A 55,988-nucleotide genomic window follows, 5' to 3' on the forward strand; every position below is an offset into this window, starting at 1 on the left:
AGGCACTGGCTTTTAACACGCTGTTGAGTTCTCAAGAAACGGACACCCACCGCGCCGGACCCCGCTCCCGCGGTCCCCGGCTCCGGGGCAACCCTGCTAACTTACCAGATCCATCTCCGGTGTCAAGCCGATCTGCGAAGATCTTTTTGACGAGTCGAAGGTGATCCAGTCCCCCACGCGACGACACGACCAAGTCGAAGACTCAGAAAGATCGTTCCGTGGGAGGCGCCCTGCGGGCCGGCCACCTTGCGGCGTCCTGCATCCCGTTGAAGGCTGTAAAGCCATCCTACATCGGTCCGAGCGATGCTCGAACCAGTTTCAGCGGCTTGCTTCCCCAGGGCTGGCCGCCTCTCGGCGTCCGCGTCCCCTTGGGGCGAGGAAGACATTAAGACGCCCCGCCGGGACCGTCAAATCGCGGGCCCGCATACCCGCCGCCACTTGTCACCCGTGCACACCTTCAGGCGCGCTGACCTCGCATTTCACGCACTACGTGCTTCGGGTCACAGTGGGGTACCGTGCCCTGACCACTCTCCCCCCGCGGTGGACCGTCTCACGGGGCGGGCGGTGGGCTCCCAGGGGTCGGTTGTCACCCGAGGTCTGGAGGAACGCCGTGAATGTGCCCGCCGCCGTCCGCGCTTCGGCGGAGCGTCTCGTGGTCGCCGCGACGATGGGGCCCACGGTCCATGACGTGCACGCCTGGCGGTTCAAGGTCGTCTCCGGCCTGATCGAGGTGCACGCGGACCCGGACAGGTATCGGCCGAGGCACGACCCGGCGGGGCGCGGCCTCCATCTCAGCAGCGGCGCCGCTTTGGTGAACCTGCGCCTGGCGGCCGCGCAACTCGGTCACGAGGCCGTCGTGCGGCTGCTCCCCGATCCCGGACGTCCATCCGTCCTCGCGTCGGTGCGCCTGGCCGGACGGCACCGCATCACCCGCGAGGAGCGGCTTCTCTACGCTGCGACGCTCCGGCCCTTCCGCGCCGGTCCACCGCCCGCGGGCGCCTGTCCTCCTTCACCCGTGGTCGACGAGCTGGCCGGGGAGGCGAGGCTGGAAGGAGCGACGCTTCGTCGGCTCCCCCAGGCGGCTCACTCGGCGGGGCAGCAGGCGGTGCTGACCACGCGAGGGGACTCCCCTGCCGAATGGCTTCGCGCGGGCCAGGCTCTCCAGCGTCTCCTGCTGTGCGCCTCGGCCCGCTCGCTCGCCGCGTCGTTCCTCTACGAGACGGTTGCCGTGCCGGGCGTCGAAGAGGTGACGGAGCCAGGCGAGACCCCCCAGGTGCTGCTGGAGATCACGCAGGCCGGGGACGCGCCTATTCCAGCCGCCGGTACGTGGACAGGACGAACGACAGCGGCGCGGACAGCGGCTCGGGCAGCCTTTCCAGCCGTTCCCTGAGACGCTCCGGCGGAACGTGGTGCGCGCTCGGCCCCATGCCGACGAGTGTGATCACCTCGCCGTGCGTCAGGACGGTCTCGGTTTCGAGCTCCTGGCGCGAGTCCAGCTTGAAGTAGCCGGAGAGCGCGGTGTCCATGCGCTCGGTCTTGGCCTTGTCGATCGAGAGCAGGCCGAGGGGCTCCACGAGCGTCCCGAGGTGCCGGGGCGACGGAGTCACCGTGAACAGCAGACCGTCGTCTCGCAGTACACGGTGGAACTCGGTCGCGTTGCGCGGGGCGAACACGTTGACGACGGTGTCGGCCGCGCCGTCGCGCAGCGGGAACGGGCGCCAGAGGTCCGCGACCACGGCGCCGCAGCGCGGATGCGCCTTCGCGGCGCGCCGGGCGGCGTGCTTGGAGATGTCCAGGGCGAGGCCGGCGGCGTCCGGCACTCGGTCGAGGATGCGGCTGAGGTAGTGCCCGGTTCCGGCGCCCGCGTCCATGACGAAGGCGGGGTCGGCACGAGAAACGTTCCAGGCGAGCCGGTCCGCGAGAGCCACGAAGTGGCCGGCCGTCAGGAACTCGTCTCTCGCGCGGACCATCTCCGGTGTGTCGGCCGTGCCCGGACGGGCATTGCCCGGCAGAAGATTCGCGTACCCCTGTCGCGCGATGTCGAAAGCATGCCCCCCAGAGCAGACCAGGCGGCGGTCGGCCAGTTCGAGGTCGGCTCCGCACACGGGGCACACCAGGTATCGGACGACATCGGCGAGCATCCGTCCATCATCGACCATGCCGGCGGGGGAAGGGGCGGCGCCGTCCGCTTCTTTGCCCTCTCGCCTCCCCGGCGCCCGCCGGGCGCCTCGTCCGCGCAACCTGGCAGGCGGCAGGTCAGGCCTTCGCGCGCCGGCGGACGTCCTCCATGTCGAGGCCGCGGACCTGCTCGATCACGTTCTCCAGCACCGACTCGGGCAGCGCGCCCGGCTCGGCGAACACGATCATCCCGTCGCGGATCGCCATCAGCGTCGGGATGGACCTGATGCCGAACCGCTCCGACAGCTCGGCCTCGGCGTCGGTGTCCACCTTGCCGAAGACGATGTCCTCGTGCTTGTCCGCCGACCGCTCGAACACGGGGGCGAACCTCTTGCACGGCCCGCACCACTCCGCCCAGAAGTCGACCAGCACGATGCCGTCGCCCTGAGCCAGCTCGTCGAAGTTCTCAGCGGTCAGTGTGACCGTCGCCATGTCGGTTTCTCCTCAGTCGGGGTATCACGACGTAGAGCGGCTTACGGCCTCGCAGTATTCCCCACCCGGGAATCACAGAGCGGTAATTGGCGTTGTCCTCCTAGGGAGATCGCACCGGAGAAGGGTCAGGATGGCTGGAACCCGTACCAAGGGCGACAGGGTCGAAGTCCCCGACAAGGATCTTGTCGGGGCGTACCTCGACCGGATCGGCCGTACTCCCCTGCTCGACGCGCAGGAGGAGGTCGATCTGGCCAAGGCGATCGAAGGGGGACTGTACGCCGAACAGCTGCTCGACGAGGGGAAGGTGCCCGAGGGGGCGTCCCGCGAGGAGCTGGCGGAGCTGGCCGCGGCGGGGCTGCGCGCGAAGCAGCGCTTCGTCGAGGCCAATCTGCGGCTGGTCGTCTCGATCGCCCGGAAGTACCCGACCGACTCGTTGCCCCTTATCGACCTCATCCAGGAGGGGAACCTGGGGCTGATGCGCGCGGTGGAGAAGTTCGACTACCGCCGCGGCTTCAAGTTCTCCACCTACGCCACCTGGTGGATCCGGCAGGCGATCGGCCGCGGGCTGAGCCATACCGCCCGCACGATCCGCCTCCCGGTCCACGTCGAGGAGGAGTTGTCGCGGCTGCGGCGTGCGGAGCGCCAGCTCAGCCGCGAGCTCGGCAGGGAACCTCTCCGGGAGGAGCTCGCGGGCGCCCTCGGCGCCGACGCCGAGCACGTCGACGAGCTGCTGCGCTGGCGGCGGGATCCGGCGAGCCTGGACGCGACCGTCGACGACGCCGGCGAGACGCCCATGGGCGACCTGCTGGAGGACCCGGACGCCGTCACGCCGGAGGCGGAGATCCTCGCGCTGGACGACATCGAGGGTCTCGGGCGGCTGCTGAACCGGCTTCCCGAGCGCGAGTCCGCGATCCTGCGGGCCCGGTTCGGGATGGACAGCGGGCAACCGCTGTCGTACGCGCAGATCGGCGCCCGGTACGGGCTGAGCCACAACCGGGTCCGGCAGATCACCGACCGTTCGCTGCGGCGGCTGCGGCAGCTGGCCGGCGAGACCGACCTGAGCGGCCGCCGGGCGCTCGTCGGCGGGCCCGGAAACGGGACCGCGCCGGAACCGGCCACCGCCGGGACCCGGGCGGCCTGAGCGGGCGCCTGACGCGGCGGTCCCGCCGCTTGGACGGCGACCGGGCGGCCCCGGAAACGGGGCCGCCCGTACGCTTTCGGGCCCCGCGAGGCCCCGCCGCGCGGGACTTTCCGTTCACGCAGGGCGGGCCGTGCCATAGCCTTTCAGGGTGAGTACTTCCACCGTCATCGGGGACCTCGACGCGTGGCGCGCCCTCCCCGCTCTCCAGCAGCCCGACTGGGACGACCCGGACGAGGTGGGCGACGTGACCGCCGAGCTGGCGGCCCAGCCACCGCTCGTCTTCGCCGGCGAATGCGACCAGTTGAAGGCGCAGCTCGCGGACGTCGCCCGCGGTGAGGCGTTCGTCCTGCAGGGCGGCGACTGCGCCGAGACGTTCGAAGGGTCGAACGCCGACGCGGTGAAGAACAAGCTGAAGACGCTGCTGCAGATGGCGGTCGTCCTCACCTACGCGGCGAGCGTCCCCGTCGTGAAGATCGGCCGGATGGCGGGCCAGTACGCCAAGCCGCGCTCCAAGCCCGTGGAGGCCCGCGGCGGCGTGGAGCTGGCCGCCTACCGGGGCGACGCGGTGAACGGGTTCGCCTTCGACGCCGCCTCGCGGCGCAACGACCCTCACCGCCTGCTCAAGGCCTACCACTGCTCGGCGGTGACGCTGAACCTGTGCCGGGCGTTCACCAAGGGCGGCTACGCCGATCTGCGCCAGGTGCACGCCTGGAACCAGGACTTCGTCGCGCAGAGCCCGGCCGGCCGCCGCTACGAGCAGCTGGCGGGCGAGATCGACCGGGCGCTGACGTTCATGAAGGCGTGCGGGGCGAACCCGGACGAGTTCCACGGGGTGGAGTTCTACTCCAGCCACGAGGCGCTGCTGCTGGAGTACGAGCGCGCGCTGACGCGCATCGACCACCTGAGCGGCCTGCCCTACGACGTCTCCGCGCACTTCCTGTGGATCGGTGAGCGGACCCGGCAGCTGGACGGCGCGCACGTCGAGTTCCTGCGCCACATCCGCAACCCGATCGGGGTGAAGCTCGGCCCCACGACCTCGGCCGACGACGCGCTGGCCCTGATGGAGCGGCTGAACCCCGCGCGCGAGCCCGGCCGGCTCACCTTCATCACCCGCATGGGCGCCGACCGCATCCGCGACACGCTGCCGCCGCTGATCGAGAAGGTGCACCAGAGCGGGGCCCCGGTCGCGTGGATCTGCGACCCCATGCACGGCAACACGTTCGAGGCGCCGAGCGGGCACAAGACCCGGCGGCTGGACGACGTGCTGGACGAGGTGGCCGGGTTCTTCGAGGTCCACCGGGCCCTAGGCACGCACCCGGGCGGCATCCACATCGAGTTCACCGGAGACGACGTGACCGAGTGCGTCGGCGGCGGCCAGGGGCTCGCCGAAGCCGACCTGCACCAGCGCTACGAGACGGCCTGCGACCCGCGGCTCAACCGGGGCCAGTCGCTGGACCTGGCCTTCATGGTCGCGGAGCTGTACCGCAAGTCCGTCTGATCAGCCCGACCTGACCGGTGCGCGCCCACCCGCCACGTGCGGTGGGCGCGCTGCCGGTCGGACCACGCGCGGGAGGCGCGTTCCAGACGGGACGCGTCTCAGATGTCGACCTCGGCCCAGACGACCTTGCCGCCGGTCACCGGGTCGGCGCCCCAGGAGTCGGCGAAGCGGTCGACGATGAACAGGCCGCGGTGCGACTCGTCCAGGGGGCCGGGGACGGTCAGCCGGGGCAGCTGGGCCGCGCGGTCGCGGACCTCGACGCGGACCCGGCCGCCGCCGCGCAGCAGCCGCAGCTCCAGGGCCGTCCCGGCGTGCCGGACGGCGTTGGCGACGAGCTCGGCCACGATGGCGGTGACGAGCTCCTCACGGTCCATGAGCGCCCAGGTGCGCATGGTGCGGGCCGCGAGTCGCCTCGCGTACTCGACCGCCTCGGTCTGGGGTGCCGCGCGCAGCGTGGTCTCGGTCATCGGGTCGGTCACTCCGCCCGCTCGCCGTTCTTCATCGTTTCCCTTCACCGCCCATCGGCCGATGCCTCCTCCGCCGGGCCCTCGATCAGGAAGCGGTCGAGGCCGGTCGTGCGCAGCACGTTCTCGACGCGGCCGTAGGCCCCGGTGACGGTGAGCGTGGCGTTCTGCGCACGCGCGTGCTTGTACGCGCGGACGAGGACGTTCAGGCCGGAGGAGTCACAGAAGTCGACCGCCGCGAGGTCGACGACGACCGACCGCTCGCCCGCGTCCACGAGCTCGGTCAGCCGAGCGCGCAGCTCGTCGGAGGAGTGCAGGTCTATCGAGCCGCGCGCGGCGATCGTCGCACGGCCGTCCTGTCGTGTCGTGTGCAAGGCAAGCCCCACGCCACCCCACCTTACCGATTGTTGGTCTCCATCATGACGCCCGCAGAACGATGAGGGCAACGTCGTCGTTCGACGGCTCCGGGCCGAAGTCGCGGACCGCGCGCTGGATGCGTGCCGCCACAGCGCCGGCGCTCAGTCCGGTGCAGTCGGCGAGAATCCGCTCCAGTCCGTGCCCGTCGCCGAGGAGCCGGTTGCCGGAGCGCCGCTCGGTGACGCCGTCGGTCACGCAGAGCAGGACCTCTCCGCGGCGCAGCTCCACGGTATCGATGTGGAACTCCACACCGTCGAAGACGCCCAGCAGCGGCTGGGGCGAGGCGGCCTCGCGAACGCCGCCCTCCGGGTCGAGCACCAGCGGGGGCGGGTGCCCCGCGCTCGTCAGCTTGATCGTCACGCCGTCGCGGCGCCGGCGGGCCGCGATCTCGCCGTGCAGCAGGGTGAGCAGCCGCCCGCGCTCGCCCTCGCCGAGGATGAGCCGGTTGAGGCGGGCGAGAACGGCCGGGACGGACAGGTCCTCGGCGGCGAGGATGCGCAGCGCGTGCCGGGCCAGGCCGGTGACGGCGGCGGCCTCGGGACCGGTGCCGCACACGTCGCCGATGGCGAACCGCCAGCGGGACGCGGGGGCCGGGCCCCCGGGCAGGCGGCCGCTCTCGAAGACGTCGTAGAAGTCGCCGCCGACCTCGCTGCCCTCCCCGGCGGGCTCGTAGACCACCGCCACCTCCAGGCCGGGGATCTCGGGGATGCCGGGCGGCAGCAGGCTGCGCTGCAGGGCGCTGCTCATGGCGGTCTGGGCGGAGAACAGGCGCGCGTTGTCGACGGCGAGGGCGGCGCGGCGGCTCAGCTCCTCGGCCAGCTCGATCGCGCTGCGCGGGAAGCGGTCGCCGGCCGGACGGCCGATCACGATGGTGCCGATGCGCCGGCCGCGGGCGATCAGCGGGAAGGCGTAGACCTGGTCGGTCGCGGTGTCGCCGACGGCGACCCGGACCTCCTCGGCCGCGGTGGCGAGCCCGTTCCAGGTCCCGGAGGCGTCGGTGGGCGGGGCCGCGCCCGCGTGTTCGAGCAGCTCGCGCAGGCCGTCGGAGCGGTCCTCGTCGGCGTGCCACACGTAGGCGAGCCGGTCGGGCTCGGCCTCGGTGACGGTGTAGACGGCGCACCAGGTGGCCAGGCGCGGCACGACGAGCTGGGCGACCAGCGCCATCGTGCGCTCCTGGTCGAGGGTGCCGGCGAGCAGGTCGCTGGCCTCGGCGACGAAGCTGAGCCAGCCGCGCCAGGATCGTTCCAACTCGCCCACCCTGGCCTTCTCCAGGGAGAGCGACATCTCGTCGGCGAGCCGGCCGAGCCGGGCGCCGTCGGAGTCGTCGAAGCGGCCGGGCAGGGACGAGACGGCCACGATGAGGCCTGTCAGGCGGCCCTGGGACTCCAGCGGCGCGGCGGCCAGCGAGGAGGCCCGCAGCGCCGCAGCGGTCGGGTCGGAGGCGTCCGCGGCGACCCAGGCGGAGCCGGCGCGGGCGTCGGGGGTGAGGGAGGCGACCGAAAGCTCGCCGAGCGGCATCTCGGCGGCCGTCCCGGCGGCCGATCCCATGATCAGCCGCCCGTCGCGCTCGGTCAGCAGGACGGCGGCGCCCTCGGCGCCGAGGACCTCCCGGGCGGTGACGACGCCGTCCTCCATGGCCTCCACGGCCGCCGGGGAGCGCAGGAGCCGGTCGCCGGCCACGGGCATCTCGCTCGCGCCGCCGGCCAGCCGGTCCTCCCGGGCCTGACCGGCGGCGCCCTCGCTCACCGGCTCGGCCGCGTCGCGGGCGCCGCGCTCGCGGACGGCGTACTCGTCCCGCGCGGCGGTGTCGGCGGTGAAGGCGCCCTCGGCGGCCGCGCCGTCGGCCGGCGTCGCGGCGCCGGTGGCGCCGGGCCGGGGCAGCCGGAACCAGACGCCCTTGGTGCGGCGGTCGTAGGAGACGCCCCAGGATTCGGCGAGGCGGGCGATCGACGGGAGCCCGCGCCCGCTCGAGGCGGTGACGCCCGGCATCTCGATGCCCCGGGTGGGGTGGCGGTCGCGGACCTCGATCTCGACGTCGCCGCCCGCCAGGCGGCAGGAGACCTCGAACGAGGTCCCGGCGTAGGCGATCGCGTTGGTGGCGAGCTCGCTCGTCGCGAGGACGGCGTCGTCGGCCACCTCGTCCATGCCCCAGTCGGCCAGCACCTTGCGGACGAATCGGCGCGCGTCCGCCACCGCCGCCGCGGCGGACGGGAAGGTGGCCGTCGCCGTCTGCCGATCCAACTGTCGTCCCTCGTTCGAAGCGTTCTCTACCCGGGCCTGGCTATCGTGACAGACTGGTCGGCCGCCCGGCACCGAGAGCCGCGAACCCGCCCGGGAATGCGTCCGGCCTGGGCCTTCACGACCCCGCCACAACACGACAGACCGTAACACGAAGGCTACGAGGGCGGACGCGCGGCCGAACCCGCCCGAACGCCGGAAGCTCGCGGAGGAAAGTCCGGCGCCGCGCGGCGACGTAGAGTACAGATGCGGCCGATGAGGCCCCCAGAGCAGCCAGGAGTCCGTGGTATCCGGATAACCGACGAATCGCGGGCCAGGAGGATGAAGAGCATGCCGCGTACCGCGTCACGTGCCCGCCCGAGCGGCGGGTACCGCGACACCACCCCGCGTTACAGCGACGCGGACCTCGAACCGCTCCTGAAGGCGCTGGTCGCCGTGCGGGACGGCAAGGCGAGGTCGGAGCTGGACGTGCCGGGCGAGGGCGCCGTGGCGGAGGCCGCGGCCGTCCTGGAGGAGATCCGGGAGAACGGCATGGAGCTGGCCTCGGGCCTGAGCCGTGTCCGGAGGGAGATCGGCCGGGAGGGGCAGCTGCGGGGACGCCTGACGCCGGGGACGCTGCGGGGCACCTGGGCGGGCGCGGTGGAGGACGCCAACGCGATCATCGACAAGCTCACCGACCTCGCCACCGGGATGAGCCAGGTGGTGGAGGCGGTGGCCGCCGGGGACCTGAGCCAGCGGGTGGAGCTGCGGGTACGCGGCAGGCCGATGCGCGGGGAGCTGCTGCGCATGGCCAAGTCGGTCAACGGCATGGTCGAGCTGCTCGACCAGTTCACCTGGGAGGTCACCCAGTTCGCCCGCGAGGTCGGCACCGAGGGGCGGCTCGGCGGGCAGGCGCCGGCGCGCGGCATGACCGGCCGCTGGCGGGACGTGACCGCGTCGGTGAACGTGATGGCGTCGCGGCTGACCTCACAGGTCCGCGACATCGCGGAGGTCACCACGGCGGTGGCCCGCGGCGACCTGACCCGCAAGGTCACGGTGGAGGCGACCGGGGAGCTGCAGGAGCTGAAGCTCACCGTGAACACGATGGTCGACCAGCTGTCGGCGTTCGCCGGCGAGGTCACCCGCGTGGCCCGCGAGGTCGGCACGGAGGGTCAGCTGGGCGGCCAGGCGAACGTGCCGGGCGTCAGCGGCGTCTGGAAGAACCTGACCGACAACGTCAACGCGATGGCGAACAACCTGACCTACCAGGTCCGCAACATCGCGCAGGTCACCACCGCCGTCGCCGAGGGCGACCTCGGCAAGAAGATCACGGTCGACGCGCAGGGCGAGATCCTGCAGCTCAAGAACACCGTCAACACGATGGTCGACACGCTGTCGGCGTTCGCCGACGAGGTCACCCGGGTCGCCCGGGAGGTCGGCACCGAGGGGCGGCTCGGCGGCCAGGCCCGGGTGCCCGGCGTGAGCGGCGTGTGGAAGGACCTGACCAACAACGTCAACGGCATGGCGTCCAACCTGACCTACCAGGTGCGCAACATCGCGCAGGTCACCACGGCCGTCGCCGAGGGCGACCTCGGCAAGAAGATCACGGTCGACGCGCAGGGCGAGATCCTGGAGCTCAAGGACACCGTGAACGCGATGGTCGACACCCTGTCGGCGTTCGCGTCCGAGGTCACCCGCGTGGCGCGGGAGGTCGGCACCGAGGGGCGGCTCGGCGGCCAGGCGATCGTGCCCGGCGCGGGCGGGGTCTGGCTCGACCTGACCGACAACGTCAACTCGATGGCGAACAACCTCACCAACCAGGTGCGCGGGATCGCGCAGGTCACCACGGCGGTGGCGCAGGGCGACCTGACCCGCAAGATCGAGGTCGACGCGCAGGGCGAGATCCTGCAGCTCAAGACCACGCTCAACACCATGGTCGACACGCTGTCGGCGTTCGCCGACGAGGTCAGCCGCGTCGCCCGCGAGGTCGGCACCGAGGGACGGCTCGGCGGCCAGGCCCGGGTGCCCGGCGCGGGCGGCATGTGGAAGGACCTGACCGACAACGTCAACGGGATGGCGTCCAACCTGACCTACCAGGTCCGCAACATCGCGCAGGTCGCGACCGCGGTCGCGCACGGCGATCTGACGCGGCGCATCGACGTGGACGCCCAGGGCGAGATCCTGGAGCTGAAGACCACGCTGAACACGATGGTGGACACGCTGTCGTCGTTCGCGTCCGAGGTCACCCGCGTGGCGCGGGAGGTCGGCATCGAGGGCCGTCTCGGCGGCCAGGCCGAGGTCGAGGGCGTCTCGGGCACCTGGAAGCGGCTCACCGAGAGCGTCAACGAGCTGGCCGGCAACCTGACCACCCAGGTCCGCGCGATCGGGGAGGTCGCGAGCGCGGTCGCCACCGGCGACCTGACCCGGACGATCACCGTGGAGGCGCGCGGCGAGGTCGCAGAGCTGAGCGACAACGTGAACCTGATGGTCGCGACGCTGCGCGAGACGACCCGCGCCAACGAGGAGCAGGACTGGCTCAAGACCAACCTGGCGCGGATCGGCGGGCTCATGCAGGGTCACCGCGACCTCCAGCAGGTCGCCGACCTGATCATGCGTGAGCTGACGCCGACCGCCAGCGCCCAGTACGGCGCGTTCTACCTGGCCGAGATCGCGGGCGAGGAGCCCGACCTCGCGCTGATCGCCGGGTACGGGACGCGGCGGCACCGCGGGGGGCCCGTCCGGTTCGGGCTGGGCGAGGGCCTCGTCGGGCAGGCGGCGCAGGAGCGCCGTGCGCTGCTGATCGCCGACGCCCCGGCCGACTACGTCAAGATCGGGTCGGGTCTCGGCGAGGCGTCCCCGGTCAACATCATCGTGCTGCCGATCGTGTTCGAGGACGAGGTGCTCGGCGCGATCGAGCTCGCCTCGTTCGGCCGGTTCACCGACGTCCACCTGGCGTTCTTCAGCCAGTTGATCGAGACGATCGGGGTCACGCTCAACGCGATCCGGGCCAACACCCGCACCGAGGCGCTGCTCGGCGAGTCGCAGCGGCTCGCGCAGGAGCTGCAGGAGCGCTCGGACGAGCTGCAGCGCCAGCAGGGCGAGCTGCGGCACTCCAACACCGAGCTGGAGGAGAAGGCGGCGCTGCTGGCCCAGCAGAACCGCGCGATCGAGATCCAGAACTTCCAGATCGAGCAGGCCAGGCGGACGCTGGAGGAGCGCGCCGAGCAGCTGGCGATCTCCTCGCGGTACAAGTCGGAGTTCCTGGCGAACATGTCGCACGAGCTGCGCACCCCGCTGAACAGCCTGCTGGTGCTGGCCAAGCTGCTGTCGGAGAACCAGGACGGCAACCTCACCGACAAGCAGGTGGAGTTCGCCCGGACGATCCACGAGTCCGGCACCGACCTGCTGGAGCTGATCAACGACATCCTGGACCTGGCGAAGGTCGAGGCCGGGAAGATGGAGGCGCATCCGCAGCGGCTCTCGGTGTCGGCGCTGGTCGACTACGTGGACGCCACGTTCCGCCCGCTGTCGGTCGACAAGGGCCTGCAGTTCGGGGTGGAGGTCGCGCCGGACGTCCCGGCCACGTTCAACACCGACGAGCAGCGGCTGCAGCAGGTGCTGCGGAACCTGCTGTCGAACGCGGTGAAGTTCACCGCCGAGGGCGAGGTGCGGCTGCTGATCGAGCGGGCCGGCGACATCGACTTCACGCTGCCCGCGCTGTGGAACACCCCCGACGTGATCGCGTTCCGGGTGATCGACACCGGGATCGGGGTGAGCGCCGACAAGCTCCAGGAGATCTTCGAGCCGTTCCAGCAGGCCGACGGGACCACGAGCCGCCGCTACGGCGGCACCGGGCTCGGCCTGTCGATCAGCCGGAACATCGCGCGCCTGCTGGGCGGGGAGATCCACGCCGAGAGCCAGCCGGGCCGCGGCAGTGTGTTCACGCTCTACCTGCCCGCCCAGTACAGCGATCGCGACGACCGGCGCCGCTCGACGCTGCCGGACGACGCGGTCGTCGCGGGCGCGGAGACGGCCCCCGGGGTGGTCTCCGGTGCCCCGCACGGGAACCGCGGCGTCGGCGGGGCCGCCGCGGAGGGCGCGCTGCCGGTGGAGCAGCGCCGGCTCGGCGGGGAGCGCCCCGGCAAGTCCGACCAGGCGCTGAACGGGATGCTGCGGGAGCCGCCCACGGACTTCCTCGACACGGTCCTGTCGGGCCGCAAGGTCCTGATCGTCGACGACGACGTGCGGAACGTGTTCGCGCTCACCAGCGTCCTGGAGGGCTACGGCATGGAGGTCCTCTACGCCGAGGACGGGCAGGCCGGGATCGACGTCCTGCACCACAACCCCGACGTGGCGGTCGTGCTGATGGACATCATGATGCCGGGCCTGGACGGCTACGCCACCACGGCCGCGATCAGGGAGATGCCGCAGTTCGCCGAGTTGCCGATCATCGTCATCACGGCCAAGGTGATGAAGGAGGACCGGGAGAAGAGCCTTGCCTCGGGCGCGTCGGACTATGTGCCGAAGCCCGTGGACGTGGACCATCTCCTTGATGTCATGAGGAACTGGCTGCAGCCCTCCATCGTCCGCTGAGGAGAGGAGCCGGACAGTAGGGTCGCCGTGGGGTGCGGCGCTGGCGGGGACCGGGATCGGAGAGACGCGCGTGGACGACAAGGCCAAGATCCTGCTCGTGGACGACCGCGAGGAGAACCTGATCGCGCTGGAGGCCATCCTCAGCTCGCTCGATCAGGACCTGGTCCGGGCGCGGTCCGGTGAGGACGCGCTGAAGGCGCTGCTCACCGAGGAGTACGCGGTCATCCTGCTGGACGTCGTCATGCCGGGCATGGACGGGTTCGAGACGGCCCGCGACATCAAGCGCCGCAAGAAGACCCGCGACCTGCCGATCATCTTCCTCACGGCGGTGAACAGCGACCCCGACTACGCCTTCCGCGGCTACGCGGCGGGCGCGGTCGACTTCATCTCCAAGCCGTTCGACCCGTGGGTGCTGCGGGCCAAGGTCTCGGTGTTCGTGGAGCTGCACAACAAGAACAAGCAGCTCCGCGACCAGACGGCGCTCCTGCGCGAGCAGGCGGCCCTGCTGAGGGAGCAGACGGCCCTGCTGAAGGCGCGGCCCGCGGAGGCGCCGCAGGAGGCGCCCGGCGACCGTTCCGCGGGCGACCGCCTGGCCTCGGTGGAGGAGCAGGCGGAGGTGCTCGGCAAGCATGTGCCGGGCACGCTGCGCGACGAGTACGAGGAGCTCGGCCGCAGGATCCTGCTCCTGCGCGAGGCGCTCGACGGGCAGGCGCCCGCCCCGGACTGACCGCTTCGCGGCGCCCGGGCGGGCGGCTAGGCGCCGGCCTCCAGCCGGGCGCGGGCGGCGGCGATGCGGGCGAGGGTGCGGTCGCGGCCCAGGATCTCCAGCGACTCGAACAGCGGCAGCCCCACCGTGCGGCCGGTGACGGCGACGCGGACGGGCGCCTGGGTCTTGCCGAGCTTGAGCCCGTGCTCGGCGCCGACCCGCTCCAGTCGGTCCTTCAGTTCGGCGGCGTTCCACGGCGCGTCCCGGTAGGCGGCCTCGGCGGCGGTGAGGATCGCGGCGGCGGGCTCCTTCATCGCCTTGTTCCAGGACGGTTCGTCGGACGGCGGCTCGTCCAGGAACGCGAAGTCGATCATTTGGACGATCTCCGACAGCAGCGCGACGCGGGTCTGCGCGAGCGGCGCCAGCTCGGCGAACACCGCGACGTCGACGTCGAAGGGCGCCTCCTGCAGGAACGGCAGGCACTCGGCGATGAACTTCTCGGGGGGCAGGGCCCGGAGGTACTCGCCGTTGATCGCGCGAAGCTTCTTGACGTCGAAGAACGCGGGCGAGGTGTTGACGTCCTCGATGCGGAACTCCTCGACCATCACGTCCCAGGGGACGATCTCGCGGTCGTCGGACGGCGCCCAGCCGAGGAGCATCAGGTAGTTGCGCATGGCCTCGGCGAGGTAGCCCTCGGCGCGGTAGTCCTCCAGGGCGACCTTGTCGCGGCGCTTGGACAGCTTCTGCCGCTTCTCGTTGACGATGACGGGCACGTGCGCCCACACCGGCGGCTCCGCGCCGAGCGCCTCCCACAGCAGCTGCTGCTTGGGCGCGTTGGACAGGTGCTCCTCGCCGCGCACCACGTGGGTGATGCCCTGGCTCATGTCGTCGACCGCGTTGGCCAGGAGGAACGTGACCGACCCGTCGGCGCGGGCGATGACGAAGTCCTCCAGGACGGCGTTCTCGAAGACGGGCTTGCCGCGCAGCAGGTCGACGACGGTGGTCTGTCCCTCGTCCGGGGTGCGGAAGCGGAGGGCGCGCCCGGGGCCCTTCTCCAGGCCGCGGTCGCGGCAGAAGCCGTCGTAGCCCTTGTGCTGGTCGCCGGTCCGGGCCACCACGGCCTCGCGGGAGCAGTCGCAGTAGTAGGCGCGGCCTGCGTCCTTCAGCGTGTGGACGGCCTCGGCGTGCTTGTCGGCGTTGGCGGACTGGAAGTAGGGGCCCTCGTACTGCCCGCCGTCCATCCCGAGCCACGCCAGGGCGCGGATGATGCCCTCGGTCCATTCGGGGCTGTTGCGCGAGGCGTCGGTGTCCTCGATCCGCAGCACGAGCGTCCCGCCCGACTGTGCGGCCATCGCCCAGTTGAACAGCGCCGAGCGGGCGCCGCCGACATGGAACATGCCGGTCGGTGACGGGGCGAAACGTACGCGGATCGAAGAGGTCGAAGACATGCCCCCAGCGTAGGGCGCACGGGGCCCCGCTCGCGCCGGGTTTGTTCAGGGCTTCCAGCGGGGATCGCGGCCGGACGCCCCGAGGAGGCGGTCGAGCAGCGGCGCGTCCTCGGGCACGGCGACCTCGGGACCGAGCACGCCGTACTGTCGGCTGATCTCGGCCGTGGAGACGACCTGCTCCCAGGCGGCCCGGAGCACCGGGTCCGGGAAGGCGGGCTCGCCGCCGGTGGCGACGGCGAGGTCCCAGCCGTGCAGGACGCACTCGCCGAGCACGATCCCGGCGATGAATCCGGCGGGCATGCCCTCCTTGTTCGCGGTGAGGCTGGTCCTCCCCTCCCAGGCGGCCGGGTCCTGCCATGCCTCGGCGGTCCGGCGGGCCTGTTCCGCGAAGCGCTCGGCCCAGCCGGGCTCTGCGGTGAAGTCGTGGTCCTCCCCCGGCCCCGCGGGCGGCACCCTGCGCGCGGCGCTCTCGCCCCGCGCGCTCCAGAAGATCAGATGATTGACCAGGGCCCGGACGTCCCAGTCCGGGCACGGCGTGGGCGCGTCCATCTTCTCCTCGGGAGCCTCCAGGACGATCCGCGCCGCTGCCTCCGCCGCGGGTGTCATCTGGCTCCGGACATCCATAATCGTTTCCTCGCTCATCCGTTCGAACACACCTGCACGCTAGAACGGGCCCGCGGGGCCGGTCTTGAACAAACGCGACACCGATTAGCCTGAGCCGGTGGAGCGATCCCTACCCGGCGGGACGCGGGGCATCCTGCATGCGCGTACGGGGCTGGAACGGTTCCGGATCGAGCGGCTGGAACCGCCCGCCGTCCTCGCCCCGTTCGTCGCGAACTTCTGGGTGCTGCGCTGGGACCTGCGGGGACGGCCGCCGCACCGCCAGCGGGTCCTCACGCGCCCGTCGGTCCACATGACGTTCACCAGCTACCTGACCACCGGGACGACGCGGGCCCGGATCGCGGGCGTCGTGCGGGACGACTTCGTCGAGGAGATCCACGGCGAGGGGCGCGTGGTGGGGGCCGCCTTCCAGCCGGGCGGGTTCAGGCCGTTCATGGACGCGCCCGTGTCCGCGCTGACCGGCCGGTTCCCGGGAGTGGACGAGGTCTTCGGCGACGAGGGCCTGACGCTCGCCGGGGAGGTCTTCGCGACCGCCGACGCGCACGAGGCGATCGGGCGGCTCGCGGCGTTCCTGACCGGCCGGGACCCCGAACCCGACCCGTCCGCGGTCAAGGCGGCCGCGGTCGTCGAGCGGATCGCGTCGTGGCCGGGCCTGGTGCGCGTCGACGAGCTGGCCGCGGACGTCGGGCTGAGCGCGCGCAGCCTGCAACGCCTGTTCCACGAGTACGTGGGCATCGGCCCGAAGTGGGTGATCCGGCGGTTCCGCATGCAGGAGGCCGCCGAGCGGGCGGCGTCCGGAACGGGGGTCGACTGGGCGCAGCTGGCGGCCGAGCTCGGCTATGCCGACCAGGCGCACTTCACCCGCGACTTCACCGCCGCCGTGGGGACCTCGCCCGGGCGCTACGCGCGGGAGGCGGAACAGGACGCGGAGGCGGGACCTGGCAGGATCGACGGATGAGCGCCCCCTCCTCCGGCCCCTTCGACGACCTCGCCGCGTTCCGGGCGCTGGCCGCCGGACGGCTCGGCTCGTTCGAGCACACGACCGTCCCTGACGCGCCCGGCCTGCGCCGTGCCGGGGTCGTGCTGTGCGCGGTCGAGCACGACGGCGTTCCCTCGTTGATCGTCATCAAGCGCGCCTACCGGGGCCGGAACGCGGGCCAGTGGGGGCTGCCGGGCGGCGGCATGGAGGACGGCGAGTCCCCCGAGCAGGCGGCGCTGCGCGAGCTGCACGAGGAGATCGGCCTGACCGCGGGTCCCGCCGACGTCCTCGGCAGGCTCGACGACTTCCCCGCCACCTCGGGCTTCGCGATCACGCCCGTCGTGGTGGTGCTGGACGACCCGGGCCCCCTCGCGCCGAGCCCGGACGAGGTCCACTCCGTCCACCACACGAGCCTGCGCAGACTCGCCGCCGACGACACCCCGGTGTGGGTCCCGCAGCCGGGCGGAGGGCGCCTCCTGCAGATGTGGCTCGGTCCCGAGTGGCGCGTCCACGCTCCGACCGGCGCGATGCTGTGGCAGTTCCGCGAGGTGGTGCTGCTGGGCCGGTCCGCCAGGGTCGCCGACTTCGCCCAGCCCGACTGGACGCGCCACTGAGCGTCAGAACGTCCCGCCGTCCACGACGACGCGCTGCCCGGTCACGTAGGACGCCGCGTCCGAGACGAGGAACCGGACCACGTCGGCGACCTCCTCGGGCGTGCACACGTGCCCGTAGGGGGACGCGGCGTCCTGCTGCCGGATGTCCTCGATGCCGGCCGTGGCACGGACCAGCCGGCGCCCCATCTCGGTGTCCACCAGGCCGGGCGCGACGACGTTGACGTGCATGCCGTTGCCGCGCTCCTCCTTGGCGATCACCTGGGCGAGCGCCTCCATCGCCGCCTTGCCCATCGCGTAGGGGCCGCCGAACGCCGGCATCATGTCCGTGGCGACGCTCGACACGAAGACCAGGTCGCTGCGCTCGGCGCGCCGCATCAGCGGGATCAGCGCCTGGCTGAGGTGGTGCGGGCCGAACGCGTGCACGCGCATGACCCGCTCCAGCTCGGCCGGATCGGTGTCGGCGACGCTGTTGCCGCGGCTGGCGATCCCGGCGCTGTGCACGAGGATGTCCAGCTCCCCCAGCTCCGCCTCCACCTGCGCGGCCAGGGAACGGCACTGGTCGAGGTCGTCGACCGAGGCGCGGAACGCACGGCCCCGCGCCCCGGCGGCCTCGATGTCGGCGACCGTCTTGCGCGCGGCCTCGTCGTCGCGCCGGTAGGCGACGGCGACCCTGGCTCCGTCCGCGGCCAGCGCCAGGGCGATGGCCCGGCCGATCCCCCGGCTTCCTCCGGTGACCAGGGCCGTCCGGCCGTCGAGAGAACTCACGCGACACTCCTTCGTCGGGCTGCTTGCGGCGGTCCCATCCTGCACGGCCGCGCGCCCCCGCCGTAAGCGGCCCCTGACAAAAGCTAGTCCGCGATTCCCGCCTCGATCACGTGGTACGCGGTCTCACGGAGCGGCCCGGTCAGTGAGACGGCCGTGAGCCCCGCGCTGCCCAGCAGCTCCCGGAACTCCGACTCGGTGCGTTCCCGCCCGCCGGTCGCCACGAGCATGTTGAGGTCGTTGTTGACGATGCCCCCCGACCCCGGTGTGACCATCTCCGGCATGACCTGCTCCAGGAGGAGCACCCGGTCGTCCGGGCCCATCGCGGCCCGGCAGTTCCGCAGGATCGCGGCGGCCCTCCGGTCGTCCCAATCATGGATGACGCTCTTGAGCACGTAGGCGTCTGCGCCCACGGGAACGGCTTCGAAGAAGTCGCCCGGCACGACCTCGGCGCGGTCGGCCACGTCGGACAGGGTGCGGGAGGCGTCGGCCAGTCCCGTCGGCAGGTCGAACAGGACCCCGCGCAGCCCGGGGTCGGCCCGCAGGATCGCGGCGAGCAGTGTGCCGTCCCCGCCGCCGAGGTCGGCGACCGTCCCGTAGCGGCCGAAGTCGTGCGCCTCGATGACCGCGGGCGCGACGTCGCGGGTGTGCTCGGCCATCGCCCGGTTGAACGTCTCCGACAGCTCGGCGTCCGAGGCGAAGTACTCGAACGGCGTGCTGCCGGTCACCCGTTCCCACGCGTACTCGCCCGTGCGGACCGTCTCGGCCATATCGCCCCAGGTCCGCCACACCTGCGGCCCGCAGAAAAGCCTGATCAGCGAGCGGATCGAGTCGGGGGCGTCCGCGCGCAGCCGCCGCCCCTCCGCGGTCAGCGCGAACAGGTCCGGCTCCTTCTGCGCCACGACGCCGAGGCCGGTGAGGCCGCGCAGCAGCCGGTGGAGGGACGGTGCGTGGGCGCCGGTCGCCTCCGCCAGTTCGGTGCTCGATCTCGGCCTGTCATCGGTGAAGGCGTCCGCCACCCCGATCTCGGTGGCCACGTGAATCATCTGCGCCGGCATGAACCCGAAGGCCAGGTCCATCAGTGGTGATCTCGGCATGGTCGGCTCCCTTCCTTGTCCTCCCCGACGCTAGGAGGCCCCCGGAAGGGGCGTCTTGGACGAATGGAACCTCGGGCCGCCGGGCCCGCGCTCAGACGGAGCGAGCGCGCAGCCAGGCCGCGGCGGCCTCGAGATGGTCGTCGGTCAGGCCGGTCAGCGGGTCGATCTCCACGAGCAGGTGGTCGGCGATGTCCGGCTCCCCCGCGAGGCACGCGGTGGCGTCCGGCTCGTCCTCGAACCAGACGAACGGCCTGCCCTCCGCCCACGCCGCCACGTGCCGGGCCTTCCACGCGCCCAGCGTGCGGCCCTCCGTGATGCCGGGGAACCGCGGGATCGGCACGAACGGCAGCTCCGGAAGCCCGATGCGGGGAGCGATCCACTCGTTGGCGCTGTCGCACCAGTAGCTCGCCCAGGCCAGTTCGGCGCCCGTGGACTCGGCCAGGTCGAGCAGCGCCGCGCCGTGCCCGGGATAGAGCCACAGCTTGTACGTCATCCCGTTCGGGGAGCATTCGTGCCGCTGGAAGCCGCGGTGCGGCCGCTCGAACGGGTTGAGCACTCCGTCAACGTCCAGCAGAACCACCGGCGACCCCATACACGGACCGTACGACATCCGAGGCCGTCCGTCGAAGGCGATTTGCCGCGCCCATTACCGTGTGCAGTCTTAGGTCGCCGCCAGGCGGGCATCGTCCGCGCATGTGCCGCCTGTTCGGGATGACCACGGGAGGACCCCGCGTCCGCGCCACCTTCTGGCTGCTGGACGCTCCCGACAGCCTGCGCGCCCAGAGCCGCCGCATGCCCGACGGGACGGGCCTCGGCTGGTTCTCGCTCGGCGGGGAGCCCGTCCGCGACCGCGCCCCCGTCGCCGCGTTCCAGGACGCCGACTTCAACTCCGAGGCACGGTACGTGGTGTCGCACACCTTCGTCTCCCACATCCGTTACGCCTCGACCGGCGCTCCCGACGTCCACAACTCCCACCCCTTCGTCATGGACGACCGGCTGTTCGCCCACAACGGGGTGGTGCGGGGCGTCGACGTCCTCGACTCCTGGCTCACGGACGTGGACCGGGTGCCGGTCCAGGGGCAGACCGACTCGGAGCTCGTGTTCGCCTACATCACGGCGCAGATCCGGCGGCAGGGCGACACGGCCGCCGGGCTGATCGCGGCCGTCCGGCGTATCGCCGCCGAGTTGCCGATCTTCGCGTTGAACATCCTGCTGGCCGAGTCGGGGCGGCTGTGGGCGCTGCGCTACCCGGGCACCCACGAGCTGTGGGTGTCCACCCCGCAGCTGACCGAGCAGGGCGCGGAATGCCACCTCGGCGCGGGCCGCGAGGAGGGCCGGGTGAAGGTGGTCAGGCACCGGGTGTCGACGCCGGCGTGCGTCCTCGCCAGCGAGCGCCTGGACGACGATCCCGGCTGGCGGCTCCTCGACCCCGGCGAGCTGCTCGTGCTGGACGGTCTGGAGGCGTCCTCGGTGTTCCCCTTCGACGCGCCCGCGCACCCACTGACGGCCGCCGATCTTTCGGGGGCCGAGTCCATCTCGCAGGCATGATCGACTGTCACACCCGGGACATAGAGTGGACGGCCGAACCTGCTGAGGAGTCACCCGATGACGCATGAGCTCACATTGATGGCCGTCCACGCCCACCCCGACGACGAAGTGCTGGGAACCGGCGGCCTGCTCGCCCGCAGCGCGGCCGAGGGCGTCCGAACGGTCCTGGTCACCTGCACCAACGGCGAGCAGGGCGACGACTCCGGCGGTGTGAAGCCCGGCGAGCCCGGGCACGACGCCGAGGGGGTGGCGCGGCGCCGCCTCGCCGAGCTCCGCGAGTCCGCCTCGCTTCTCGACATCGGCCACCTGGAGCTGCTCGGTTACCGCGACTCCGGGATGGACGGCTGGTCCACCAATGACGACCCGGCGGCGTTCGCGAACATCCAGATCGAGGAGTCCGCCGGGCGGCTCGCGGCGCTGATGGAGCGCTACCGGCCGCAGGTGGTCGTCACCTACGACGAGAACGGCGGCTACGGGCACCCCGACCACATCCAGGCCCACCGGATCGCGCTCGCCGCCGCCGAGCAGACCGGCATTCCCGACAAGCTCTACTACACGGCCATTCCGAGGTCAGGTATCAAGCAGATGTTCGAGGCCGCCCGGGCCGCGGGCATGGACCTCGGCTTCGAACCGCCCGAGGACTTCGGTACCCCCGACGAGCTGATCACCAGCGCGCTCGACGTCGCCGCCCATTTCGAGGCCAAGCGCGACGCGCTGCTGGCGCACGCCAGCCAGGGCGAGAACATCTTCCTGCTGAAGCTGCCGGAGGAGATGCAGAAGGCGGCGTTCTCCTCGGAGGCGTTCATCCGCCACTTCAGCCGGGTCGAGGCGCCGAGCCGGGAGGACGACCTGTTCGCGGGCCTCAGGTAGCGCGGCGCTGCGCCCGGAAGTGGTCGAGGACGTCCTGCCGCAGCAGGTGGCCGAACCCGGCCCGTTCGAGGCGCAGCGCCAGGCCCGCGCTGTCGGCGCCGAGGGCGGCGGCGGTGGCGCTCAGCCGCCAGTCGTGCTCGGCCAGCCGCCTGAGCAGGTACCCGCGCCTGACCTGCGCCTCCGAGAGGCGGAACGTCTTGAGGTAGGCGACCTCGCCGCCCCCGCCGGTGATGATCTCCCCGATGTGGTTCTCCCTGCCCAGCGCGAACGAGGGCAGGAACCGGGTCAGCTCGAACCCGCGCAGCGACTGCACCGCCCGGCGCGACCCGTCCTCGTCGAAGAGCCGCCCGGCCATGACCTCGTCGTGGAAGGCGGCCCACTCCGCCTCGCGCATCTCCGCCGCGACGCGCAGGTCGCCCAGCGTCCTGATACCGGCGGGGTCGATCGGCGCGGAGAGGTCGCCGGCGGGCGCGCCCAGCAGGCCGTACATGTAGATCAGCTCGCCGAAGAGGTCCTCGACCAGCGTCGGGTGCAGCGCCCGGTAGTCGTCGGGGTGCGGCACGACGAACGCGCTGGCCAGGGCGTCGGCCACGTACACCAGGACGCCGCACTGCCCGGGATGGATCTCGAAGATCCGCAGCGCGTCCTCCAGCCCGCGCACCCGCCGACCGAGGTAGGTCTCCTCGCAGCGCGGCGACAGCCCGTGCGCGACCGCCCTGCGCGACCACTCCTCCCACGCGATCTCCGGGCCGCCGAAGTGCAGCGCCAGATAGCCCTCGACGGCCAGGTGCAGCGGAAGGAAGCGGAGCCGGTCCCTGCCCGCCTTCCTGGCCATCCGCCGCGTGAACCGCACGGGCATGCGCGGCGGGGCGGCTCGCGTGTCGCGCTCCAGGAGACGCGTCCCGTACGAGGCCGCCTGCGTCTGGTCGCCGTCGCTCCACGTCGCGACGAAGGCATGGGGGACGAACGAGACGTAGGCGGCGTCGCCCACGTCCACGACCGTCACCGGCTCCTCGAACACCTTCCGGTGCAGCCGCAGGTGGGGCACGGCCTCGTCCCGGACGAGGGGGACGAGCCTGACCGAGCCCCACACCTGCGCGGGCCTGGTCTCCAGCCCGTCCAGCGTGATCGTCATGCGCGCTCCCCGAGGAAGCGGGCCGTCCGGTCGGACAGGTGCGCCCGCAGCTTCGGCAGGCCGACCCGCCCCTCGGCGAACCGGGCCAGCTCGACCAGCGTCGGCAGGTCCTCGGCGTCCCGGACGCCCGCGGTCGGTACGCCCGGCGCGAGCCGCCGCACGTCGAAGTCGTCGGCGTCGTACACGGGGTTCAGGTGCACGATCATGACCCGCTGCCCCGGGGCGCGCCGGTGCCCGGGGTCCAGGCGCGTCCGCCAGACGCGCAGGACGTCCGCGGCCAGCCCCGGCGGCGCGTTGTCCCAGCCGTCGGAGACGATGAGGAGCCGTTCGGGTCCCGTCTCCAGCGCGTCGATGATCCGGTGGCCGAGCGGCGTCGGGCCGGACGGATACACCAGCAGCTCGTCGGTGCGTCCCGACGTCCACAGCGGCGTGTACTCCTTCGCGAGCGCCTCCAGCAGGTAGTGCGCGGCGAGCGCGACCGCCAGCGGGCGCCTGCGCTTCTCCCCCGAGCCCAGCGAGGAGTAGCTGTCGTCCAGCACCGCCGTGACCCGCCCCCATGAGCCGCGCGCGGCCCCGGCCACGCGCCGCGCGGCGGTGCGCAGCGCCTGGGACAGCTCGGCCCGCCGCCGGGCCCGATCGTCCAGCGGCAGAGCCAGCACGTACGACGCGAGCCTCGTCAGCGGCATCTCGCCCAGGTCGGCCCGCACGGCCTCGACCTTCGCCTCCCGCGCGCTCTCCTGCAGGCGCAACCGCTCCAGCCGCGTCATCCGGTGCTGGATCCGCTCCAGGAAGACCTCGCGCGGGATCTTGTGCTTGGCGGCGAACCCCTCCGCGACCGTGTACGGAAGCTCGTAGATCGCGGCCTGCTCGTAGTGCGCCCGCCGCCACTGCTCGTAGATGGGCGTCTGGAACGCCTTGACGCCGGACGGCGCGAACAGGAACGCCGGCTGCTCGCCGCGGAGCCGCAGATGCGCGTGGCGCGCCGCGTCCTTCACCGCCGTCCGGTACTTCACTGAGTCGAACGCCGGGTCGCGGCGCCCGGCCATCCAGTCGCGGATGATGGCGCGCGTCCGCCGGTTGTTCACGCCGAGCCGCCGCAGGTCGCGGAACAGCCGGTACACCCGCTGCGGTGGCAGCGTCTCCAGCCGCCGGGCGATCAGCCGCCCCTCGCCGCGCCGCGGCTCGACCCCCACGTCGCCCGCGCGCACCAGCAGATTGCGGATGATGATCGCCGCATTGTGGTCGTTGACGTCCAGCGCGAGCACCGCCGCGTACATGTCACGGTAGTTCTCCAGCATGTACTCGTGCAGGAACTCCAGGCTGAGCCGCTGCTCTCCCGAACCGTGGTGGAATTCCCGCTGCCCGGTGGACGTGATCGCCGCGTTCACGAACATCAGCACGTCCTCGCACGCGACGAGGTCGGCGAACGTCTCGCTCATCATTCCCCCGGTCGGTCAAAGGCGCCGGCCGGGGAATGGGGGCACGAGCAGCGAAGCATCGCTTAAGAGGCAAGTTCCGGAAGTCGCACCGAAGTCCCGCGGCCGGCTTCCGCACCGTAGCACCACATTCTTCACTAAGCCCTCCATTAATCACGAGGGCCTGAAGCATCGTGTTCGGCGACAGGCGCGGGAGCCGGGTCGGAGCGGTCCGATAGGCGGGGAGGACTCACCCGCCGAAAGGCATTCCGCCCCGGGTCGGGGTCAGGGGCGGTAGGTGCCGAAGTACCACTCGTTGCCGTCGGGGTCGCGGGCCGCGTAGTCGCGGGAGCCGTAGTCCTGGTCGGCCAGCTCACGAAAGATCTCGGCTCCTGCGGCCTTGGCGCGGTCGTGGTGGGCGTCGGGGTCGTCGATGGCGACGTAGACGGCGGCCGTGGCGGTGGCGGCGGCCCCGAACATGATGAGGCCGGTGTCGTAGCGCATCTCTGCGTGGACGACGGTGCCCTTGTCGTCCTTGTGGACGTCCACGGGTTCGAAGCCGAAGGCCTTCTCCAGCCATGCGAGCGTCTCGGCCGGGTCGGCCGAGCGGATCAACGGGTAGAAGGTGCGGCGGATCTCGCTGGTCATGTCGTCCTCCCTGAGTCTGGGATGCCCAGTCTGCGGGAAGCGGACCCGCCCGTCTTGGACGAATGTGACCTGGGCTTTCGACGATCAGCGGCGGGCGGCGTCGCGTTCGGCGGCGAGGCGGCGTGTCTCCGGGGAGACGGGGGCGCCGAGGATCGCCGCGACGACGTCGATCAGATAGCTGGTGAACAGGCGGTCGTCGGTACGGGGGCCGGAGCGGGCGCGGCGGGCCAGCTCGATCGCGGCGTACAGGATGGCGGTGAAGCGGCGGTGCAGCCGGGCCGCGTCCTCCTCCAGGAGGGGCTCCACCAGGGTCCGCCAGCGGCAGAGGCTGTCGCGGGGATCGTCCAGGACCGCCACGGGGACGAGGGGGTCCGGGCGGTTCAGCACGTCCGCCCAGATCTGCAGGTAGGCGCGGCCCGAGGCGTCGGCCAGGCGGGCCGACATGGGGCGGACGAGGGCCGCGGCCAGGGGGCGGACGCCCTGCTCGCCGTCCTGGTAGGCGTCGAGCAGGGCGTGGCGGCGGGCCTCGACCTCGGGGGCGTGCCGGGCGAAGATCGCGCGCAGGATCCCGGCGCGGTCGCCGAAGTGGTACTGGACGGCCGTGGCGTTGCGCGCGCCGGCCTCCTGGAGGATCTCGCGGAGGCTGACGGCGTCCACGCCGCGGGCGGCGTAGAGGGTCTCGGCCGCGTCCAGCAGTCGTTCCCGTGTGTCACTCATTGCCGATCGCATGCTCCAGGGCCTCGGCGAACCGCTCGCGGGCCGCCGCCCGGCGGGTGGGCAGGTGGCCGGACGGCCACAGGCCCTCGACGGGCTCGACGTCGCGCAGCAACTGCCGGGCCACGGTGATCTTGTGGACCTCGGTGGGGCCGTCGGCGATGCCCATCGCCTCGGCCCCCATCATCATGGCGGCGAACGGCATCTCGTTCGACACGCCGAGGGCGCCGTGCAGGTGCATCGCGCGCTGGACGACGTCGTGGTAGACCTTCGGCATCGCGGCCTTCACCGCGGCGATGTCCTTGCGGACCTTCTTGTAGTCCCGGTGCCTGTCGATCAGCCAGGCGGTGCGCAGCACGAGCAGCCGGAACTGCTCGATCTCGATCCAGCTGTCGGCGATCTTCTCCTGGGTCATCTGCATCTTCGCCAGCGGCCCGAACCGGGTCTGCCGGGAGACCGCGCGCTCGCACATCATGTCGAACGCCTTGCGGACCTGCGCGATCGTCCGCATGGCGTGGTGGATGCGGCCGCCGCCCAGGCGTGTCTGGGCGATGACGAACGCCCCGCCCTCGTCTCCGAGGAGATTCTCGGCCGGCACCCGGACGTCCTCGTACCGCAGATACCCGTGGGAGCCCTCGCGCTCGGCGCCGACGCCCACGTTCCGGACGGTGATCAGCCCGGGCGCATCGGCCGGCACGATGAACATCGACATGCCCTCGTAGGCGGACACGTCGGGGTTCGTCACGGCCATCACGATCAGGAACGTCGCGTGGCGGGCGTTGGAGGAGAACCACTTCTCGCCGTTGATGACCCAGCCGTCCCCGTCACGGACGGCGCGCGTGGTGAACAGGGTCGGGTCGGCTCCCCCGTGCGGCTCGGTCATCGAGTAGGAGGAGGAGATCTCGCCGTCCAGGAGGGGGCGCAGGTAGCGCTCCTTCTGCTCGGGCGTGCCGAAGTGGGCGATGATCTCGGCGTTGCCGGAGTCGGGCGCCTGGCAGCCGAACACCGACGGCGCCCAGCGGGAACGGCCCAGGATCTCGTTCAGCAGCGCGAGCCTCACCTGCCCGTACCCCTGGCCGCCCAGTTCGGGACCCAGGTGACACGCCCACAGGCCCTTGTCGCGCACCTGGTCCTGGAGGGGGCGCACGAGCCGCTTGTAGCGGGGGTCGGCCTTGTCGTAGGGGTCGCCGAGCACCAGGTCGAGGGGTTCGACCTCGTCCTGGACGAAGGCGTCCGCCCAGTCGAGAAGTTCCTGGTAGGCGGGGTCGGTCTCGAAGTCCCAAGCCATGGCGAGCCTCCTCGGTCGTGTCCCCCGATAATCAAGGCTCCTCAGTATGTAATGCAAGTGCATGACTGTTACTCTCCGGTGCATCGAGCGTCGGAAAGGAACCGCCGTGCAGCCTGAGCAGGTCGACCGCGCCCTGGTGGACTTCGACGTCCTGGGCGGGTGGATGGAAGGCCGGGGCCTGCCGGGCGGCCCGTTCGAGGGCGTCGAGCGGCTGGCGGGCGGCACCCAGAACACGCTGATCCGGTTCCGGCGCGGCGGCCGCGACTACGTGCTCAGGCGCGGTCCCGGCCACCTGCGCGCGAGGACGAACGAGGTCCTGCGGCGCGAGGCCCGCGTGCTGGGAGCGCTCGACGGGACCGACGTCCCCGCGCCGCGCCTCATCGCGGCCTGCCCGGACGAGACGGTCATGGGCGGCGCGGTCTTCTACCTGATGACCCCGGTGGACGGCTTCAACGCGTCGGTCACGCTGCCCGAGTTGCACGCGCGGGACGCGTCCGTCCGGCGCGAGATGGGGCTGAACGCGGCGCGGGCGCTCTCCGCCTTGGGCGCCGTCGACCACGCGGCGGTCGGCCTCGGCGATTTCGGCAAGCCCGAGGGCTTCCTGGAGCGGCAGGTGGGCCGCTGGATGTCCGAACTCGACTCCTACAGCACGCTCGACGGCTACCCCGGGCCGGAGATCCCCGGCCTCGACGACGTCGCGCGGTGGCTGGAGGAGCACCGTCCCCAGACGTGGCGCCCGGGGATCATGCACGGCGACTACCACCTGGCCAACCTGATGTACTCCTTCGACGGTCCGGAGGTCGCCGCGATCGTCGACTGGGAGATGTGCACGGTCGGCGACCCGCTGCTCGACCTCGGCTGGCTGCTGGCCACCTGGCCCGACCGCGCCGACCAGAGCGCGGCCCTGGCCGGCCCGCTCGGCGCCGCGGGCGGCCTGCCCGCCGCCGAGGAGCTGGTCGAGGTCTACGCCGGGCGCGCGGGCGCCGTCGACGGGCGCGACCTGTCGTCCATCACCTGGTACGCGGTGCTGGCCTGCTTCAAGCTCGGCGTCGTCCTGGAGGGCACGCACGCCCGCGCGTTCGCGGGCAAGGCCCCCAAGGAGACCGGTGACCTCCTCCACTCGATCACGCTCGGCCTCTTCACCCGAGCCCGCGACTTCATCGGCTCCTAGGGTCCCCTCGCACGGCTGATCCAGGACTGCCAGGATCTCCTCGCAGGAGGAGGTGCGATGGAGATCCACAAGGGCGGGCCCGGCGACGCGCCGGTGATGATGGCGATGTTGGACGGGGCGGTGGCCTGGCTCGCCGCCAACGGCCGTACGGGGCAGTGGGGCAGCGAGCCTTGGTCGGGGGATCCGCGCCGCGTCGAGCGGATCGCGGGCATCGCCCGCGACGACGAGATCTGGGTGGCGCGGGTCGACGGGCGGCCCGCCGGCGTCATGGCGGTCGCGCCCGGGCCCCCGCACTACGTCGACCCGGCCGACGAGCCGGAGCTGTACATCACCCTCCTGGTCACCGACCGCGCGTTCGCCGGGCACGGTGTGGGCGGGGCGCTGATCGCCAAGGCGGGGGACGAGGCCAGGGCGAAGGGCGTCGGCCTGCTGCGCGTCGACTGCTACGGCGGCGACGACGGGCGGCTGGTGGAGTACTACCGGAGCAACGGGTTCGAGACGGACGCCGCCTTCACGGTCGGCGACTGGCCGGGACGGGTCCTGTCCCAGCGTATCGGCAGGTAGGCGGCCCGCCGCTTGCAAAACCGCGCCGCGCGCCGCAGCCTGGAAGTGACCGGCGCGAACGGGGCAGTCGGTGACGCCCTTACGCCGCACGGACGGCGACCGAGCCGCTCGCCCCGTTCCGCCGGTCGAAACCTCATGTCGCATTCCTGCCAGCCAGACGGCCCTGCCACGGGGCACGCTCGGGACATGCACAGGAACTTCCGCTTCGGCGTCGTGGGCGAGTCGATCCGCTCGGGCAGGGAACTCGCCGGCACGGCCCGCCGCGCCGAAGAGCTGGGATACGACGTCCTGACCTTGCGGGACCACTTCGTCGCCGGGCCGTTCGGCGACCAGCTCGCGCCCATGGTGGCGCTGGCGTCCGCCGCGGCCGCGACGAGCGCGCTGCGGCTGGGCACGATGGTGCTCTCCAACGACTTCCGGCACCCGGTGATGCTCGCCAAGGAGGCCGCGACGCTCGACCACCTGTCGGACGGTCGGTTCGAACTGGGTCTCGGCGCGGGCTGGCTGCGCGAGGAGTACGAGGCCGCCGGAATGGCGTTCGACCGGCCCGGGACGCGGGTCGGGCGCCTTGCGGAGTCACTGCAGATCCTGCGCGGCCTGCTGAGCGGCGAGAAGACGACGTTCACCGGCGAGCATTACACGATCGACGGTCTGGCGGTCTTCCCGCGCCCGGAGCGGCGCCCGCCGCTCGTCGTGGGCGCGGGCAGCCGGCGCATGCTCGGCATCGCCGGCCGCTACGCCGACACGGTCGGGATCCTCCCCCGCGCCCTGCCCGAGGGGACGATCTCGGAGGAGGTCTCCGAGCGCCTCCCGGACACCATCGCCCGCAAGGTCGACTGGGTTCGCGAGGCCGCCGCGGGGCGGGACGTCGAGCTGAGCATGATGGTGACGCCCACGATCGGCCCCGACCCTCGCCGCGCCGCCGCGAAGGTCGCGGTGACGCGCGGCTGGGGCACGTCGTCGGCCGAGGTCGTCCTCGACATGCCGTCCCAGTTCGTGGGCCCGCCCGAGCACATCGCCGAGCAGATGCTGGCACGCCGGGACCGCTTCGGCTTCACCTACTACCAGGTCTCGGACGCGGTCATGGAGGCGTTCGCCCGAGTCATCCCTCTCCTGGTCCCCTAGAGGGGATCGGCGAAGCCGGCGTTCATGGCGAGGCTCAGCTCCGGCTCGGTGAGCCGGTCGCCCTCCAGGGCGTCGACGATGCGGCCGCGCTGGAGGACCACGACGCGGTGGCACAGCTCCACCAGCTCGGCCAGGTCGCTGGAGGCGATCATGACCACCTTCCCCTCGGCGGCGAGGTCGCGGACGATGGCGTGCAGCTCGGTGCGGGCGCCGACGTCCACGCCGCGCGTCGGGTCGTCCAGGGCGAGGACGGCCGGGTCGGCGTCCAGCCACTTGGCGAGGACGACCTTCTGCTGGTTGCCGCCGGACAGGTTCCCCGCCCGGCCGTGGACGTCGCCGCGCACCCGCAGCCGCTCCATGTGGCCGCGGGAGCGCGCGACGAGCCGGGACCGGCGCGGCATGAGCCCGCCGCGTCCCTGACCGAGCCAGCTCACGGATGTGATGTTCTCCCAGAGCGCCTTGTCGAGCATCAGCCCGCGGCCCTTGCGGTCGCCGGAGATATAGGCGACGCCCGCGGTCACCGCGTGCCGGGCGGAGCGGGGCCTCCGCCCGTCCGGCAGCCGGACCGTGCCGGACGACGGCCGGGCCCGCCCGCACACGGCGTCCAGCACGAACAGGTGGCCGGAGCCCTGCAGGCCGGCCAGCCCGACGATCTCGCCGCCCTCGGCGGTGAGGGAGACCTCGCGCAGCCGGCCGGGCACCGTCACGCCGTTCAGGGCGACCGCCGCCCCGCCGGGGCGGCGCGGGGCGGCGGTCGCGGCTGTCGCGTGCCGGGCGGGCTGCCCGAGCATCGCGGTGACCAGGGAGTCCAGCCCGACGTCGGCCGAGGGCTCGCCCGGCAGCACGACCCGGCCGTCCCGCAGGACGGTGACCCGCGTCGCGACCCGCATGACCTCCTCAAGGAAGTGCGAGATGTACAGGACGGCGAGGCCCCGCCCGGCCAGCCGCCGAGTGACGGCGGCGAGCCGTGCGGCGGCGTCGCGGGGCAGCGCCGAGGTGGGCTCGTCCAGGATCAGGACGCGCGGGTTCTGCAGCAGCGCCCGGCAGATCTCCAGGAGCTGCCGGTCGGCGAGGGGCAGCTCGCCGACCCTGGCGTGCGGCGGCGGGTCCAGGCCCAGCTCGGCCAGGACGGGCTCGGCCAGGCGCCGCATCTCCCGCGTGCTGACCAGGCCCCCGCGTCGCGGCGCCCCGTAGGGGAAGAGGTTCTCCAGCACGGTCAGGTCGTCGTAGGTCATCAGCTCCTGCGACACGATCGCGACGCCCTGCGCCGCCGCCTGCCGGGCGTCGGCGAACCGGACGCGCGCGCCGTCCAGCTCGACCGTGCCGCCCTCGGGCCGCACCACCCCGGAGATGATCTTCACGAGGGTGGACTTGCCTGCGCCGTTCTCGCCGACGAGCGCGTGCACCTCCCCCGCGTCCAGGGTGATGCCGACGCCGTCGAGGGCGGTGACCCCGCCGTAGTGCTTGACCAGGCCGGAGGCGACCAGCATCTCAGCGGGCCTCCCTGAGCGGGCGCATGCCGGCGTCGGGGCTCGCGAGGAGCCTGTCCAGCTGCGGCTTGTACCACTGGTAGGCGTTCCGCACCGACTGCTGCCGCTTGATGATCTCGTCGATGTTGGAGGGGTCCATGACGAGGCCCGGCGTCTTGAACCAGCCGTCCGGCAGCCTGCCGTCGTCCTCCCGCACCGCCGTGATCAGCATCGCGGTCGCGACGTAGCCCTTGAGGTAGTGCTCGGGGTCGACGCCGGCGAAGTTGGTGCCCTTCTTGACGTACTCCAGGGTCTTCGGGTCGACGTCGAAGCCGGCGGTGAGGTACGTGCCCTTCTTCTGCTCCTTGAGGCGGCCGAGATTGTAGCTGTCGGCGTCGCCCACGCCGAGGAACGCCAGCGCGGACGGGTTCGCGTTCACCTGCGACTGCCAGGCGCCGAAGTTCTGCGCCGGGTCACTGTAGGTCTGGAACGGGCCGAGGACGCGGATGCCGGGCGCCAGCTTCGCCAACGTCTCCCTGATCCCCCTGGCGCGGCTGTCGAGGACGGGCGTCCCCGGGTTCGGCACCCCGACGACCACGGTGCCCTTGGCGTCCTTGCCGAGCTTCCTCACCGTCGCCTCGGCGAGCAGCCCGCCGAGCTCGTAGTTGTCGTTGCCGACGTAGAAGCCGACCTTGCTGCCGTCGGTCGGCGCGGTGTCGAGCGCGACGATCGGGATGCCCTTGTCGACGGCCTGGGCGGCGGGCCTGGTGAAGATGGGCGGGTCGAGGTTCTCCAGGACGATCCCGTCCGGGTGGGTGACGGTGAGGTTCTGGAAAAGCTGCTGCTCGGCGGGCCCGTCGGTGTTGGGCGGGCCGACGACCTTGAAGTCGATGTTCCCGGCCTGCCTGGACGCCTCCGTCGCGCCCTCGTACATCTCCCGGGCGAAGTTGAGGCTGTAGTTGGCGACGGCGATGCCCATCCTGAGCCGCCCGCCCTTGCCGGAGCCGCCGCCGTCACCGCAGGACGCGGTGGAGAGGGCGGCGCCGAGCACGAGCGCGAGGGCCGCCGCGACGGGCCCGCGGGGACGCGGGATCATGGGTTCCTCCCTGATGAGCGCAGGTCACGGACGCGGCGCAGCAGCGGCGCGGCGCCGACGGCGACGAGGATCACGCCGCCGGTCGCGAAGGTCGTCCAGTTGATGGGGACCTCGAAGAACACCAGCGCCGCGGTGACGACGCCGAGGATGAGGGTTCCGGCCGCGGCGCCGAGGACGGAGCCGGTCCCGCCCTTCAGCGGGGTGCCGCCGATGATGGCCGCCGCGATGGCCGTGAGCTCGTAGCCCTGTCCGATGGTGGGGTCCCCGGCGATGAAGAACGCCAGGGCGAGGACGGCCGCGATGCCCGCCATGAGGCCCGACAGGGCCAGCGCGGCGATGCGGGTCCGGGTGACGGGCAACCCGCCGAACTCGGCCGCCTCGGGGTTGGAGCCGATCGCCCGCACCCGCGCGCCGAACCGCGTCCGGGTGAACACGACGGTCAGGGCCACGACGGCGAGCGCGAACACCCACACCGCGTTCGGGACGCCGAGCGACCCGCCGCCCAGCACGGTGAAGAACGCGTGGTCCTGCGGGAGGTCGGTGATCTGCCTGCCCTCGGCCAGCGCCAGCCCCACGCCGCGCAGCAGCATCGACGTGGCGAGCGTGACGATGAACGAGGGCAGCCGCAGATACGTGGTGACGGCGCCGTTCAGGGCTCCGACGAACGCCGACAGCGCGAGCACCGCGAGCACCGCGGCCCACGGGTTCCAGCCGTCCCGGATGAGCAGGGCGCCGACGACGACGCCCATCGCGTACATCCCCCCGACCGACAGGTCGACCTCCCGCATCGCCAGCGCGAACACCATGCCGCAGGCCATCAGCCCGACGTAGACGGAGTTGTGCGCGGTCGTCAGCAGGTTGCCGGTGCGCAGGAAGTCCGGCTGGAGCAGTCCGACGCCGAGCACCAGCAGGATGAGCACGCCGACGACGCCGGCCTCGTCGGGGATCGGCCGGCGGCCCCTGGGGCGCCGCGCCCGGAACGCGTCCCGGTCGTTCTCCGAGGCCGGCTCGGCCGCCGGCTTTCGTACGGACATACGGCGAGCATGTGACCCGCGCCACGCCATCACAAGGGAGCCGTTTCACCCAGTGAAAACGGTGCCTTGCCCGGCGGGCGGGGGTGGCGCACGCTGCGGTCCATGAGCGAGACGCCGTCAAGCGACGGACCACAGCGGGTCGTGCTCGTGACCGGCGCGGCGGGCGGGCTCGGGCGGGAGTTCGCGATCGCCCTGGCCGCGCGCGGGCACCGGGTCGCGGGCCTCGACCTCGCCGACCTGTCGGGCACCGCGGACGCGATCGGCGACCGGTTCCACCCCGTGCGGGCGGACGTGACCGACCCCGACGAGGTCGAGGCCGCCGTGGAGGAGACCGCCGCCCGCTTCGGCGGCCTGCACATCGTCGTGAACAACGCCGGGATCTACCCGCCGCTGGAGTTCGAGGAGACGACGCTGGAGGACTGGCGCCGGGTCATGCGCGTCAACCTCGACGGCCCGTTCCTGGTGTCGCGGGCGGCGCTGCCCCATATGAAGGCGGCCGGCTGGGGGCGGATCGTGAACATCGCCTCCGCGGTGGTGTTCCTCGGGCCGCCCGACCTGGTCGCGTACACCACGTCCAAGGCCGGGCTCGTCGGCTTCACCCGGGCCCTGGCGAGCGCGGTCGGCTCCCACGGGGTGACGGTGAACGCGATCGCGCCGGGCCTCACCCGAACCGGGACGGCGGCGCGGACGACGGGCGCCGACGGCGGGTTCGAGCGCGTCCGCGACCTGCAGGTCGTGCGGGCCGTCGAGGAGCCCCGCGACCTGCTGTCCACCCTGCTGTACGTGTGCGACGAGGGCAGCGGCTTCCTCACCGGCCAGACGATCAATGTCGACGGTGGCTCCGCCATGCACTGAGCCGCCGAACACCGTGCCGCCGAACACCGTGCCGCCACGGCACTGAGCCCGCGACCAAGGGAAGGGCACCGCATGAGGCCGATCGACGCGCTGCTGGAGATCGCCCGCGACGAGGGCGTGACGCGGATCTTCGGCAACCCCGGCACGACCGAGCTCCCCCTGATGGACGCGCTGGTGGGGGCCCCCGACCTGCGGTACGTGCTGGGGCTGCAGGAGGGGTCCGTGGTGGCGATGGCCGACGGCTACGCGCGGGCGGCCCGCCGCACGTCGATGGTCAGCCTGCACGTCGCCGCGGGCGTCGCGAACGGGCTGATCGGAATGCTGAACGCGCTGCGCTCCCGCACCCCGATGGTGATCGTGGCGGGCCAGCAGGACCGGCGCCACCTCCTCCAGGACCCGATGCTGTCGGGCGACCTGGTCGGGCTCGCGTCCGCGGCGACCAAGCAGGCGGTGGAGGTGCAGCACGCCCGCGATCTCCCGCTCGTGCTCCGCCGCGCCTTCGCCCTCGCGGCGCGGCCCCCGGCGGGGCCCGTGCTCGTGTCGGTTCCCATGGACCTGCTGGAGGAGGACGCCGACGTCGCGGTGCCGGCCCGCTCCCCCGTGACCGGCCCGGGCGCGGCCGAGGCGGGCGACGCGGCGGCGCTGCTCGCCCGCGCCGGGCGCCCGGCGATCATCGCGGGCGATGGGGTGGGACGGGCGGGCGCGGTGGCCGAGCTGGTCGTGGTGGCCGAGCGACTCGGCGCGGCCGTCCACCACCAGCCGATGAACGACGGCATCGACTTCCCCACCGGCCATCCGCTCTACGCCGGAATGCTGGCGCCCCGCAACGCGGCCGTCCGCGAGACGCTCGCCGGGTACGACGCGGTCCTGATCGTCGGTTGCCGCGCGTTCATGCCGCACCACTACACCCCCGGCCCGGCCGTCCCCGACGGGCTCGCCATCGTGCAGGTGGACGAGGACCCCGCGGAGCTCGGCCGGAACTTCGCCGTCCGGCACGGCCTGACGGGCGATCTGGCCGGGACGCTCCGGGGACTCGCGGGCCGTCTCGACGGGCTCGTCCCGTCCGCGCGGGAGCGCGCCGAGCGGCTCGGAGCCCGGCACGCGCAGGCGAGGCAGGAGGCGGAGGATGCCGCGCGCACGGAGTACGGCGCGTCCCCGATGGACCCGCGCGCCGCCGCCCACGCCGTCGCGGCCGGGCTCCCCGAGGGCGCGGTCGTGGTCGAGGAGGCGATCACCGTCGGGCTGAGGCTGCGCGCCGTACTGCGCCAGGACCTCCCCGGCTCCTACGTGCACACGGTCGGCGGCGGCCTCGGCTGGGGCGTCGGCGCGGCGGTCGGCACACGGATGGCGGACCCGGACCGCCCCGTGGTGGCGGTGCTCGGCGACGGATGCGCGATGTTCGGCCTGCAGGGGCTCTGGAGCGCCTCCCGGTACGAGGTCCCCGTGACGTTCGTGGTCATGAACAACGGCGAGTACCGCACCCTCAAGGACACCCTGGACCAGAGCGGCGGCGCCTCGGCCGAGCACGGCCGCTACGTCGGCATGGACCTCGCCCCGCCCGCGCTCGACTGGCAGAGCGCCGCGCGGCTGTTCGGCATCGAGGCGGTGCGGGCCGGCTCGGCGGACGAGCTGCGCGAGGCGGTCGCCTCCGTCAAGGACCTGGCCGCGCCGCTGCTGATCGAGGCGCCCGTCACGGGGCACGGGGCGGACCGGTGACCCGGGTCGCCGCGCGCTTCCCCGCCCTTGCCGCCGGGACCGATCACGGACACCATCGGGGCATGGACGTGCGGGCCACGGGCGAGGAGCCGCCCCGATCGGTGCTGGCGCGCGGGCTCAGCCTGCTGGACGCCTTCGGCTCCGCCGACACCGAGCTGAACCTGACCGAGCTGGCGGCCCGCACCGGGCTGCCGAAGCCGACGGCGCACCGGCTGCTGGGCGAGCTGGTGCGGTGGGGCGGGGTCGAGCGCACCGAGTCCGGCTACCGGCTCAGCATGCGGCTGTTCGTCCTCGGGCAGCGGGCGCCCCGCCCGCGGGGGCTCCGCGAGGCCGCGCTCCCCTACCTGGAGGACCTGTACGAGGCGACCCACGAGAACATCCACCTGGCCGTCCTGGACGGGACGGACACCCTCTTCCTGGAGAAGGTGACCGGGCGCCGGTCGATGCCGATCGTGTCCCGGGTGGGCGGACGGCTTCCCGCGTACTGCACCGCGACGGGGAAGCTGTTCCTCGCGCTCGGGCCTCCCGGGCGGCTGGAGCAGGCGCTCTCGGCCGGGCTCGTCCACTACACCCCGCACACGATCGTCATGCCGGGGCTCCTGCAGCGGGAACTGGCCCGCACCGCCGACCGCGGCTACGCCGTCAACCGGGAGGAGTCCGAGGCCGGGGTCTCCGCCGTGGCGGCGCCCATCCTCGACCACCGGCGACGGGTGATCGCCGCGATCTCCATCACCGGCAACGTGTGCCGGCTGGACCTGGACCGGCTCGCCCCGGCCGTGCGGACCGCGGCGCGGGCGCTGTCGCGGGAGCTGGCGCGCGAGAGCACGGGCGAGCTGAAAATGGGGATTCCCCGGTGATCTTTCGATACCGGGGAATCCCCGTTTTCCATGCACCGGCAGCCCTGCGCCGGGTCTGGAAGAGGTCCGGCGAACCGGGCGCGGGCGGGCTCACATTCGCACTGTGAGCCGTTTCACGAATGGTCCGCCGGCCTCATGTCATGAGCCGAAAGGCTGGGGCATGCCCTTCTTCCCGGCGCCGTGGCCCCAGGACAGGACCTCCCACTTGACGCCGTTCAGGTGGCCCTCGCCGGAGCCGGCGTTGTACTTGCTTTCCGGCTTCTTGCCGTCCAGCAGGTACCGGAAGGTGTAGGTGTCGAGGTCGAGCATGACGCCCCGGTGGGACGGCTCGCCCGGCCCGCGGTCCCCGACGAAGCCGGTGATGCTGCGGCCCTTGTAGGTGACCTTGACCTTGGTGTGCATGGGCCAGCTCGGGCTGGCGAACAGGCCCTTCTGCATCGGCTTGCCGCCGGCGGGGGCGCCGGTGTCGCCGTTCACTCCGGACCCGTCGTCCCAGAAGTAGGACGCCTTCGTCTTGCCGCTGAGCAGGGCCTTCGGGCCCTTCTTCGCGGGCTTGGCGTCCTTCTTGGGCTCGGCCTTCGAATCGGCGTTGGAGTCCGCCTTGGCCTTCGCGGGGGCCTTCGGCGCGGTGAACTTGCCGAGCGCGCCGTTGTCGGTGAGCCGGTCGGGGGACTTGTGCTCCTGCGCGGCCACGGCCTGCTGCGGGAGGAACTGCTTCTTGGGAGCGGAGTCATCGCTCGCGGCGGCGACACCGGCCACCATCATGCCCGCGAGGGCGGTGCCGGTGACGCCGGTCAGGATGACGTTGATCGCTCGCTGCTGCATGGAGATCCTTCGTTCGGGGTACAGGGCTGCCGTTCCGCACGGAAGGACACGCAGGTCACGCGCCAGTTTCCGGGCAGGGGTGAACGGCTCCGAGACTCGAGACTCGGGAGATGCCGCCGCGAGGGAGACCCACTTTGGAACGATCCACGGGCATGGTGGACCGCGCCCGCGCTCGATCGCGCACGACCGGTCTCGGACGTGCGTGGTGACACGGGCTTGGGTAAAGCGGGAAGGATGCCGACCGGGGGCTCACGGGCCCAGCACGGTGCGCGGCCGCTGCATGGTACGGCTGCGTTCGGCGAAAGGGATCCCGCCTGGCGGGCGGGAAGCGGCGGTTATGCGATTGGCCAGGTCAACGGTTCTTTGACCCTGACCTGGGGATGACTATATACGGCATTACCGTGCTTTCGCCAAACGGGGGATTTCTTTACCTTTGGGAAGGTAGATCTTTTAAGCCCGGACTGGACCGGAGCGCCTTTCCCATAGGGCCTGAGGGCCGGTCACCGGGTGCCGAGCCCACCCCAAGAAAGATCTTTACTCCGATGGCCCCGGCTCCGCCGCGCCCCCTCCGCCTCGCTCTGCCGCGGGCACGGGGAACAGCTCGGGGGCGCATGGGCGCTGAAGATGGGTGGCCGCACACGCACACCCTGGACCCGTCACAGCGTATGCGCGACCGCAGGAAGCAGTCGGACCCACATGATCGGACCGCGCGGCGCGGCCGCATACCCGCACGGCCGTGAGCTGCGCGGGGGAACGTTCTCGTCAGCCGTCAGTGCGTCGGGTAGACCGAGGGCACGAGCGGCGTCGGGCCGGTACCGCCGGTGAAGACGGTGGGACTCGGCTGCGGCGGAATGTAGGGCGACTCCGCGTAGGGGCCCTCCGCGTACGGCGACTCCGCGTACGGAGCCTCCGCGTACGGGGGTTGCCCGTAAGCGGGCGCACCGTAGGCGGGCTCCGCATAGGCAGGCTCCGCGTAGGGCAGGCCGGCCACGATGGGGCCCTGGGCCGCCGGGACGGCCTGGGCCACGGGCGGCGGGACGGGCGGCGGCACATGCGAGCCGTCCGCCCGGCGCTGCTCCGCCGCCGCGCCGCGACGCTCGGCCAGCACGGCCATGAGGGCGCGGGCCGTCTCGGCGTCCATCTTCAGCAGGACGCTCGGCATCCCGGCCTGGTCGACGAACGGGGATACCGAGGGCGTAGTCGGCAACTGCGGAAGTGCCGCCCGCATCTCCTCGCGGAGATCCTGGGCCAGCCGCAGCGCCTGTCGGTCACTGTCGTTCAAGTGTGCGGTCATCGCGATCTCCGGGGAGTTCACGTGCGGGGGTCCGGGGCAATCCTGCTAGGGATGGCGTGCAGGTGCAAGAGCTGATGCACGTGCATTTCAAGAAAAATCCTGCCGTAACCCCCACGTCGGTCGATCGTTCTCGATCACGCCACGACACGCTCGCAGGGCGTCTGCAACGGCTTGACCAGCACGGATCCGAACGGTCGGCCCGCTCTTCCGGCCCGATGGCCGCCGACGACCTGCACGGTGCGTGCATCCCCGACCACGCAGACGGAAGCCGGATTCCGGCGAAGATCCACGCTCGGTCCGGCCCGGGTGGAACGCGGAGTACCGGACCGACACGTTCGCGAGGTAGCGCCAGGTCACCATCCCCGCCGCACGGACGGACCAGCCGCCCCGCGGCGGGAGATCTCGATCACACCCTCCACCCGCCGGCCCGCCAGTGTGGTCCACAGCATGGCGCCGAACGCGCGGGCGTCCATCAGGCGGCATTCTGGACGGATGACAGAGACCCTGAGCGTCCGGGCCCTCAACCGGGCCACGCTGGCACGGCAGATGCTGCTCGCACGGGAGCCGATTCAGGTAACCGAGGCGGTGGAACGGCTGTGCGGGATGCAGGCCCAGGAGCCCAAGCCGCCGTTCCTGGGGCTGTGGACGCGCCTCGAAGAGTTCCAGGCATCCGATCTGCACTCCGCCTTGCACGATCGATCGCTGGTGCGCGCCACCATGATGCGCGCCACGCTGCACCTGGTGACGAGTGCGGACTACAAGGCGTTCCGTGCGGCGATGCAGCCGATGCTGGACGGCGGGCTTCGAGTGCTGGGCGACCGCGCCAAGGGGCTCGATCTGGAGAAGGTCGTCCCCGCCGCACGCTCTCTCTTGGCGAGAGAACCTCTCACGTTCAATGAGGTACGCGCGCTGCTCCAGCAGCAGTTCCCAGACGTCAACGACCGTGCCCTCGGCTATGCCGTCCGGCTGTGCGTGCCTCTGGTCATGGTGCCCACCGAGGACAGGTGGGGCTTCCCGCGCTCGTCGCGCTTCGCGCTGGCAGACTCCTGGCTGGATTCGGGGCCGGACGCTGAGAACGCCATCGACGAGCTGATGCTCCGCTACCTCGCCGCCTACGGGCCGGCGTCCGCCGCGGACGCGCAGACGTGGTCCGGACTGTCTTCGACCGGCGAGGCTCTGGAACGCCTTCGCCCAGGTCTGCGCACCTTTACCGACGACAAGGGCCGGGATCTGTTCGACCTGCCGGACGCGCCGCGCCCCGGCGAGGACGCCCCGGCCCCCGCACGATTCCTGCCCGAGTTCGACAGCCTCGTCCTCGCGCACGCCGACCGCAGGCGCGTCATCGCCGACGACCACCGCCCCATGCTCACGACCAAGAACCTGCGCGTCCGCGCCGTCTTCCTATGGGACGGGTTCGCGCGCGGCATCTGGGAGACGGAGTACAAGCGCAAGGTCGCGACGCTCCGGATGCGCCCGTTCGAGGTTCTCCCCCGGACCGCCATCGAGGAACTGAGGGCCGAGGGCGAAGCCATGCTGCGCTTCTTGGAGCCGGACGCAAAGGAAGCGGTCGTCACCGTCGAGGAGTAGCGAGACCACCTCCGGCCTCGCGTGCGACGGCCCCCGGAACGATGACCGGGGGCTGTCGGGATGACTGCCGCTAGCCGGCGCCGTCCTGCCCGCGCATCTCCTCGACCACGACGCTCTGGTACGCGCGGGAGGTGTCCGGGACGTAGCTCAGCCGCGCCAGCGCCTTGCCGTCGTGGTCCCTGATCTCGAAGTGGTAGCCCTCGCCGGTCTCGCCCACGTGCGCCGCGGCCTGGTCGTGCCTGAGCCGGCACATGGTGTCGACCTTCTCCAGTGCGACCTTCAGGCTCCCCGCGTCGCTGATGAGCCGCGCGGGCTCACTCGTCTCCCAGATCTCGAACATCAGTGTCCTGTCGGCGGTCGGTCGGAAGGAACGGGCGGGGCATTCCAGACGTCTGGGATAGCTTGCGCCTATCTCGTGGATCTTTCAATCAACGAAGATATCGGATTGATCACTATTCGAAGTTGTCCACGCTCATACTGTCATGTCCGCATGTGACGGCGGTCCACCGTTCGTCGTCCGAGTCCGGTTCGGCGTGGTCGCCGCCCCCAAGGACCGAACATGATTCGGACGAGCACGCCCATTCCGCGACCGAAGCGAACCGACGCAGCCTTTGCACCTTCCGGCCGGACAGCGGCGAGCCTCGTCACCGCCGGATGGGAGGATCGTCCCCCCGGGTGACGTCGGACGGCAGGAGTGGCGGTGCGGAAGACCTGGCGGGGCGGCCGGACGTTCGAAGCCTCGGTCGCCCACACCACGGACGAGGCGGTGCGATCGCTCGCCCGCGGCGACCGCACCCTGTTCCGGCGGCTCGTGGGCGAACTGACCGACCGTCCCGGCACTCCCGGCTGGTCGGTCGCCGCCGACCGCTGCCTCGCCGACCGGCTGCGGCGCGGGATCACTTCCGCCTGGCAGCGCGGCTGGCAACCGGCCGACCTGGTGCGCTTCACCACCCGCCGGCACACGACCCGCCACGCTCGCCTCGCCACCGACGCGATCGCCGACGAGATGCGCACCTACTCCCCCGGCACCGTCGACGATCGCTGGCACGAACAGCTGGCCGCCCTCCAGGCCGATGTGTGGTGGCCGGATGACGGCTCTCACCCGTCCCACTGGTGCCGCCGGGAAGAAGTCGCACGCGCGACCTACGTGACCTGCGCCGTCGAACTCATCCACCTCCTGGAAACCCTCGCGAGGCTCCCTCCCATCACCCCACCTCCTGGTACCGGTAAGCCCAGGACGGGCACCCCCCGCGGGAACGGTCATGGCCCGGGCACGTTCAACGCAGGGAACCCCAGCGCCGATACGGACGAGGACTCCGCGGGGACGCCTCGCCCCGACAGGGAAACGTCCGGTTCGGGGAGGGCCCGTAATGGGTCACCTGGGAAGGCCAGGGGCGGCGACAGGCGGGCGGAGGCCGATCAGCGGATTCTGGGACGGGTCCGTGCGCTTCTGGCCAAGGCCGAGTCGACCGAGTTCCCCGAGGAGGCGGAGGCGCTCAGCACGCGCGCCCAGGAATTGATGGCGCGGCACAGCATCGACCACGCGCTGCTCGCCGCGGAGACAGGCGACATGAGAGGCCCTGACGGGCGGCGCATCGCGGTGGACAGTCCTTACGACGCACCCAAGGCCGTCCTGTTGACGGTGGTGGCCGAGGCCAATCACTGCCGCGCGATCTGGCATCGGGAGCTGGGGTTCTCCACCGTCCTCGGGTTCCCGGCCGACCTGGCCGCAGTGGAGATCCTGTTCACGTCCCTGCTGGTGCAGGCGACGTCCGCCATGGTGCACGCGGGGCCAAGGCGCGACGCGCGCGGACGGTCACGAACGCGTTCGTTCCGCCACGCGTTCCTCAGCGCCTACGCCGTCCGCATCGGGGAGCGGCTGCGAGGAGCGGCGGACAGGGCGGCCGCGGGCGCCGGCGGGAAGGATCTGCTTCCCGTGCTGGCGGCGCGCGACCAGGCCGTCGATCAGGCCGTCGACACGATGTTCCCCGGCCTCGCCAAAGGGCGGGCGGGTTCGGTCTCCAACTATGAGGGCTGGGTGGCCGGGCGGGCGGCCGCCGACGTCGCCAGCCTGAACGGGCGCTCCGAGGTCACCGGGGCGTTCCGCGGTCCGTAGCGCACGGGGTCCCCCCGGGGGGCGAGGGGGACGTCCGGCCATGTGCTCGCTTCTTCCTAGTCTCGCTGTGCTCGGGAGCGGGTCAGTCCTTCTTGCGCCGGGTGTTGCCGCCCCGGCCGCGCAGCGGCACTCCCGCCTCCTTCAGGACGTTGTAGATGAACCCGTACGACCGGCCGGTCTCGGCGGCCAGATCGCGGATGCTCTCGCCGGCGGCGTACCGCGGAGCGAGTTCGGCGGCGAGCCTGGTGCGTTCGGCACCGGTGACGCGGGTGCCCCTCGACATTGTTCGAGCCACGGGGACCTCCTGATTTGAAGGCTGGGCGGCGGGGCCCGTCCCCGCAGCTCACAGCAGTGTTGATCTCCCCAACGTACACATTCCCCCCGATTGCGCCGTCGATGCCGCGCGAATCACCGCGAATTCGGCCGAAGCTGGTCTTTTCCATGGCGAACGGCGTGTCGGAGCTAGACAGACGTGTCTGTCACCGCCACCTCTCGGCCGATCCGCCGGATCACCCGCTCCGGCCGCCCCAGGACCGGAACCCCGCCTCCCCCACGAGCCCGACCGGCTCCACCGGACACCCCGCCCCGAACGGCCACCGGCCTCACAGCCGCCCCAGACGATCGGGTTATCCACAGAACCGCGTTCTCCTGCCCCTCGACCGGACCGCCGCGCATGCTGGGCGCGTCCCGACAGCCGAGGAGGAGTCCCATGGCCACGATCACATTCCCGGTCCCGTCCACCACCACCTCACGGTTCGCCGTGGCCGCCACCAACATCCCGGAGGGCCCCGCCGCCCTTCTCAGAACCGTGGACGGCCCCTACCTCGCCCACATCGCCGGACGCCTGGGCACACGCCAGCTCCAGGTCGCCCGCGAAGACCTCACCTGCCTTCGCTGGGACCCAGGGCAGATCACGGCCGCCCGACCGGAGGACCGGCAGCTCGCACGCGCCTTCAACGAGGCCGAGCAGTTCGCCGTCGTCACCGCGTTCGCCCCGGTCACCGACCAGCCGCGAGCGGTCCAGGTGGCCCGCGCCGCCGCGTACGCCCTCGCCGAGGCCACCGGAGGGATAGCCGCCGACCTGGTCACGGGCCACGTCCTGACCCCGTCCACCCGGGAGAGGACGCGCTTCGTCCTGGCCGACCGATGGCTGGGCGACGTCCTGCCGCCGTTCCGCGCCAACGGCCGCTGCACCGCCGCCGACCCGGGTGTCGATCCGGAAGGCGTCAACGGCTGTGCCTGCCTCCGGCTGCGCACCCGCGGCCTGCGCCGCTTCGGCCTGCCCGAACTCCAGATCACCGAGGTCGCCTGCCCGCACGACCTCACCGCCCTCAACGTCCTGCGCACCACCGCCCGCCGCCTCCTGACCGACCACTGGTCCTGGCTGGCCACCGGCCCGGCCGTCAGCGACCGCACGATCCCCGACGCCCTCGACCTGACCCAGAACGACTTCAACGACTTCTGGGGCACCACCCGCCGAGTCCCCCTCACACCGCCGTCGCCCTTCCAAGTCCAGCTCTCCCCGCTGACCGCCCGCCTCATCGCCGTAGGCCCGCCCGCCCACTTCGAAGGCACGATCAATCACTGGCTCTGGGGCGACACCCTCCCGTTGGGCCTGCACGACACCCAAGACGCCCCCGCATCCCACCCCCTCCCCACCGCCGCCTAGCACCGCGCCCCCAAGCCCAAGCACCGCAGCGGCCCGACGGCCGTCCCGCCCGCCTCCAACAAGCCACCGCCCACTCGGCCCCGCCTCGGCCACCGCCTCGGCCACCGCCTCGGCCACCGAGAAAGGACCACGGCTCCCGACCAGGATCCGCCTCATCGACACGACGACTGGCAGCCCTGCAACGCCCACGCCGCGCCTCAGAACCTCCCGGCCGTCCCGCTCCAGGGCGGCCGGGACCACTGGCAACGCGCCGCCGCGAAGGCCCAGGCTCCACAACAGAGATCGACCTCGCCGAGACCCACCAGGTCATGGCCCGGTCGCCACCGCCTGGTACCGGCTCAAGGCCACTGTGTCGTCACCGACTCCAGAGAGACTCTGACCAACTCCCGACCAACTCCCGCATACGGCGCGGCGGGCGGAGGACGCCACGGTGGCGACGCGGCCCGATCGGACTGTGGGAGGGCCTCGGCGTGCTGCGCTCCAGCGGCCGGGCGGGCTGACCCGGCACGCTGCTGGCGCGTTCAGCGCCGCGATCATCGCGGTAGAGAGGATCGATCAAAGAGCGGCACCAAGTCGATCCCGACAAGCCTGACCTTGCCACCGGTTCAGCGCCTGGCGGGCGGGCGAATTCACGACCGGCGTCGATGATGAGGCCGAGGGCGTTCGGCCCGGCGGCCGGGTCGCCGACCGGGAGCTTGTCGGCCTTGTCGGCCAGCGCCGCCACGTACTCGGCGTCGTGCACCAGGTGCCGCCCGGAGGTCATTCAGCTCTGCCCCTGGCGCAGGAAGGCACCCCACGCCCCCGCCGACACAGCGTCGGCGATCCGCGCGCCCGGCAGCACGATCAGCGCGTTGTTCTCGATCTTCGGCTGGATCGGCGGCCACTCGCCTTCCTGGTCAGGTTGGCAGGGTTGAACACCCGGGAGCGTCGGGGCGAGGGCCGCAGTGACAGCGAGTGACAGTTTTGGGGCCGTGCCGTCACCCGAGCATGCCACTACGGAGGGCTCCTCAAGAAGTCCGATCATGTGCTGATCATGCAGGTGTCGTTGCTTGTGGAGGTCTTATCACCGGCCCGCTCATCGCGCACCCCTTTGAATGCGCGGGAATTCAGCACTCTGGCGGCCCAACGGGCAGCCGGAGGGGCAGGCAGCGATATTTAGGATGATCCGGAAAATGCCCTACATCTCAGTCGCGGATGCGGCGGCATCGGCTTCACCTGATCATCTGAGCGGACTGTGGGTAAAGTTCAACGCTCCGTAGCCAAAGTGGCTACGATCGGCATTCACACGGTGACCGACGCGATCCCCCGGGGCGAAGATGAACCGTTTCCTGGCACATCCCAGACTCGCCGTCGCCTTCGGCGAATGGCTCCGCTGCACCTGCGGCTTCCTGGGCTGTACCGCCATGGCCGGCGCCATCAGCATCGGTGCGGCGGCTCCGTCCGACGCCGCCGCCGGAACCGAGCCGGAACCGCACAGGCCCGTCCCCCCTGTCTGTCGCCACGCCGCCGGCGACCGGTACACCGCACATAAATGCAAGGAGGCATGGGTGGCGATGTACGAGAGGTCTCGGAGACGTTCGGGGCACGGAGGAGATTTTCCCCGCTGGGGCCACCGGTACGACCGCAAACCCAAGAAGGAACACAATGCGCCATCGCCGCGCCCGCGCGAGGACCCGGCGCCCAATGCCGGCCCGCCAGGCCGTCCGAGAAGTGCATCCCCTTCTCCCAGCCCCTCCCAGCGCACTTCCAAGCCCTCCCAGAGCACTTCCAAGCGCACCTCCGCGCCCGCCGCCCCTGTACAAGCACGCGAACAGGCCGACGAGGTCGATTCACGTCCTTCCTCACTGCAGCCGGTCCTGCTCCTCGGCCTACTGCTCCCCGCCGCAGCGGCGATGTGCTATCCGTTCCGGCATCGCATCTACACCGCCGCCATCGCCGGCCTGTCCCCCGGTCCAGCACCCAACGCCCAGGACCCTCAGCCCGCGCACTTCACCTACCGCCCCATGCTCAACCCGTTCGCCACACCGGCCGCAGGCCTCAAGGGCCCGGGCGCCACGTCCACCGCGCGGGTACTGGCACTGACCGCGCTCGACGCGCACGGTGACGACTCGCTGGTCGTCGTCCCACGGCCCGACGCCATCACCCTCTTCGGTCTGGCCGAGGACGAACTTCTCGACGACGACACGGCCGGGCTCTTCATCCCGGGGAACCTCGACGCGGCCCTCGCCTACCTGGAGACGGAGCTCGCCATCCGGGAGAAGAGCGGCGTCTCGCAGGGGCGTCGTCTCCTTCTGGTGGCCGACTGCGCCCAGGAGGCCGAACGGATCGCGGCGCTTCTCACACACCACCCGGACGCCGTGTTCGCGATCCTGCTCGGTCACTGGACGGGCGACCAGGCCACGATCGACGACGAGGGCCTGGTCGAGGCGTCTCCCGCCGTGGCGTCCAACTTTCCTTCCCACCTTCCGGCGATGTCCCGTACGGAAGCCCGTGACCGACTGATGAAGGTCCTGGACCGGCACAAGGACGCCCGGAAGCCACCGAGCCGCCGCCGCTCGACCTCCCGACGCGGTTAGACGACACCCGCGCCGCACGTCAACGCCCTGATGCTGAGATCTCCCCGGGCGAACGCACCGAGCGGCGACTCCAGGCCTTCCCAGGTCGTCATTGCTTCTCGTGCAGCCCGTCAGGGCGTGCTCTCGCGGGACCTCGCGGGCGGGCCGGCCGCGCTAGGGGGTCAGGCTTTCTTGCCTCGCTCGATCGGCCCTGATCGTTGTGAGGCTTCTCAGCGCTCGCCCCAAAGGGGCGGTGTTCGGGGGCTCGTCGGCGTCGCGGTCCAGAAAGGCAGAGCACCGCAGGATCCAGGCGCGGACCACGTCTTCGGCGCGGGTCTCGGACCGGCGCGTTCGAGCGAGGACCATGGTCCGTTGTTCCTCCCCCACCTGACGGGTCAGGTGCTCGTCCGAGCTCAGTGCCTGGACGTCGGAGAGTGCGTAGCGGCCGAGCCTGTCCGTTTCCAGGCCGCGTTCGCTCGCGATCCGGTCGAAGGTCTTGCGGGGCCAGCCGAGGATGGTCGCCGCTCCGCCGGCGTCGACGGTGTCGGTGAGCGGGCCCTTCCTGGCGGTGACCACTCGGCGCACGGAGTCGGGATCGAGCCGGTCCAGGTCGTGAAGCAGGTAGACGGGAAATCCGCGGAAGGTACTGATGACGTCGAGGTCGCCTCGGGTCACCAGGACCTCGACGTCCCCGCGCTCGACGTCGAGGCCCACCCGGGACGCCAGCCGGGCGGCGGCCCTCGCCGAGCCGATCGGGGGCTCGTCGCCGAACCGGGCGACGATCTCCTCGCGGCGGCCGACGGCCCCCTCGGCGAGGGCGGCGGACCACCGGTCCCCCTCAAGGTCGGGTTTCGGGAGCAGCCCGTGTTCCAGGCCGAGGCGCAGCTGCCAACGAGCGAGACCGAGAAGGATGGCGAGCTGGTTGGCACCGTGATCGGCGCGCGTCGTCTCAGGCATGGCCGGGCCTTTCTTGTCGCGTTGACTTGGACGTGACCAGCCTCATGGATGGATGCCACCCCAACGGCTAGAACGCGGTTCTGTGGATAAAGGCGGCCGGGCGTCTGCATGGAAGGCTGAAGGCATGGATGCGATTAGTCGGCTCGGAGTCGGTCTTGCCGCGCTGGGGCGGCCGGCCTACATCAATGTGGGAAGCGCCGGGGAACTGCCGGCGGGGCGGAGCGTGGAGGCGATGCGCGAGGCGACCTGGAGCGTCCTCGACGCTGCCTACGCGGCAGGCGTTCGATGGGTGGACGCTGCGCGCTCCTACGGCAGAGCAGAAGAGTTCCTTGGCGGCTGGCTGGCGGCCCGCGCCCCCGAAGGGATCCGCGTGTCGAGCAAGTGGGGCTACGCCTACGTCGGCGAGTGGAGGGCCGACGCGGAGGTGCACGAGGTCAAGGAGCACAGTCTTGGCCGGTTTCAGACCCAGTACGAAGAGACGCGAAGCCTGCTGGGCGGGCACCTGGCCGTATATCAGGTGCATTCGCTCACGGAGGAGAGTCCGCTGTTCCGGGATGTTCCCCTACAGGAGGCTCTGGCCCAGCTGACCGCTGAGGGTGTTCGCGTGGGGTTCTCGACGTCCGGTCCACGGCAGGCAGACACGATCAGGCGGGCCATGGGATTGGAGGTGGCCGGTCAGAGGCTGTTCAGCACGGTCCAATCGACGTGGAACATCCTGGAGCCCTCTGCCGGGGAAGCGCTGCGCGAGGCCGATGACGCCGGTCTGCATGTGCTGCTCAAGGAAGTGCTGGCGAACGGCAGGCTTGCCGTGCGGCCACCCCTGGAGGTGGAGAACCTCGCCTCCGAGCATGACGTGGGGCCCGACGCCGTGGCTCTGGCGGCGGCACTCAGCAACCCTTGGGCCGGCACCGTCCTCATCGGCGCGGTGAGCACGGCCCAGTTGCAGACCAACCTCGCGGCGGCGGATGTGCTCCTGGATGAGGGCGACCTGGAGGAGCTGGCGAGGCCGGCCGTCCCAGCGGAACGCTACTGGGCCGAACGGAGCGCGCTCTCCTGGACGTGAGCGGTCGGACGAACCCGCGTCCCGTGGCACGATTTGAGCACGCCCCACCATGATCGGATAGCCGTGTCCCTGCAGCCCGAACCTCCCCAGATGATCGGCCCGTACCGCGTGGTCGCCCGGCTCGGTTCCGGTGGCATGGGCGAGGTGTTCCTCGGGGCGTCACCCAGCAGGCGGCTGGTCGCCGTGAAGGTCATCCGGCCGGAACTGCTGGACGATCCCAGGTGGCGGGAACGGTTCCGCCGCGAGGTCACCTCGGCGCGCTCCGTGAGCGGCTTCTACACGGCGCCCGTCGTCGACGCCGATCCGGATGCGGCGCAGCCGTGGCTGGCGACGCAGTACATCCGCGGGGTGAGTCTCTCCGAGGTGGTCCGGGAGAGAGGGCCGCTCCAGGAGCAGACGGCCTGCCGGCTGGGAGCCGGTTTGGCGGAGGCGCTGATCGCCATCCATGGGGCGGGGATCGTCCACCGCGACCTGAAGCCGTCCAACGTCCTGCTCGCCTCGGACGGGCCGCGGGTCATCGACTTCGGCATCGCCCGGCTCCTGGACGCGCTGCCGCTCTCGCGTACGGAGATTCTGGGGACGCCCGCGTACATGTCGCCTGAACAGGCCCTCGGCGATCCCGTCCATCCGGAGAGCGACGTGTTCTCCCTCGGCTCGACGCTCGTCTTCGCGGCGACCGGTGCGGCGCCGTTCGGTGGCGGGCACAAGGTTCGCGGACGGATCGTCTACGGCGAACCCGACCTCACCCTCCTGCCGGCTCCCATGCTGGGGCTCGTCACGCGCTGCCTCACGAAGGACCCGGGGGAGCGTCCGACCCCCGAGCAGATCCTCGTCGCCCTGAGCACGCTGCTGGACGCGCACTACGGCGAGGAGTGGCCGCCCCTGGACGTCGAGCAGTTGATCGACGTCCAGGAACGGACACTGGTCGAGTTGACGGCGGAGCAGCCGACCTTGCGTGTGCCGAAGGAGTAAGGCGTGCACAGGGCCGTATGACCGGTCGGCCATGGCGGCAGGGGGCCTGAGATTCTTCTCACTTTCACCGGCTTCACCGGCACGGCGCCGAGCCGCCTCCGTCGCATCCTCTCCCATTGCACGAGATCATGAGAACGCCACGCCGGCCGACCGGCCGGTGAACGACCGGCGAGGAGGGCGAAATCTGGTCGATCGCTGCTGACCGTCCAGCTTTCTGCCCAGGCCAGCCGGACCAGGCGTTCCTGACCGACTCGTCCCGTTCCGATGGACGGACGAAAGGGTCGGGGGCGCCGCGTCCGCGAGCACCGGTGGAGCGGGCATGACGAGGCGTGAGCGGCTCGCGCCCGCGCGGCCGGAGGTCCGCCGTCAACGGAGACGGCCCGGATCAAGCCCCTGTGATCACGTGGATACGATGAAACCGGAACGTCTACGCAGGTGTGGACGCAGTTGGGAGTGAGCGAGTATGTCGGATTTCGAGCTCGACCACGCGGGCGGCCGCATGCCTCTGGAGGTCAGCGAGGCGACCGAGGGCCCCTCGGGGTTGGTCGTGGGCAGCCTCCTCAAGGAGACGGGCCACGTCACGCTCGATCCGGGGTTCACCAACACGGCGTCCACCACGTCGGCCATCACCTACATCGACGGTGAGGCGGGAATCCTGCGCTACCGGGGCTACCCCATCGAGGAACTGGCGGAGAAATCGTCCTTCCTCGAAGTGGCCTACCTGCTGATCTACGGTGAGCTGCCGACGGCGGACCAGTTGGGCACGTTCACCGACAACGTGCGCCACCACACGCTGCTGGACGAGAAGTTCCGCGCGTTCTTCTCCGCCTTCCCGCGCCGCGCGCACCCGATGGCCGTGCTGTCGTCCGCGGTCAGCGCTCTGTCGACGTTCTACCAGGACAGCCTCGACCCGTTCGACCCTGAGCAGGTCGACCGGTCGAGCATCCGGCTCATCGCGAAGCTCCCGACCATCGCGGCCTACGCCTACAAGACGTCCAACGGGCAGCCGCTGCTCTACCCCGACAACTCCCTCGGGTACGTGGAGAACTTCCTGCGCATGATGTTCGGCCTGCCCACGCAGCCGTACGAGATCGATCCGGAGATCGCGCGCGTGCTGGACATGCTGTTCGTCCTGCACGCCGACCACGAGCAGAACTGCTCCACGTCCACGGTGCGGCTGGTGGGCTCCAGCCAGGCGAACCTGTTCTCTTCTGTGTCGGCGGGCGTCGACGCTCTGTTCGGCCCGCTGCACGGTGGCGCCAACCAGGCCGTCCTGGAGATGCTGGAGCGCATCCACGAGAACGGCGACGACATCGACTCGTTCGTCGAGCGCGTCAAGAAGAAGGAGCCCGGCGTCAAGCTCATGGGCTTCGGGCACCGGGTCTACCGCAACTACGACCCGCGCGCGGCCGTCGTGAAGAAGGCGACGGGCAAGGTCCTGGACGCGCTCGGCAAGTCGGACCCGCTGCTGGACCTGGCCATGCGCCTCGAAGAGGTCGCCCTCAGCGACGACTACTTCATCGAGCGCAAGCTGTACCCCAACGTGGACTTCTACACCGGCGTCATCTACAAGGCCATGGGGTTCCCGACGAACGCCTTCACGGTCCTGTTCGCCCTGGGCCGGCTTCCCGGCTGGATCGCCCAGTGGCGCGAGATGATGAACGATCCGTCCACAAAGATCGGTCGTCCGCGCCAGGTTTACGTCGGACCGGGCGAGCGCCCCTTCGTGGAGCTTTCCGCCCGCTGACGGCGGTTTCCCGGGCGCGACCCCGGGACGGCGGACGTTCGTGCGCGGCGGGCGGGGAACTCACCCCGCCCGCCCATGATCATCTTTTGGGGCACCGCCGGGTTAGCCTGTGGGTGACGGCTCCCCCAGCGGAAGGCGCTCCCACACATGCCCTCCATCGCCGAGAGCGGCCTCGTCAGCCTGGACTTCTGGTCGAAACCGCAGGACGAACGCGATGAAGTGTTCGCCTCCCTGAGGGCTGCGGAAGGGCCGGCCTTCTGCCCTGTACCGGACGAACCGGGGTTCTACGCGATCACCCGCTACGAGGAGGTCGCCGAGGCCAGCCGGAACCCCCAGGTGTTCAGCTCGCAGCCCACCGCGGTCAGCCTGGTCGACCCGCCCCCGCAGGTCGCCCCCTACAGCGGCTCCATGATCAGCATCGACGATCCCCGGCACGCGCGGCTCCGCCGGATCGTCTCCCGCTCGTTCACCCCGCGCCTCGTCCAGCGGGTCACGGGGGACGTCGCCGTCCTGGCCCGCCACATCGTGGACGAGCTGGCCGAGCGCGGCCCGTGCGACTTCGTCGAGCACGTCGCCATGCCGATGCCCCTGCAGATCATCTGCTCGATGATGGGCATCCCCGAGTCCGCGTACGACGACGTCATCGACGCCACGAACGTCATCATCGCCATCGGCGACCCCGACTACGTCGGCCCTGACGGAGATGACAGGACGACGGTCCTCACCGAGAAGTTCTCTCTCCTGCACGCGCTCATGGCCGATCTCGGTCGGCTGCGCCGCGAGAACCCCGCAGACGACCTCGTCACCGCGCTGACGCACGCGAACGTCGACGGGGAGGCCCTCGACGACCTCGATCTGGGCCGTTTCTTCTCACTGCTGGTGGTGGCGGGGAACGAGACGACGCGCAACGCGCTGTCGCACGCCCTGTGCCTGCTCACCGACAACCCTGAGCAGCGAGACGTCCTGCTGGCGGACCTGGACGTCCGGCTTCCGGCCGCCGTCGAGGAGATCGTCCGCTACTCCACCCCGGTGACGTGGATGCGCCGCACGCTGACCCGCAACCACGAGCTGGGCGGCCACGTCTACCGCGCCGGCGACCGGGTGGTCCTCTACTACACCTCGGCGAACAGGGATGAGAACGTCTTCGACGACCCGCTCGCGTTCGACGTCATGCGCTCGCCCAACCCCCACTTCGGTTTCGGGGCCCCCGGACCGCACTTCTGCCTCGGCGCCCACCTGGCCCGCCGCGAGATCACGGTGCTGCTTCGCGAGCTGTACACGCGGCTGCCGACCTTGCACGCCACCGCGCCGCCCGTCCGCCAGCGGACGAGCTTCATCAACGGGATCAAGTCCCTGACCTGCGCGTTCTGACCTCCACCGGAAGGCTGCCGCCTGCCGCCGGCCCCGGCCCCGGCCGTTCCGCGACGCAGGCGGCGGTTATCCACAGGATCTCGTTCTCCTCGGCTCGCCTGGCGGCCTCCTCGATGCTGGACCTCGCACGCCGGTCCACCGGCCACGAGGAGGCTGCAATGCGCGTCACCATCACGGTCCCCGAAGAGACGACCGCCGATTTCGTCGTCGCGACCGACAGGAACCCCGGCGACCTGTCGGCGGCGATCCTGCGAAGGTTCTCCGGCTCCTTCGCGGCGGCGATGTCGGAACGGCTCGGTTCTCCCCGACTCGCACTCGCCTGCCACCCCGCCGTGAACTCACCGTGGGACCTCTCCGGCGTCACCGGGCCGGACGCCGACGACACCGAGAGGCTCCGCCAGGCGACGCAGCACATGGCGTCACCTCGGTCCTGCCCGCCGGTGATCTGCCGCTGGGGCCTCACCTCGCCCGCGCCGCGGCGAAGGCGATCGCCGAATCGGTCTGCGGCGTGCTCGTGGACCCCGTGTCGAGCCAGGTCCTGCCCGTCGTGCCCTTCGGAAGATTCGACGAGTTCGCCCTCGCCGACGACTGGCTCGGCGCCAGCCTGCCGCCCTACAGGAACTCCGGCCACTGCGCCGCCGACGAGGACGACATCGACGGCTGCGCCTGCGTCTACCTCACCACCCGGGGGCTGTGCCGGTTCGGCCTGCCCGAACTGCAGATCACCAACGTCGCCTGCCCGCACGACCTGGCCGCGCTCAACGTCCTGCGCACCGCCGCCCAACGGCTGCTGCCACTCGGCAGGCATCCGGGAGAGCATGCCCTGCCCGCGGAGTTGCTGCTGACGAGCGCCGACTTCTCCGCCTTCTGGGGCAACCGCGATCCCCTGTGGGACGACGGCCCCCTCGCCGTTTCCCTCTCCGAGGTGACGCCCCATCGCCTGGCCGTACGGCCGCCCGCGGACTTTCCGGGCACGCTGAACGAATGGCTGTGGGACGAACTCCCGCCCATCCTGCATGAACTGCTCAGCTGCGAACCGGACCACGCCATGGCGGGCCGTCCGAGTGGCTAACGTCATCGGGCATGGAGAACGAGCACGCACGGGGATCACTCGCGAGGGCGCTGGCGGATGTGGCCGCAGAACGTGAGGCCCAAGACCGTATGTGGGGCGTCCAGGAGTTCCCTGACGGCACCGGCACGGGTTTCACCGCGCGTGCGGAGGAGGCGAAACAGGAATGCGCCGCGGCATGGGCGCGTGGCGAGCTGACGTGGCGGCACATTCTCACCGAGGAGTTCTACGAGTCACTGGCCGAATCCGACCCGCGAAGCCTCCGTAACGAACTGGTCCAGACGGCGGCGGTCGCTCTCAAGTGGGTCCAGTCCCTGGACCGGCGGCACGGCGCGACCGTGCACCAGACCAGGGACGGACGCCGACCCGAGAAGCTCGTCCGCGATCGGATCCCCGAGATCATCCGAGATGAGGGCGGATCCCCGGAAACCCGGACCGCGACCCGGGAGGAACAGGCCGCCTTGCTGCGCAACAAGCTCTACGAGGAGGCCGGCGAGTACCTCGCGACCGACGATCCTGCGGAGCTCGCCGACCTCCTGGAGGTGCTACACGCCTTCGCCGCCCTCCACGGCCTCACACCCGAGCAGTTGGAAGAGCAACGCGCTGCCAAGGCGGCGGAACGAGGAGCCTTCTCCAAGCGCCTCGTCCTCCGCCTCCCCCACTGACACCTCCGAGCTACAGGACCGGTCAATGCACAGCCGACCGCGCTCAGACTCACCTCACGGCACCCTGCTACGCACGCCTCGACCAAGACCGCACGCACCCGCCCCCGGAGCGCAGCGGACGGCGAGGCACCCAGCCCCTGAAGACGCCCCAACTCCCTGCAAGCGTCACACCCCCCGGGACACACAGCCCGCAGAGCGCCACGCTTTGGGGTGTCCAGGCGTTGGGTCGGTGGGGGTCGGCTCTCAGGGCATCGCTGGGGACGGGTTGCGCGGGTCAGGCGTTGGGGGGCAGGTCGGTGCCGGCTCCGCGGCGGCGTACCGTCACCAGGTCGGCTCGGGCCGGCCGGGAGGCTTGCGGAGGGCGGGCGGCGCCGGTGAGTTCTCGTTCGGGTTCGTCATCGGACGTGGGGGGCTTCGATCGCCTTCGGTGTTCGGGCAGCGTGGTGGTGGCCGTGCCCTCGACCTCGAAGCCCGCGTCGGCGATCATGTCGAGGTCTGCTCTGCCCGCCTGCCCCTCGCTGGTCAGGTAGTCGCCCAGGAAGATCGAGTTGACCACGTGCAGCGCGAGGGGCTGGAGCGTCCGCAGATGGATCTCCCGCCCGCCGGCGAGACGCACCTCCACGTCCGGGCAGACGAAACGCACCATCGCCAGTATCCGCAGGCAGCGCTGCGGGGTGAGAGCCCACTTCCCGGCCATCGGCGTCCCCTCGAACGGGATCAGGAAGTTCACCGGGACCGAGTCCACGTCCAGATCACGCAGCGCGAACACCACGTCCACGAGGTCCGCGTCGCTCTCCCCCATACCGGCGATCAGCCCGGAGCAGGCCGACAGGCCCGCCGCCTTGGTCTGCCGCACGGTGTCGACCCGGTCGCCGAACTCGTGCGTGGTGCAGATGTCCGCATACGCGGCTTCGGCGGTGTTCAGGTTGTGGCTGTAGGCGTGGACGCCGGCCCCTTGCAGCCGCCCCGCCTGCGTGCCCGACAGCAGTCCGAGGCAGGCGCAGATCTCGACATCCTCGTCGCGTTCCTTGATCGCCGCGATGATGTCGGCGACCCGCTCCACGTCCCGGTCGGTCGGGCCGCGCCCGCTGGCCACCAGGCACACGCGTTTGGCGCCACCGGCCACGCCCGCTCCGGCCGCCGCGGCCGCCTCGCCGGGCTTCAGCCAGGTGTAGGTCAGGACCTCCGCCTTCGAACCCAGCCGCTGCGAGCAGTACGAGCAGTCCTCAGGACAGAGCCCCGACTTCAGGTTGACCAGATAGTTCAGCTTGACCCGGCGCCCGAACCAGTGCCGGCGTACCCTGCCGGCGGCGGCCACCACGTCCAGCAGCTCGTCATCAGAGGTTTCCAGCACCGCGAGCGCCTCGGCCCGGGACAGCGGCTCACGGCGCAACCCCTTGCCGACCAGAGTCTCCAGCAGATCCAT

The 55,988-nt window shown here is 71.5% G+C and carries 50 protein-coding genes; 25 read left to right on the top strand and 25 right to left on the bottom strand.

The features are described from left to right. Positions 1 to 610 precede the first annotated feature (610 nt). A complete protein-coding gene (locus tag AB0H37_RS32830) occupies positions 611 to 1,390 on the top strand; it encodes a hypothetical protein (RefSeq protein WP_360616754.1) in 780 nt (259 codons plus the stop codon). On the opposite strand, the gene AB0H37_RS32835 is transcribed toward AB0H37_RS32830, so the two are convergent. After that, positions 1,308 to 2,141 carry a putative RNA methyltransferase gene (locus AB0H37_RS32835; protein WP_360616755.1) on the bottom strand — a complete coding sequence of 278 codons (834 nt, stop codon included), beginning with the start codon at positions 2,139 to 2,141 and terminating at the stop codon, positions 1,308 to 1,310. The genes AB0H37_RS32830 and AB0H37_RS32835 overlap by 83 nt on opposite strands. Positions 2,142 to 2,256: 115 nt before the next feature. Continuing rightward, entirely contained in the window at positions 2,257 to 2,610 is a 354-nt protein-coding gene (trxA, locus tag AB0H37_RS32840; protein ID WP_179834417.1) for a thioredoxin, read from the bottom strand. Between the two features lie 130 nt (positions 2,611 to 2,740). Here trxA and AB0H37_RS32845 point away from each other — a divergent pair, with 130 nt between their 5' ends. Together AB0H37_RS32845 and AB0H37_RS32850 are read left to right on the top strand one after the other, a co-directional pair. Then, positions 2,741 to 3,751: a sigma-70 family RNA polymerase sigma factor gene (locus tag AB0H37_RS32845; protein WP_329091767.1), complete on the top strand. Its 1,011-nt coding sequence runs from the start codon at positions 2,741 to 2,743 to the stop codon at positions 3,749 to 3,751. Between the two features lie 148 nt (positions 3,752 to 3,899). After that, entirely contained in the window at positions 3,900 to 5,249 is a 1,350-nt protein-coding gene (locus tag AB0H37_RS32850; protein ID WP_360616756.1) for a class II 3-deoxy-7-phosphoheptulonate synthase, read from the top strand. A gap of 98 nt (positions 5,250 to 5,347) precedes the next feature. Here AB0H37_RS32850 and AB0H37_RS32855 read toward each other — a convergent pair whose 3' ends face one another. The 3 genes from AB0H37_RS32855 to AB0H37_RS32865 are packed head-to-tail and all read right to left on the bottom strand — an operon-like array spanning position 5,348 to position 8,371. Then, positions 5,348 to 5,716, bottom strand: coding sequence for an ATP-binding protein (locus AB0H37_RS32855; protein ID WP_218935119.1), 369 nt, complete (start codon positions 5,714 to 5,716; stop codon positions 5,348 to 5,350). Between the two features lie 44 nt (positions 5,717 to 5,760). Next, positions 5,761 to 6,099 (bottom strand): STAS domain-containing protein, encoded by a 339-nt coding sequence (locus AB0H37_RS32860; RefSeq protein ID WP_089316547.1) that lies wholly within the window; start codon positions 6,097 to 6,099, stop codon positions 5,761 to 5,763. A 31-nt stretch (positions 6,100 to 6,130) separates the two neighbouring features. After that, positions 6,131 to 8,371, bottom strand: a complete 2,241-nt coding sequence (locus AB0H37_RS32865; RefSeq protein ID WP_360616757.1) for a SpoIIE family protein phosphatase — start codon at positions 8,369 to 8,371, stop codon at positions 6,131 to 6,133. A gap of 327 nt (positions 8,372 to 8,698) precedes the next feature. Between AB0H37_RS32865 and AB0H37_RS32870 the strand changes: the two genes are divergently transcribed. Together AB0H37_RS32870 and AB0H37_RS32875 are read left to right on the top strand one after the other, a co-directional pair. Next, the gene (locus AB0H37_RS32870; protein WP_329091771.1) at positions 8,699 to 12,940 is read left to right on the top strand and encodes a HAMP domain-containing protein; all 4,242 of its coding nucleotides are present in this window, start codon (positions 8,699 to 8,701) and stop codon (positions 12,938 to 12,940) included. 70 nt (positions 12,941 to 13,010) lie between these two features. Next, positions 13,011 to 13,667 (top strand): response regulator, encoded by a 657-nt coding sequence (locus AB0H37_RS32875; RefSeq protein WP_329091773.1) that lies wholly within the window; start codon positions 13,011 to 13,013, stop codon positions 13,665 to 13,667. Positions 13,668 to 13,693: 26 nt separating this feature from the next. On the opposite strand, the gene gltX is transcribed toward AB0H37_RS32875, so the two are convergent. Then, a complete protein-coding gene (gltX, locus tag AB0H37_RS32880; protein WP_179834412.1) occupies positions 13,694 to 15,094 on the bottom strand; it encodes a glutamate--tRNA ligase in 1,401 nt (466 codons plus the stop codon). A 45-nt stretch (positions 15,095 to 15,139) separates the two neighbouring features. Next, positions 15,140 to 15,700 carry a TIGR03086 family metal-binding protein gene (locus AB0H37_RS32885; RefSeq protein WP_329091775.1) on the bottom strand — a complete coding sequence of 187 codons (561 nt, stop codon included), beginning with the start codon at positions 15,698 to 15,700 and terminating at the stop codon, positions 15,140 to 15,142. 115 nt (positions 15,701 to 15,815) lie between these two features. Between AB0H37_RS32885 and AB0H37_RS32890 the strand changes: the two genes are divergently transcribed. Together AB0H37_RS32890 and AB0H37_RS32895 are read left to right on the top strand one after the other, a co-directional pair. Next, on the top strand, positions 15,816 to 16,673 hold the full coding sequence (locus AB0H37_RS32890; RefSeq protein ID WP_329091777.1) for a helix-turn-helix domain-containing protein: 858 nt from the start codon (positions 15,816 to 15,818) through the stop codon (positions 16,671 to 16,673). Next, the gene (locus AB0H37_RS32895; protein WP_329091779.1) at positions 16,670 to 17,308 is read left to right on the top strand and encodes a CoA pyrophosphatase; all 639 of its coding nucleotides are present in this window, start codon (positions 16,670 to 16,672) and stop codon (positions 17,306 to 17,308) included. Before AB0H37_RS32890 ends, AB0H37_RS32895 begins: the two co-directional genes overlap by 4 nt. A gap of 3 nt (positions 17,309 to 17,311) precedes the next feature. On the opposite strand, the gene AB0H37_RS32900 is transcribed toward AB0H37_RS32895, so the two are convergent. The 3 genes from AB0H37_RS32900 to AB0H37_RS32910 form a co-directional block, all read right to left on the bottom strand. Beyond that, a complete protein-coding gene (locus AB0H37_RS32900; RefSeq protein ID WP_329091781.1) occupies positions 17,312 to 18,073 on the bottom strand; it encodes an SDR family oxidoreductase in 762 nt (253 codons plus the stop codon). Positions 18,074 to 18,156: 83 nt separating this feature from the next. Continuing rightward, the gene (locus tag AB0H37_RS32905; RefSeq protein WP_360616758.1) at positions 18,157 to 19,167 is read right to left on the bottom strand and encodes a methyltransferase; all 1,011 of its coding nucleotides are present in this window, start codon (positions 19,165 to 19,167) and stop codon (positions 18,157 to 18,159) included. A gap of 91 nt (positions 19,168 to 19,258) precedes the next feature. After that, positions 19,259 to 19,759 (bottom strand): HAD domain-containing protein, encoded by a 501-nt coding sequence (locus AB0H37_RS32910; protein ID WP_329091785.1) that lies wholly within the window; start codon positions 19,757 to 19,759, stop codon positions 19,259 to 19,261. A gap of 101 nt (positions 19,760 to 19,860) precedes the next feature. On the opposite strand from AB0H37_RS32910, the gene AB0H37_RS32915 reads away from it, so the two are divergent. Continuing rightward, positions 19,861 to 20,715, top strand: coding sequence for a class II glutamine amidotransferase (locus AB0H37_RS32915; protein ID WP_360616759.1), 855 nt, complete (start codon positions 19,861 to 19,863; stop codon positions 20,713 to 20,715). A 57-nt stretch (positions 20,716 to 20,772) separates the two neighbouring features. Then, complete coding sequence (locus tag AB0H37_RS32920) at positions 20,773 to 21,585, top strand: PIG-L family deacetylase (protein WP_179834405.1); 813 nt, start codon at positions 20,773 to 20,775, stop codon at positions 21,583 to 21,585. Here AB0H37_RS32920 and AB0H37_RS32925 read toward each other — a convergent pair. The 5 genes from AB0H37_RS32925 to AB0H37_RS32945 all read right to left on the bottom strand — a co-directional run bounded on the left by AB0H37_RS32925 (position 21,578) and on the right by AB0H37_RS32945 (position 26,785). Then, a complete protein-coding gene (locus AB0H37_RS32925; RefSeq protein ID WP_360616760.1) occupies positions 21,578 to 22,720 on the bottom strand; it encodes a hypothetical protein in 1,143 nt (380 codons plus the stop codon). The genes AB0H37_RS32920 and AB0H37_RS32925 overlap by 8 nt on opposite strands. Beyond that, positions 22,717 to 24,159, bottom strand: coding sequence for a hypothetical protein (locus AB0H37_RS32930; RefSeq protein WP_360616761.1), 1,443 nt, complete (start codon positions 24,157 to 24,159; stop codon positions 22,717 to 22,719). The genes AB0H37_RS32925 and AB0H37_RS32930 overlap by 4 nt, the downstream gene beginning before the upstream one ends. Before the next feature lie 261 nt (positions 24,160 to 24,420). After that, a complete protein-coding gene (locus tag AB0H37_RS32935; protein WP_329091792.1) occupies positions 24,421 to 24,783 on the bottom strand; it encodes a VOC family protein in 363 nt (120 codons plus the stop codon). An 84-nt stretch (positions 24,784 to 24,867) separates the two neighbouring features. After that, entirely contained in the window at positions 24,868 to 25,500 is a 633-nt protein-coding gene (locus tag AB0H37_RS32940) for a TetR/AcrR family transcriptional regulator (RefSeq protein ID WP_229810693.1), read from the bottom strand. Then, positions 25,493 to 26,785 carry an acyl-CoA dehydrogenase family protein gene (locus AB0H37_RS32945; RefSeq protein ID WP_329091795.1) on the bottom strand — a complete coding sequence of 431 codons (1,293 nt, stop codon included), beginning with the start codon at positions 26,783 to 26,785 and terminating at the stop codon, positions 25,493 to 25,495. Before AB0H37_RS32945 ends, AB0H37_RS32940 begins: the two co-directional genes overlap by 8 nt. A gap of 106 nt (positions 26,786 to 26,891) precedes the next feature. On the opposite strand from AB0H37_RS32945, the gene AB0H37_RS32950 reads away from it, so the two are divergent. The 3 genes from AB0H37_RS32950 (at position 26,892) to AB0H37_RS32960 (ending at position 29,645) form a co-directional block, all read left to right on the top strand. Then, the gene (locus tag AB0H37_RS32950) at positions 26,892 to 27,956 is read left to right on the top strand and encodes a phosphotransferase family protein (RefSeq protein WP_329091797.1); all 1,065 of its coding nucleotides are present in this window, start codon (positions 26,892 to 26,894) and stop codon (positions 27,954 to 27,956) included. A gap of 57 nt (positions 27,957 to 28,013) precedes the next feature. Further along, a complete protein-coding gene (locus AB0H37_RS32955; RefSeq protein WP_329091799.1) occupies positions 28,014 to 28,520 on the top strand; it encodes a GNAT family N-acetyltransferase in 507 nt (168 codons plus the stop codon). A gap of 186 nt (positions 28,521 to 28,706) precedes the next feature. Beyond that, positions 28,707 to 29,645, top strand: coding sequence for a TIGR03621 family F420-dependent LLM class oxidoreductase (locus AB0H37_RS32960; RefSeq protein WP_360616762.1), 939 nt, complete (start codon positions 28,707 to 28,709; stop codon positions 29,643 to 29,645). Here AB0H37_RS32960 and AB0H37_RS32965 read toward each other — a convergent pair. Genes AB0H37_RS32965 through AB0H37_RS32975 form a run of 3 tightly spaced genes read right to left on the bottom strand, consistent with a single transcriptional unit; the run spans position 29,642 to position 33,244 of the window. Further along, positions 29,642 to 31,135 carry a sugar ABC transporter ATP-binding protein gene (locus AB0H37_RS32965; protein WP_360616763.1) on the bottom strand — a complete coding sequence of 498 codons (1,494 nt, stop codon included), beginning with the start codon at positions 31,133 to 31,135 and terminating at the stop codon, positions 29,642 to 29,644. The genes AB0H37_RS32960 and AB0H37_RS32965 overlap by 4 nt on opposite strands. A 1-nt stretch (position 31,136) precedes the next feature. Beyond that, the gene (locus AB0H37_RS32970) at positions 31,137 to 32,210 is read right to left on the bottom strand and encodes a sugar ABC transporter substrate-binding protein (protein WP_360616764.1); all 1,074 of its coding nucleotides are present in this window, start codon (positions 32,208 to 32,210) and stop codon (positions 31,137 to 31,139) included. Further along, complete coding sequence (locus AB0H37_RS32975) at positions 32,207 to 33,244, bottom strand: ABC transporter permease (protein ID WP_360616765.1); 1,038 nt, start codon at positions 33,242 to 33,244, stop codon at positions 32,207 to 32,209. The genes AB0H37_RS32970 and AB0H37_RS32975 overlap by 4 nt, the downstream gene beginning before the upstream one ends. Before the next feature lie 102 nt (positions 33,245 to 33,346). On the opposite strand from AB0H37_RS32975, the gene AB0H37_RS32980 reads away from it, so the two are divergent. The 3 genes from AB0H37_RS32980 (at position 33,347) to AB0H37_RS32990 (ending at position 36,672) form a co-directional block, all read left to right on the top strand. Next, positions 33,347 to 34,099: an SDR family NAD(P)-dependent oxidoreductase gene (locus AB0H37_RS32980; protein ID WP_179834393.1), complete on the top strand. Its 753-nt coding sequence runs from the start codon at positions 33,347 to 33,349 to the stop codon at positions 34,097 to 34,099. Between the two features lie 72 nt (positions 34,100 to 34,171). Then, positions 34,172 to 35,815 carry a thiamine pyrophosphate-binding protein gene (locus AB0H37_RS32985; protein ID WP_360616766.1) on the top strand — a complete coding sequence of 548 codons (1,644 nt, stop codon included), beginning with the start codon at positions 34,172 to 34,174 and terminating at the stop codon, positions 35,813 to 35,815. A 62-nt stretch (positions 35,816 to 35,877) separates the two neighbouring features. Further along, positions 35,878 to 36,672 carry an IclR family transcriptional regulator gene (locus AB0H37_RS32990; RefSeq protein WP_360616767.1) on the top strand — a complete coding sequence of 265 codons (795 nt, stop codon included), beginning with the start codon at positions 35,878 to 35,880 and terminating at the stop codon, positions 36,670 to 36,672. A 138-nt stretch (positions 36,673 to 36,810) separates the two neighbouring features. Here the strand turns inward: AB0H37_RS32990 and AB0H37_RS32995 are convergent, their stop codons facing one another. Both AB0H37_RS32995 and AB0H37_RS33000 read right to left on the bottom strand, forming a co-directional pair. Beyond that, entirely contained in the window at positions 36,811 to 37,497 is a 687-nt protein-coding gene (locus AB0H37_RS32995) for a hypothetical protein (RefSeq protein ID WP_360616768.1), read from the bottom strand. A gap of 769 nt (positions 37,498 to 38,266) precedes the next feature. Continuing rightward, entirely contained in the window at positions 38,267 to 38,791 is a 525-nt protein-coding gene (locus AB0H37_RS33000) for a hypothetical protein (RefSeq protein ID WP_179834389.1), read from the bottom strand. Between the two features lie 492 nt (positions 38,792 to 39,283). Here AB0H37_RS33000 and AB0H37_RS33005 point away from each other — a divergent pair, with 492 nt between their 5' ends. After that, the gene (locus AB0H37_RS33005) at positions 39,284 to 40,378 is read left to right on the top strand and encodes a winged helix DNA-binding domain-containing protein (protein WP_360616769.1); all 1,095 of its coding nucleotides are present in this window, start codon (positions 39,284 to 39,286) and stop codon (positions 40,376 to 40,378) included. Between the two features lie 70 nt (positions 40,379 to 40,448). Here AB0H37_RS33005 and AB0H37_RS33010 read toward each other — a convergent pair whose 3' ends face one another. Then, positions 40,449 to 40,718, bottom strand: a complete 270-nt coding sequence (locus AB0H37_RS33010; RefSeq protein ID WP_179834387.1) for a hypothetical protein — start codon at positions 40,716 to 40,718, stop codon at positions 40,449 to 40,451. A 360-nt stretch (positions 40,719 to 41,078) separates the two neighbouring features. On the opposite strand from AB0H37_RS33010, the gene AB0H37_RS33015 reads away from it, so the two are divergent. Then, positions 41,079 to 42,494, top strand: coding sequence for a DUF2786 domain-containing protein (locus tag AB0H37_RS33015; protein ID WP_360616770.1), 1,416 nt, complete (start codon positions 41,079 to 41,081; stop codon positions 42,492 to 42,494). A gap of 82 nt (positions 42,495 to 42,576) precedes the next feature. Here the strand turns inward: AB0H37_RS33015 and AB0H37_RS33020 are convergent, their stop codons facing one another. Further along, positions 42,577 to 42,789 carry a helix-turn-helix domain-containing protein gene (locus AB0H37_RS33020; RefSeq protein ID WP_179834386.1) on the bottom strand — a complete coding sequence of 71 codons (213 nt, stop codon included), beginning with the start codon at positions 42,787 to 42,789 and terminating at the stop codon, positions 42,577 to 42,579. Positions 42,790 to 43,203: 414 nt separating this feature from the next. Between AB0H37_RS33020 and AB0H37_RS33025 the strand changes: the two genes are divergently transcribed. Then, positions 43,204 to 44,163 (top strand): hypothetical protein, encoded by a 960-nt coding sequence (locus AB0H37_RS33025; RefSeq protein ID WP_360616771.1) that lies wholly within the window; start codon positions 43,204 to 43,206, stop codon positions 44,161 to 44,163. Between the two features lie 763 nt (positions 44,164 to 44,926). On the opposite strand, the gene AB0H37_RS33030 is transcribed toward AB0H37_RS33025, so the two are convergent. Further along, on the bottom strand, positions 44,927 to 45,187 hold the full coding sequence (locus tag AB0H37_RS33030) for a hypothetical protein (RefSeq protein ID WP_360616772.1): 261 nt from the start codon (positions 45,185 to 45,187) through the stop codon (positions 44,927 to 44,929). Between the two features lie 868 nt (positions 45,188 to 46,055). On the opposite strand from AB0H37_RS33030, the gene AB0H37_RS33035 reads away from it, so the two are divergent. Then, entirely contained in the window at positions 46,056 to 46,739 is a 684-nt protein-coding gene (locus AB0H37_RS33035) for a hypothetical protein (protein WP_360616773.1), read from the top strand. Between the two features lie 153 nt (positions 46,740 to 46,892). Here AB0H37_RS33035 and AB0H37_RS33040 read toward each other — a convergent pair whose 3' ends face one another. Then, entirely contained in the window at positions 46,893 to 47,675 is a 783-nt protein-coding gene (locus tag AB0H37_RS33040) for a hypothetical protein (protein ID WP_360616774.1), read from the bottom strand. A 124-nt stretch (positions 47,676 to 47,799) separates the two neighbouring features. On the opposite strand from AB0H37_RS33040, the gene AB0H37_RS33045 reads away from it, so the two are divergent. The 6 genes from AB0H37_RS33045 (at position 47,800) to AB0H37_RS33070 (ending at position 54,562) form a co-directional block, all read left to right on the top strand. Then, the gene (locus AB0H37_RS33045; protein ID WP_360616775.1) at positions 47,800 to 48,738 is read left to right on the top strand and encodes an aldo/keto reductase; all 939 of its coding nucleotides are present in this window, start codon (positions 47,800 to 47,802) and stop codon (positions 48,736 to 48,738) included. 63 nt (positions 48,739 to 48,801) lie between these two features. Further along, entirely contained in the window at positions 48,802 to 49,710 is a 909-nt protein-coding gene (locus tag AB0H37_RS33050; RefSeq protein ID WP_229810695.1) for a serine/threonine-protein kinase, read from the top strand. 463 nt (positions 49,711 to 50,173) lie between these two features. Beyond that, the gene (locus AB0H37_RS33055; protein ID WP_329091829.1) at positions 50,174 to 51,457 is read left to right on the top strand and encodes a citrate synthase; all 1,284 of its coding nucleotides are present in this window, start codon (positions 50,174 to 50,176) and stop codon (positions 51,455 to 51,457) included. Between the two features lie 147 nt (positions 51,458 to 51,604). Beyond that, complete coding sequence (locus AB0H37_RS33060) at positions 51,605 to 52,828, top strand: cytochrome P450 (protein WP_360616776.1); 1,224 nt, start codon at positions 51,605 to 51,607, stop codon at positions 52,826 to 52,828. Between the two features lie 523 nt (positions 52,829 to 53,351). Next, positions 53,352 to 53,900: a hypothetical protein gene (locus AB0H37_RS33065; protein WP_360616777.1), complete on the top strand. Its 549-nt coding sequence runs from the start codon at positions 53,352 to 53,354 to the stop codon at positions 53,898 to 53,900. Between the two features lie 11 nt (positions 53,901 to 53,911). Continuing rightward, entirely contained in the window at positions 53,912 to 54,562 is a 651-nt protein-coding gene (locus AB0H37_RS33070) for a nucleoside triphosphate pyrophosphohydrolase (protein ID WP_360616778.1), read from the top strand. 274 nt (positions 54,563 to 54,836) lie between these two features. Here the strand turns inward: AB0H37_RS33070 and bioB are convergent, their stop codons facing one another. Then, positions 54,837 to 55,988 (bottom strand): biotin synthase BioB, encoded by a 1,152-nt coding sequence (bioB, locus tag AB0H37_RS33075; RefSeq protein ID WP_329091835.1) that lies wholly within the window; start codon positions 55,986 to 55,988, stop codon positions 54,837 to 54,839.

The sequence above is a fragment of the Actinomadura sp. NPDC023710 genome, from assembly GCF_040639875.1.
GTDB lineage: Bacteria > Actinomycetota > Actinomycetes > Streptosporangiales > Streptosporangiaceae > Spirillospora > Spirillospora citrea.

What these genes read in the sequence shown, in the direction of transcription:
- AB0H37_RS33070 (WP_360616778.1), top strand. Translation starts at nt 53,912, where the DNA reads ATGGAGAACGAGCACGCACGGGGATCACTCGCGAGGGCGCTGGCGGAT.
- AB0H37_RS32995 (WP_360616768.1), bottom strand. Translation starts at nt 37,497, where the DNA reads ATGCAGCAGCGAGCGATCAACGTCATCCTGACCGGCGTCACCGGCACC.
- bioB (WP_329091835.1), bottom strand. Translation starts at nt 55,988, where the DNA reads ATGGATCTGCTGGAGACTCTGGTCGGCAAGGGGTTGCGCCGTGAGCCG.
- AB0H37_RS33030 (WP_360616772.1), bottom strand. Translation starts at nt 45,187, where the DNA reads ATGATCGGACTTCTTGAGGAGCCCTCCGTAGTGGCATGCTCGGGTGAC.
- AB0H37_RS32835 (WP_360616755.1), bottom strand. Translation starts at nt 2,141, where the DNA reads ATGCTCGCCGATGTCGTCCGATACCTGGTGTGCCCCGTGTGCGGAGCC.
- AB0H37_RS32985 (WP_360616766.1), top strand. Translation starts at nt 34,172, where the DNA reads ATGAGGCCGATCGACGCGCTGCTGGAGATCGCCCGCGACGAGGGCGTG.
- AB0H37_RS32940 (WP_229810693.1), bottom strand. Translation starts at nt 25,500, where the DNA reads ATGAGTGACACACGGGAACGACTGCTGGACGCGGCCGAGACCCTCTAC.
- AB0H37_RS32975 (WP_360616765.1), bottom strand. Translation starts at nt 33,244, where the DNA reads ATGTCCGTACGAAAGCCGGCGGCCGAGCCGGCCTCGGAGAACGACCGG.
- AB0H37_RS33035 (WP_360616773.1), top strand. Translation starts at nt 46,056, where the DNA reads ATGTGCTATCCGTTCCGGCATCGCATCTACACCGCCGCCATCGCCGGC.
- AB0H37_RS33000 (WP_179834389.1), bottom strand. Translation starts at nt 38,791, where the DNA reads ATGACCGCACACTTGAACGACAGTGACCGACAGGCGCTGCGGCTGGCC.
- AB0H37_RS32895 (WP_329091779.1), top strand. Translation starts at nt 16,670, where the DNA reads ATGAGCGCCCCCTCCTCCGGCCCCTTCGACGACCTCGCCGCGTTCCGG.
- AB0H37_RS33010 (WP_179834387.1), bottom strand. Translation starts at nt 40,718, where the DNA reads ATGTTCGAGATCTGGGAGACGAGTGAGCCCGCGCGGCTCATCAGCGAC.
- AB0H37_RS32855 (WP_218935119.1), bottom strand. Translation starts at nt 5,716, where the DNA reads ATGACCGAGACCACGCTGCGCGCGGCACCCCAGACCGAGGCGGTCGAG.
- AB0H37_RS32845 (WP_329091767.1), top strand. Translation starts at nt 2,741, where the DNA reads ATGGCTGGAACCCGTACCAAGGGCGACAGGGTCGAAGTCCCCGACAAG.
- AB0H37_RS32955 (WP_329091799.1), top strand. Translation starts at nt 28,014, where the DNA reads ATGGAGATCCACAAGGGCGGGCCCGGCGACGCGCCGGTGATGATGGCG.
- AB0H37_RS32905 (WP_360616758.1), bottom strand. Translation starts at nt 19,167, where the DNA reads ATGCCGAGATCACCACTGATGGACCTGGCCTTCGGGTTCATGCCGGCG.
- AB0H37_RS32980 (WP_179834393.1), top strand. Translation starts at nt 33,347, where the DNA reads ATGAGCGAGACGCCGTCAAGCGACGGACCACAGCGGGTCGTGCTCGTG.
- AB0H37_RS32920 (WP_179834405.1), top strand. Translation starts at nt 20,773, where the DNA reads ATGACGCATGAGCTCACATTGATGGCCGTCCACGCCCACCCCGACGAC.
- AB0H37_RS33005 (WP_360616769.1), top strand. Translation starts at nt 39,284, where the DNA reads ATGACAGAGACCCTGAGCGTCCGGGCCCTCAACCGGGCCACGCTGGCA.
- AB0H37_RS33060 (WP_360616776.1), top strand. Translation starts at nt 51,605, where the DNA reads ATGCCCTCCATCGCCGAGAGCGGCCTCGTCAGCCTGGACTTCTGGTCG.
- AB0H37_RS32885 (WP_329091775.1), bottom strand. Translation starts at nt 15,700, where the DNA reads ATGACACCCGCGGCGGAGGCAGCGGCGCGGATCGTCCTGGAGGCTCCC.
- AB0H37_RS32930 (WP_360616761.1), bottom strand. Translation starts at nt 24,159, where the DNA reads ATGAGCGAGACGTTCGCCGACCTCGTCGCGTGCGAGGACGTGCTGATG.
- AB0H37_RS33055 (WP_329091829.1), top strand. Translation starts at nt 50,174, where the DNA reads ATGTCGGATTTCGAGCTCGACCACGCGGGCGGCCGCATGCCTCTGGAG.
- AB0H37_RS32960 (WP_360616762.1), top strand. Translation starts at nt 28,707, where the DNA reads ATGCACAGGAACTTCCGCTTCGGCGTCGTGGGCGAGTCGATCCGCTCG.
- AB0H37_RS32870 (WP_329091771.1), top strand. Translation starts at nt 8,699, where the DNA reads ATGCCGCGTACCGCGTCACGTGCCCGCCCGAGCGGCGGGTACCGCGAC.
- AB0H37_RS33040 (WP_360616774.1), bottom strand. Translation starts at nt 47,675, where the DNA reads ATGCCTGAGACGACGCGCGCCGATCACGGTGCCAACCAGCTCGCCATC.
- AB0H37_RS32935 (WP_329091792.1), bottom strand. Translation starts at nt 24,783, where the DNA reads ATGACCAGCGAGATCCGCCGCACCTTCTACCCGTTGATCCGCTCGGCC.
- AB0H37_RS32965 (WP_360616763.1), bottom strand. Translation starts at nt 31,135, where the DNA reads ATGCTGGTCGCCTCCGGCCTGGTCAAGCACTACGGCGGGGTCACCGCC.
- AB0H37_RS32945 (WP_329091795.1), bottom strand. Translation starts at nt 26,785, where the DNA reads ATGGCTTGGGACTTCGAGACCGACCCCGCCTACCAGGAACTTCTCGAC.
- AB0H37_RS32990 (WP_360616767.1), top strand. Translation starts at nt 35,878, where the DNA reads ATGGACGTGCGGGCCACGGGCGAGGAGCCGCCCCGATCGGTGCTGGCG.
- AB0H37_RS33045 (WP_360616775.1), top strand. Translation starts at nt 47,800, where the DNA reads ATGGATGCGATTAGTCGGCTCGGAGTCGGTCTTGCCGCGCTGGGGCGG.
- AB0H37_RS32910 (WP_329091785.1), bottom strand. Translation starts at nt 19,759, where the DNA reads ATGGGGTCGCCGGTGGTTCTGCTGGACGTTGACGGAGTGCTCAACCCG.
- AB0H37_RS32970 (WP_360616764.1), bottom strand. Translation starts at nt 32,210, where the DNA reads ATGATCCCGCGTCCCCGCGGGCCCGTCGCGGCGGCCCTCGCGCTCGTG.
- gltX (WP_179834412.1), bottom strand. Translation starts at nt 15,094, where the DNA reads ATGTCTTCGACCTCTTCGATCCGCGTACGTTTCGCCCCGTCACCGACC.
- trxA (WP_179834417.1), bottom strand. Translation starts at nt 2,610, where the DNA reads ATGGCGACGGTCACACTGACCGCTGAGAACTTCGACGAGCTGGCTCAG.
- AB0H37_RS32915 (WP_360616759.1), top strand. Translation starts at nt 19,861, where the DNA reads ATGTGCCGCCTGTTCGGGATGACCACGGGAGGACCCCGCGTCCGCGCC.
- AB0H37_RS33025 (WP_360616771.1), top strand. Translation starts at nt 43,204, where the DNA reads ATGGCCACGATCACATTCCCGGTCCCGTCCACCACCACCTCACGGTTC.
- AB0H37_RS32925 (WP_360616760.1), bottom strand. Translation starts at nt 22,720, where the DNA reads ATGACGATCACGCTGGACGGGCTGGAGACCAGGCCCGCGCAGGTGTGG.